Genomic DNA, 56,573 nt, shown 5'->3' with positions numbered 1-56,573 from the left:
GGCGTCCGCGTAGAGGTAGGCGATGCTCGGGTCGGCCAGCGTCGCGTCGAGGGCACCCGCCAGCTCCGCGACCAGGTGCGCGCGGACCACCGCCGGGTCCGGGTCGTACAGGAAGCGGCGGACCGGCCCGACCGGCGCCTCGGCGTCGCCGGAGCCGGTCACCTGATAGCAGGGGACCCTTCCTCTACCGGAGGCGTTAACAGGGGGCCCTTCCTTACCGCGCAGCAGGGTGGCCCGGCGGGGGACCTCGGCGAGCCGGCCGCACCACAGCGCCGCCTCGACCAGGTCGCCGTCCGCGCTCACCCACTCCGCCTCGGCGCCCGCGGGGATCAGCGCGTGGTCGATCCCGGGCGCCACCTTCACCACCGTGTACGGCACCCGCGCGGCCAGGCCGATGACGAAGTCCCAGGGCGGGGAGTAGGCGTTCGGGTCGAAGACCCGCCGCCCAGTGCCCGCCTTCCGCCGCGCCGGGTCGCAGAACACCCCGTCGACCCGGCTGACGTCGAACGCCGTGGCGTCGCCGCACTCCACCGTGAACAGTTCGGCCAGCCCGGCCGCCTCCGCGTTGGCGGCGGCCATCGCGGCGGTCACCGGGTCGGCCTCCACCCCGTACACCCGGATGCCGGCCCGGGCGGCGGCGAGCGCGTCCGCGCCGAGGCCGCACCCGAGGTCGGCCAGGGTACGCACGCCGGCGGCGCGCAGCCGGCGTGCGCGCCGCGCCGCGACGGTGCCGCGGGTGGCCTGCTCCAGCCCGGCCCGGGTCAGGAACATCCCCGCCGCCGCCGGCCCGAACTTGCCGACCGCCCGGCGGCGCAGCTCGGCCTGGGTGAGTGCGGCCGCCGCCAGCGCGGGCGGCATTCCGGCCGAGCGGAGCGCGGCCGCCGCGGCCAGCGGGTCGCCGCCGGCCACCCGCGCGGCCGCGTCGAGCGCGACCGACCCCTCGGGCGTACGCAGGGCGGCGAACTGGTCGAGGTCCACGCGGTCATTCTGGCCGCCCGGCCCGACGCGCCGGCCGGCGGGTTGGCACTCTCCTTGACGGAGTGCTAGCCGAGGAATAACCTGCGATTAGCACTCTCACCCCGAGGGTGCCAGCTTCCGGGCTGTCAGGCCCGGGCGCTGAACGCCAGGCGGACCGGCACCCGCGACGACGGCCCCGCCCGGTGGCATGTGGCAGATTGACGCCGGTCGGCATGCCGACCGGTAACGAAACCAGTACCCCAGGAGGGTATGCCCGTGACTACCGCGACCAAGGTTGCGATCAAGCCGCTCGAGGACCGGATCGTGGTCCAGGCGAACGAGGCTGAGACCACCACGGCGTCGGGCATCGTGATCCCCGACACCGCCAAGGAGAAGCCGCAGGAGGGCACCGTCCTCGCTGTCGGCCCGGGCCGGATCGACGACAAGGGTAACCGCGTGCCGGTCGACGTCAAGGTCGGCGACACCGTCCTCTACTCGAAGTACGGCGGCACCGAGGTCAAGTACGCCGGCGAGGAGTACCTGGTGCTCTCCGCCCGCGACGTCCTCGCGGTCATCGAGAAGTAAGCAACCGATCAGTGTCGTTGCCCCGGTCCGGCTCGCCGGGCCGGGGCAACGTCGCTTCGAAGGGACATTCATGGCGAAGATCCTGAGCTTCTCGGACGACGCCCGGCACCTGCTCGAGCATGGTGTCAACGCCCTCGCGGACGCGGTCAAGGTGACCCTCGGCCCGCGCGGGCGCAACGTCGTCCTGGACAAGAAATTCGGTGCGCCCACGATCACCAACGACGGCGTGACCATCGCCAAGGAGATCGAGCTCACCAACCCGTACGAGAACCTCGGCGCGCAGCTGGTCAAGGAGGTGGCGACCAAGACCAACGACGTCGCCGGCGACGGGACCACCACCGCCACCGTGCTGGCCCAGGCGATGGTCCGCGAGGGCCTGCGCAACGTGGCCGCCGGCGCCAACCCGACCGGCCTCAAGCGGGGCATCGACGCGGCGGCCGCCAAGGTCTCCGAGGCGCTGCTCGGCCGCGCGGTCGAGGTCGCCGACAAGAAGTCGATCGCGCACGTCGCGACCATCTCCGCGCAGGACGCCACCATCGGCGAGCTGATCGCCGAGGCGATGGAGAGGGTCGGCCGCGACGGTGTCATCACCGTCGAGGAGGGCTCCGCGCTCACCACCGAGCTGGACGTCACCGAGGGCCTCCAGTTCGACAAGGGCTTCATCTCGCCGAACTTCGTCACCGACGTGGAGGGGCAGGAGTCGGTCCTGGAGGACCCGTACATCCTGATCACCACCCAGAAGATCTCGGCGATCGAGGAGCTGCTGCCGCTGCTGGAGAAGGTCCTCCAGAACAGCAAGCCGCTGCTGATCATCGCCGAGGACGTCGAGGGCCAGGCGCTGTCCACCCTGGTGGTCAACTCGATCCGCAAGACCCTCAAGGTCTGCGCGGTCAAGGCCCCGGGCTTCGGCGACCGCCGCAAGGCGATGCTCCAGGACATGGCGATCCTCACCGGCGCCGAGCTGGTCGCCCCGGAGCTGGGCTACAAGCTCGACCAGGTGGGCCTGGAGGTGCTCGGCAGCGCCCGCCGCGTGGTGGTCGACAAGGAGAACACCACGATCGTCGACGGCGGCGGCCAGGCGGGCGAGGTCGCGGACCGGGTGGCCCAGATCCGCAAGGAGATCGAGGCCTCCGACTCCGACTGGGACCGGGAGAAGCTCGCCGAGCGGCTGGCCAAGCTGTCCGGCGGCATCGCGGTCATCAAGGTCGGTGCCGCGACCGAGGTCGAGATGAAGGAGCGCAAGCACCGCATCGAGGACGCGATCGCCGCGACCAAGGCCGCGGTCGAGGAGGGCACCGTCCCGGGCGGCGGCGCCGCCCTGGCGCAGATCCTGCCGGCGCTGGACGACGACCTCGGCTTCACCGGTGACGAGAAGGTCGGCGTCTCGATCGTGCGCAAGGCGCTGGTCGAGCCGCTGCGCTGGATCGCCCAGAACGCCGGCCACGACGGCTACGTCGTGGTGCAGAAGGTCGTCGGCAAGGAGTGGGGCCACGGCCTCGACGCCGCCAGCGGCGAGTACGTCGACCTGGCGAAGTCCGGCATCCTCGACCCGGTGAAGGTGACCCGCAACGCGGTCAGCAACGCCGCGTCGATCGCCGGCCTGCTGCTCACCACGGAGAGCCTCGTGGTGGAGAAGCCGGAGAAGGCCGAGCCGGCCGCCGCCGGTGGCCACGGCCACGGCCACGGTCACGGCCACCAGCACGGCCCGGGCTTCTGACCCTCGCCGTACGCCTAGTCGGGGCGCACCGTCCGCGTGACGGTGCGCCCCGACGCCTTTCGGGGGCGGCGCGCCGTCGTGGACCGGGGACGGCGCGACGCCGCGCCCCGGGCGGGGGCGCGGCGTCGGTGTGGTCCTCGGGTGGCCGGGCTCAGGCGATCTTGCGCTGGGCCGGGACGGTCGACTTGTGCGGCCGGCCCAGGCGAGCCTCCAGGCGGGCGATGTCGACCCGGGTCTGCCGGCGGTCGGCCAGGTCCTCCCAGCCGACGGCGAGCAGCCGCAGCCGCTCCGACTCGCTGAAGCCGCCCCACACGCCGTACGGCTCCCGGACGGCGAGGGCGTGCGCGGCGCACTCGGCCCGGACGGGGCAGGTGCGGCAGACGGCCTTGGCGCCGGACTCGCGGCGCAGGCGCGACGAGCCGCGCTCGCCGTCGGGGTGGAAGAACTGTGCGCTGTCCCGGCCCCGGCAGGCACCGAGCCGCTGCCAGTCCCAGAGATCGACGATGGGTCCGGGCAGTCTACGTACGTTCGACATCAGCACCCCTCCTCCCGCGCGGCACCGCGGAGATCCATGTGAACCGGCGTCCGGGCGGCGGTCCGCGCAGGCGCGCCGTTTCCGGCCTGGATGCTCCCTACCCGAGCTTTCCCCGGCTCACACTTCTGTGATCGAAAACCTTGGGCAACTAGCGGCATATGCCCTACTTGTCGGAAAAGTTCGGAGGATTGCCGGGAACCTCCTCGCGACCGGACTCGGTCATGGTCTGCTCGTGGGCGGAGAGGAGACCACTGTGCGTACGGTTCTCGTGTGCGTTCGGACACCGCTTGCGGCGCAGCATCTGACGTCCGCGGCGGCCCGGCTCGGGCTGTCCGCCGTCGTGCGGACCGCTGTCTCCGATCCCGAGGTGATGTTGCGTCTGGCCGAGCGTCCGGCCGACGTGGTGCTGGCGGACACGGCCCTCACCCGGCCGGACAGCGCGGGCTTCGTGCGCCGGGTGCTCGCCCGCGCGCCGCAGGCCTCGGTGCTGCTGCTCGGCACCGAGGAGTCGGAGGCGGCCGCCGCCACCATCAGCGCCGGCGCCCGGGGCCTGATCCAGGGCGCGGACCACGACCTGACCAGCGCGGTCGCCAAGGCCCTGCTGCTGCTCGTCGCCCCCGGCCGGGCGACCCGGAGCCGGGTCACCGACCCGGCGCGGGACACCGCGGCGGTCGGCGGGCTCGCCCGCGCCACCCCGGCCGGCCGGCCGCCGGCCGACCCCGGCCCCGCCTGGTCGGCCCCGTCCGCAGACGGCGCGGGCGGTGCGCCGACCGTGGTGCCGGCGCAACGCGGCGACGACCCGGCCGACCCGGCCGGTGAGCCGGCGGAGGCGGTGCCCGCGGGGCAGCGGGGCGCGTCCGGCGCGCGCGGCGGCCGGTCCCAGATCGGGCTGACCGAGCGCGAGCTCCAGGTGCTGCTCGGCATGGCGGAGGGCAAGAGCAACGCCGAGATCGGCCGCGAGCTGTTCGTCTCGGAGGACACGGTGAAGACCCACGCCCGCCGGCTGTTCCGCAAGCTCGGCGCCCGGGACCGCGCGCACGCCGTGGCCGCCGGTTTCCGCGCCGGCCTGGTGGCCTGAGCCCGGGATGCCGGGCTGGTGGGCTGAGCCCGGTGCGCCTGGCCGATGGGCTGGCGAGCGCGACCGCCGGCTGCCGCTCGGTGCCGAGCGCGCGGCGCCGGGCCGGTGAACTGCCGGGTGTGGCCGGCGGCCGGTGCCCCCGCGGCGGCGGCCGTGCCTCAGCTCTCCGTGCCGGGCTCCTCGTCCGAGCCCTCGGTCAGGGTGTCGTGCACGCCGTCCGCGTAGCCCCGGGCGTAGTCCCAGGTGACGTAGTGGTCCGGATCGGGGTCGTAGGCCGGCTCGTGCACCCGGGGCCGCCCGGAGCTGAGCAGGTGACGCAGGTTGCCCCGGAGCAGGTCCCAGTCGAAGTAGTGCGGCTCCCGGCAGTCCTCGCACTCGATGACCAGCCCGCGCACCCCGATCGGCGCCAGCAGCGCCTGGTAGATCTCCAGGTCGGCGAGGTCCTCCAGCACGTCCTGCCGCTCGACGTCGGTCAGCGGGTCGAGCGGGGCGTCGTCGCCCGGATCGTGCAGACCGGCGGCCGGGTCGGCCGGGTCGCCGTTGAAGGGGTCGATGGGCTCGTCGTGCACCCCCTCACCGTAGACCCAACGCCGGGGCCGCGTCCGCCCCCGGGCCGTCGGTGACCTGCGCCGCCACCGGCGGAGGCGGCCCAGGTCAGTGGGTACGATGGGACGACGCGCAGTCACCCGGCGTGCGCCGGCGCCCGCCCGCGCCACCTCGCTGAAGCCCGTCCGAGCAGCTCAGGGGAGCAATAGTGGAAATTTCGCCCAGCACCGATCTGCCGACCGCCGCCGACAGCGGCGAGCTGGGCGGCCATCTGCCGGAGTTGCCCGCCGGCTCGGCCCGGGTGGTCCCGCTCGGCCTGACCTTCGACGACGTGCTGCTCCAGCCGGGCGAGTCGGACGTGGTGCCCAGCCGGGTCAACACGGTGACGAAGCTGACCCGCAACATCAACCTGAGCGTCCCGCTGCTCTCCAGCGCGATGGACACGGTGACCGAGGCGCGGATGGCGATCGCGATGGCCCGCCAGGGCGGCATCGGCGTGCTGCACCGCAACCTCTCCCTGGAGGACCAGGCCCTCCAGGTCGACCTGGTCAAGCGCTCCGAGTCCGGCATGATCACCAACCCGGTGACCGCCAGCCCCAACGACACCCTGCGGGACGTCGACGCGCTCTGCGGGCGCTACCGCATCTCCGGCGTGCCCGTCGTGGACGGCGAGGGCCAGCTGGTCGGCATCGTCACCAACCGCGACATGCGCTTCGTCTCCGACCCGGCCACCCCGGTCCGCGAGATCATGACCCGCACCCCGCTGGTCACCGCCCCGGTCGGGGTGAGCAAGGACGACGCCCTGGGCCTGCTGCGCCAGCACAAGGTCGAGAAGCTGCCGATCGTCGACGAGTCGGGCCGGCTGCGCGGGCTGATCACGGTCAAGGACTTCACCAAGAGCGAGCAGTACCCGAACGCCACCAAGGACGACGCCGGCCGGCTGCGGGTCGCCGCCGCCGTCGGGGTGGGCGACGACGCGTACAAGCGGGCGCGGGCACTGGTCGACGCGGGCGTCGACGTGCTGATCGTGGACACCGCGCACGGCCACCAGCGGGCGGTGCTGGACATGGTCCGCCAGCTCAAGAAGGACGTCACGATCGACATCGTGGGCGGCAACGTGGCCACGTACGCCGGCGCGAAGGCGCTGGTCGACGCGGGCGCCGACGGCGTGAAGGTCGGGGTCGGCCCGGGTGCCATCTGCACCACCCGGATCGTCGCCGGGGTGGGCGTACCGCAGATCACCGCGATCATGGAGGCCGCCCGCGCCGCGCGGCCGGCCGGCGTCCCCGTCATCGGCGACGGCGGCATCCAGTACTCGGGCGACATCGCCAAGGCGCTGGTCGCGGGTGCCGACACGGTGATGCTCGGCAGCCTGCTGGCCGGCTGCGAGGAGAGCCCCGGCGAGCTGATCTTCATCAACGGCAAGCAGTACAAGGCGTACCGGGGCATGGGCTCGCTCGGCGCGATGCAGTCCCGCGGGCAGGCCAAGTCCTACTCGAAGGACCGCTACTTCCAGCAGGACGTGCTCGCCGAGGACAAGCTGGTCCCCGAGGGCGTCGAGGGCCAGGTGCCCTACCGCGGCCCGCTGTCCGCCGTCGCCCATCAGCTCATCGGCGGGCTGCGCGCCGCGATGGGGTACGTCGGCGCGGAGAGCATCCCCGAGCTGCACCGCCGCGGTCAGCTCATCCGGATCACGGCGGCCGGGCTCAAGGAGAGCCACCCGCACGACATCCAGATGACGGTCGAGGCGCCCAACTACCACTCCCGCTGACCATCCCCCTGTGACAACTGGAGTCCCCATGCGTGACGTGGTCGAGATCGGGCTGGGCAAGACCGCGCAGCGCGGCTACCACCTGGACGACATCGCCATCGTGCCGAGCCGCCGGACGCGGGACGTCGACGACGTCTCCACCGCCTGGCAGCTCGACGCGTACCAGTTTGGCATCCCCTGCGTCGGGCACCCCTCCGACGCGACGATGAGCCCGGCGTCCGCCGTCCGGCTCGGCCAGCTCGGCGGTCTCGGCGTGCTCAACGTCGAGGGCCTGTGGACCCGCTACGAGAACCCGACGAAGGTCCTGGAGGAGCTGTCCGCGCTGGGCGAGGACGCCCGTGCCACCAAGCGGCTCCAGGAGGTGTACGCGGAGCCGATCCGCCCCGACCTGATCGCCGAGCGGGTCCGTGAGCTACGCGCCGGCGGCGGGACGGTGGCCGTCCGGGTCAGCCCGCAGCACACCCTGGCGCTGGCCCCGGTGATCCTCGACGCCGGCGTGGACATCCTGGTCATCCAGGGCACCATCGTCTCGGCCGAGCACGTCTCCACCACCGAGGAGCCGCTGAACCTCAAGGAGTTCATCGCCGACCTGGACCTCCCGGTCATCGTCGGCGGCTGCACGGACTACAAGACGGCGCTGCACCTGATGCGCACCGGCGCGGCCGGCGTGATCGTCGGCATCGGCGGCGACGACTGGTCGACCACGGACTCCGTGCTCGGCATCCGGGTGCCGATGGCGACCGCGATCGCCGACGCCGCCGCGGCCCGCCGGGACTACCTCGACGAGACCGGCGGCCGGTACGTGCACCTGATCGCCGACGGCGACATCCAGACCTCGGGCGACATCGCGAAGGCCCTCGGCTGCGGCGCGGACGCGGTGATGCTCGGCGAGCCGCTGTCGCTCTGCGCGGAGGCGCCGGCCGGCGGCGCCTGGTGGCACTCCGCCGCCAGCCACCCGTCGCTGCCCCGGGGCGCGTTCGAGGTGGCCGGCGAGCCGCTGGGGTCGATGGAGCAGCTGCTCTTCGGCCCGGCGGACGAGCCGGACGGCCAGCTCAACCTCTTCGGCGGGCTGCGCCGGGCGATGGCCAAGTGCGGCTACCGCGACCTCAAGGAGTTCCAGAAGGTCGGCCTGGTCCTCGACCGCTGACCGCACGAAGAAGCACCGCACGCACCGGTCGCGCCGATAGGCTCGGCCGGTGCGTCGTACTCCTGACCGGATCCGCCCGACGCTCGTCGCCGTGGCGGCGGCGCTCGCGCTGCTGGTCGCCTGCACCACCGATGCCGCCGACCGGCGGGGCGGGCGCGACGGCCTGCGCCCGGGCAGCGTCGACCTCGCCGACCCGTACGTGCCGGGCGCCGGCAACGGCGGGTACGACGTCTCGCACTACCGCCTGGCGGTCCGGTACGACCCGGCGACCGACCGGTTGACCGGGCGGGCGAAGGTCGTGGCGACGGCGGTGCACGGGCTGTCCCGGTTCACCCTCGACCTCGCCGGCCTCGACGTCGCCGCGGTCACGATGGGCGGCGCCCGCGCCGAGCACCGGCGCGACGGCGACGAGCTGGTGGTGACCCCGCGCGACGGCCTCCCGCAGGGCCGGCAGTTCGCGGTCGAGGTGGACTACTCGGGCGTGCCGACCGCGAAGGCCGACGGGCAGCTCGGCACCGGTGGGTTCCTGCACACCGCCGACGGCGCGGTCGCGCTCGGGCAGCCCTGGTCGGCGGCCACCTGGTTCCCGGTCAACGACCACCCGTCGGACAAGGCCACGTACGACATCGAGGTGACCGTCCCGGACGGGCTGGCCGCGCTGAGCAACGGGGTGCCGGGGGAAAGGACGAGCGCCGACGGCTGGACCACCTGGCGGTGGGCCGAGCGGGCCCCGATGGCCAGCTATCTCACCACGCTGGTGATCGGCGCCTACCGGGTGCAGACCGGCACGCACGCCGGCAAGCCGATGGTCACCGCCGTGCCGGCGCGTCTGCTGGCCACCGGCCCCGAGGCCGCCTCGCTCGCCCGTACCGGCGAGATCGCCGACTTCCTGGCCAGCCGGTTCGGGCCGTACCCGTTCGACGCCTACGGTGGGGTCGTGGTCACCGACGACCGGGTCGGCTACGCGCTGGAGACCCAGTCCCGGCCGGTCTACGGGCCCGGCTTCTTCCGCAACGGCCGCCCCAACCCGGGGGTGGTCGCGCACGAGGTGGCCCACCAGTGGTTCGGCAACAGCGTGACGCTGACCCGGTGGAGCGACATCTGGCTCAACGAGGGCTTCGCCAGCTACGCGGAGTGGCTGTGGGAGGAGCACGACGGCGGTCGCACCGCGCAGCGCACCTTCGAACTGGAGTACGCCGCCACCGACTGGTCCCGCCCGGTCGTCGACCCCGGACGGTCGGGGCTGTTCGGCACGGCCGTCTACAAGCGCGGGGCGCTCACCGTGCACGCGCTGCGCCGCACGGTCGGCGACGACGCGTTCTTCCGCATCCTGCGCACCTGGACGGCCGAGCGGCGGGGCGGCAACGCCACCACCGAGGACCTGGTCACCCTGGCCGAACGGGTCTCCGGGAAGTCCCTGCGCCAGCTCTTCGACGCCTGGCTCGTCGGCGACTCCGCCCCCGCCCTGCCCTGACGCGACTCTCAGGGCCGCTCGGTAGGCTGCCGCCGGACCGGCCGGGCGCGGGTCCGGCACGGGGTCGCCGGCGGGGCAGCCGGCGGCACAGGGGAAGGGACGAGGCGATGACGCTGTCGCGGAGGCTTCTGCGCGCGGGCACCGGCCTGCTGCTGACCGGGGCGCTCGGGTTGGCCGGGTGCGGGTCGGCCGACGAACCGGCCCCGGCCCCGGCCACGGACGCCGCGTCGCCGAGCGCGGCCCGCCAGTTCAAGCCCGGGGCGGCCGGCGTCGGCGACGAATATTTCCCGACCTACGGCAACGGCGGGTACGACGTCAGCCGCTACACGGTCAAGGTCCGCTACCACCCGGAGCAGGACCGGCTCACCGGCACCACCACGCTCCAGGCGGCGGCGACGAAAGACCTGTCGGCGTTCAACCTGGACCTGGCCGGGCTGACGGTGCGGTCGGTGACGGTGGACGGCGCCCCGGCGAAGCACAGCCGCAAGGACGACGAGCTGGTGGTCACGCCGGCCAGCGGCCTGATCGCGGGCAACGGCTTCGTCGCCGAGATCGCGTACGAGGGCGAGCCGGAGCCGCTGCGCAACGAGACCCTCGGTGTCGGGGGCTTCCTGCACACCGACGACGGCGCCATCGCACTCGGCCAGCCCGAGTCGGCGAGCACCTGGTTCCCGGTCAACGACCACCCCTCGGACAAGGCCACCTACGACTTCGAGATCACCGTCCCGAAGGGACTGACGGCGGTCAGCAACGGCGTGCCGGCGGGGAGAAGCACGGCCGGCGACTGGACCACCTGGAAGTGGGCGGAGCGCAGCCCGATGGCGAGCTACCTCAGCACCGTCGTGATCGGAAGGTTCCGGATCACGGAGGGCGAGCACAAGGGACGGCCGGTGTTCCACGCGGTCACCACCGACCTGCCGGAGGGCGCGGCGGACCGGTCGATCGCCGACACGGTCGAGGTGGCCGACTATCTGGAGAGCGTCTTCGGGCCGTACCCGTTCGGGGCGTACGGGGGCGTGGTGATCTCCGACGCCCGGATCCGGTACGCCCTGGAGACGCAGAGCCGCCCGGTCTACTCGGCGGGCTTCTTCCGGGGCGGCGAGAACACCGGGGTGGTCGCGCACGAGCTGGCCCACCAGTGGTTCGGCAACAGCGTGTCGCTGGCGAGGTGGCAGGACATCTGGCTCAACGAGGGGCTCGCCACGTACGCCGAGTGGCTCTGGGCCGAGCACGACGGCGGGCGCACCGCCCAGCAGGCGTTCGACGACCGGTACGCCGGCTCGTCCGACCAGGTCTGGCGGACGCCGCCCGGCGAGCCGGGGGTGGCGAACCTGTTCAGCGAGTCGGTCTACCAGCGCGGCGGGATGACCGTGCACGCGCTGCGGGTGGCCGTCGGCGACAAGGCGTTCTTCGAGATCCTGCGGACGTGGGCGGCGCAGAAGCGGGACGCCAACGCCACCACGGCCGAGTTCGTCGCGCTGGCCGAGCGGGTCTCGGGCAAGAAGCTCGACGACCTCTTCGACGACTGGCTGCGCGGCACCGAGCGCCCCGCCCGGCCCGAGCCGCTGTGACGGCGGTCAGCCCTTGACGCGCAGCTCCGGGTGGGCGGCGAGGTACGCGTCCGCCCGGCCGGCGCGCAGCTCGGTGAGGAACTTCCGGCCGGTCGGCTCGAGCTGCTCGCCCCGGTAGGCGCTGCCCTGGCCCACCCCCTCGCCGGGCAGGCCGACCAGCACGAACCGGTCCGGCGACAGCCCGCCGAGGGCGTACGCGACGTCCACGATCCGCGGCCCGCCCGCGTAGACCAGCGTGTCGCCGAGCGCGTCCACCACCTGCTGGACGCGCTCCGGCTGCCGGGCCAGGTCCTCGTCGAGGATCTTGGTCACCAGCGCCTTGACCAACTGCTGCTGGTGGCGCTGCCGGGCGTAGTCGCCGCCGGTGATGTAGCGCTGCCGGGCGTAGTCCAGCGCCTGCCAGCCGGTGAGGTGCCGCTCGCCCTTCTCGTAGACCATCTGCGGCCCGACGTAGCCGCCGCCGCCCGGGGCGGGCTCCCGGTGCCGGCCGTCCGGGCGGCGGTGCAGCGAGACCACCCGCTGGTCGACGTAGAGGTCCACCCCGCCGAGAGTGTCCACCAGCTTGTCGAAGCCGTTGAAGGTGAGCACCGCGCCGGCGTCGATGCGCAGCCCGGTGTAGCCGCTGACCGTGCTGCGTAGCAGCTCGAACCCCTGGGCGGTGCTCGGCTGCTCGGGTTTGCCCGGCACCCGGCTGCCGTAGCTCATCGCGTGGGTGAGCTTGGTCTTCCCGCCGCCGTAGTCGGCCTTCGGGAAGGCCGGAATGTCGACCAGCAGGTCGCGGGGGAGGGAGAAGAGGTACGCCCGGTCGAGCCCCTTCGGCACGTGGGCCACCAGCACGGCGTCGCCGTGCGGCTCCCAGCCGGGCACGCTGACCCGGGTGTCCACCCCGACCAGCAGGAGGTTGAGCGGGCCGGTGATGCCGGCGCCGGGCGGCGCCGTGGGGCTCGGGGTGGGTTCCGCGCGCGGCGTGGCGCTCGCGGTCGGCGTGGCGGCGGTCGGGCCGGTCCGCCGCGACCCGTCGTCGCCGACGAGGCGGGTGACCACCAGCACGCCGGCGGCCACCAGCACCGCCGCCGCGAGGGCGGCGAGCCCCAGCACCCACCTCGGGCGCTGCGCCCCTGTCCCCTGAGCCATGCGACACCCCCGTGTGAGACAACGTTCGGACTCCGGGCCCGGGTTCGGGCGGGCGTCCCCGGATCGACGGACCGGAGCATGATCGCGCGGAAACCCGTGCTGGCGCGATGGCTACTCAGCGGTAATGATGCGTGCATGCGGTACGACGTGGTCGTCATCGGGTCCGGCTTCGGCGGCAGCGTCACCGCGCTCCGGCTGGCCGAGAAGGGCTATGCGGTCGGTGTGCTGGAGGCCGGGCGTCGCTTCGCCGACGACGAGTTCCCGCAGACCTCCTGGCGGCTGCGCCGTTTCCTCTGGGCGCCCCGCCTCGGCTGCTACGGCCTCCAGCGGATCACCCTGCTGCGGGCGGCCGACCGGAAGGCCGGCGGTGGGGTGCTGGTGCTCTCCGGGGCCGGGGTGGGCGGCGGCTCGCTGGTCTACGCGAACACCCTCTACGAGCCGCTGGACGCCTTCTACGCCGACCCGCAGTGGCGGGGCATCACCGACTGGCGCGACGAGTTGGCCCGCCACTACGACCAGGCGAAGCGGATGCTCGGCGTCACCGCGTACCCCGTCGTCACTCCTGCGGACCGGGCGATGCGGGCGGTGGCCGAGCGGATGGGGGTCGGGCACACCTTCCGCGCCACCCCGGTCGGCGTGCACATCGGGCGGCCCGGTCAGCGGGTCGCCGACCCCTACTTCGGCGGCGCCGGCCCGGAGCGCACCGGCTGCACGCACTGCGGCGCGTGCATGACGGGCTGCCGGTACGGCGCGAAGAACACCCTGGTCAAGAACTACCTCTGGCTGGCCGAGCGGCTCGGCGCCCGGGTGCACCCGCTGACCACGGTGACCGCCGTGCGCCCGGTCGACGGCGGCGGGTACGCGGTGCACACCGTGCGCACCGGGGCCTGGCCGCGCGCCCGGCGGCAGGTGGTCCACGCCGACCAGGTCGTCTTCGCGGCCGGCGCCCTCGGCACGCAGCGGCTGCTGCACGCGATGCGGGCCGAGGGGGCGCTGCCCGCGCTCTCGCCCCGCCTCGGCGAGCTGACCCGGACCAACTCGGAGGCGATCCTCGGCGCCTCGGTGTCCCGCCGGCGGGCCCGCGCCGACGGGCTCGACTTCACCGAGGGGGTGGCGATCACCAGCTCGTTCCACCCCGACCCGCAGACCCACGTCGAGCCGGTCCGCTACGGGCGGGGCTCGAACGCGATGGGGCTGCTCCAGTCGCTGCTGGTCGACGGCGGCCCGCACCGGGTGCGTCGCTGGCTGGGCACGCTGCTGCGCCAGCCCGGCCCGGCGGCCCGGCTGCTGTCGGTGCGCGACTGGTCGGAGCGGACGGTGATCGCCCTGGTCATGCAGTCGGCGGACAACTCGCTGACCACCCGGTTGCGGCGCGGCCCGCTGGGGCGGCGCCTGGTCTCCGGGCCGGGGCACGGCGTGCCCAACCCGGCGTGGATCCCCGCGGGCAACCGGGCGGCCCGGCTGCTCGCCGAGGAGATCGGCGGTACGCCCGGCGGGGCGCTGACCGAGCCGTTCGACATCCCGATGACCGCGCACATCCTCGGCGGGGCGGTGATCGGCGCCACCCCGGCCGACGGCGTGGTCGACCCGTGGCACCGGGTCTTCGGCCACCCGGGGCTGCACGTGGTCGACGGCGCGGCGGTCTCGGCGAACCTCGGGGTGAACCCGTCGCTGACCATCACCGCCCAGGCGGAACGCGCCATGTCCTTCTGGCCCAACAAGGGCGAGGAAGACCCCCGCCCGCCCCTGGGCTCCCCGTACGCCCGGATGGACCCGGTGCCCCCGCGCCACCCGGCGGTGCCTCCGCACGCCCCCGGCGCCCTCCGCCCCTGATCTCCCGCGATCGTGCACTTTCGGCCCCCGTTGTGCGGCTTTGGGCCGCATGTCCGGGCGGAAAGTGCAAGATCACGCGCGGCGGGGGTGACGTGTGGCGGGCCGTCGTGGGCGCGGGCGTGACGGTGGGTAGGCTTTCTGCACATGAGCACGCCTCGCCCCGTCCTCGTGGTGGACTTCGGAGCCCAGTACGCCCAGCTCATCGCGCGCCGGGTGCGCGAGGCCAACGTCTACTCCGAGATCGTGCCCCACTCGATGCCCGTCGCCGAGATGCTGGCGAAGGACCCGGCCGCGATCATCCTCTCCGGTGGTCCGTCCAGCGTCTACGCGCCGGACGCCCCGCAGATCGACGCCGGCATGTTCGACTCCGGGGTGCCGGTCTTCGGCATCTGCTACGGCTTCCAGGCGATGGCCCAGGCCCTCGGCGGCACGGTGGCCCGCACCGGCAACCGCGAGTACGGCGGCACCCCGCTGCGCGCCCGCCCGGAGGCCGGCGTGCTGCTCCGCGAGTTGCCGGACGACCTGCCGGTGTGGATGAGCCACGGCGACTGCGTCACCGAGGCCCCGGCGGGCTTCGCGGTGACCGCCGAGTCGGCGGGCGCGCCGGTCGCCGCGTTCGAGGACCTGGCCGGCCGCCGGGTCGGCGTGCAGTTCCACCCGGAGGTCGGGCACACCGCGCACGGCCAGGAGATGCTGCGCCGCTTCCTCTACGACATCGCCGGCATCGCGCCGACCTGGACGCCCGAGAACATCATCGACGAGCAGGTCGCCCGGATCCGCGAGCAGGTGGGCGACAAGGAGGTCATCTGCGGCCTGAGCGGCGGGGTCGACTCGGCCGTCGCCGCCGCGCTGGTGCACCGGGCCGTCGGCGACCAGCTCACCTGCGTCTTCGTCGACCACGGCCTGCTGCGCGCGGGCGAGGCCGAGCAGGTGGAGAAGGACTACGTCGCCGCCACCGGCATCAAGCTGAAGGTGGTCGACGCCGCCGACCGGTTCCTGGGCGCGCTGGCCGGGGTGACCGACCCGGAGCAGAAGCGCAAGATCATCGGCCGGGAGTTCATCCGGGTGTTCGAGGCCGCCGCGCGGGAGATCGCCGCCCACGGCGACGTGGAGTTCCTCGTCCAGGGCACCCTCTACCCGGACGTGGTCGAGTCCGGCGGCGGCACCGGCACCGCCAACATCAAGAGCCACCACAACGTCGGCGGCCTGCCGGAGGACCTGAAGTTCAGCCTGGTCGAGCCGCTGCGCACGCTGTTCAAGGACGAGGTCCGGGCGCTCGGTCTCCAGCTCGGGCTGCCGGAGGCGATGGTCTGGCGGCACCCGTTCCCGGGTCCCGGCCTGGCGATCCGGATCATCGGCGCGGTCGACCGGGAGCGTCTCGACCTGCTCCGCCAGGCCGACCTGATCGCCCGCGAGGAGCTGACCGCCGCCGGGCTGGACCGGGGCGTCTGGCAGTTCCCGGTGGTGCTCCTGGCCGACGTGCGCAGCGTCGGGGTGCAGGGCGACGGCCGCAGCTACGGGCATCCCGTGGTGCTGCGGCCGGTCTCCAGCGAGGACGCGATGACCGCCGACTGGTCCCGGCTGCCGTACGAGGTGATCGCCCGGATCTCCACCCGGATCACCAACGAGGTCGCCGAGGTCAACCGGGTGGTGCTCGACGTCACCAGCAAGCCGCCGGGCACCATCGAGTGGGAGTGATCCGGCCTCACGCCACCGGCGGGTAGGTCGGCGGCGTGGGCTGCGCCACGGTCGGCTGCGTGGCGGTCGGCTGCGTCGCCGTGGGCGGCGCGGCCTGCGCCGGGTGCGGCCAGGCGGGGGCGTCGGCCGGCTCCTCGGGCATCAGGAACCACATGATCGGGTACGCGAGCAACGCGACCCCGGCGGTGAGCAGGCCGGTGACCGCGAAGACCACCCGGACGAGGGTGGGGTCGACGGCGAAGTAGCGGCCGAGGCCGCTGGCCACCCCGGCGACCATCCGGTCCGTGACGGGGCGGCGGAGCTGCTTGTACGGGGGCTGGGAAGAGGCGGTGGAAGTCATGCCTCCACCATCCGCGCGGCCGACCCGGCCGACCTCGGTGACCGCCCGGAGCCTTACCCTGACCTGCCCCTGAGGCGCGAGCATTGAGTCAGGAATCTGACTCTTTTCGATGCAGGTAACCGGGGCGGGGGAGAATTTGGCCCCGTGACCACCATGCTGGAGCCGCTCCGCAGGATCGCGGCATACGCAGTTTGTGCTGATTCAGTCGGCCGAGTGTTGCTGGTCCGCGCATCGGAGCGCTCCGGCACTCCCGGCACCTGGTCGCTGCCCGGCGGGGCGGTCGATCACGGTGAGGACCCGAACCACACCGTCGTCCGCGAGACCGCCGCCGAGACCGGCCTCTCCGTCACCGTCGACGGCCTGCACGACGTGCTGGCCGACATGCGGGCGCTGCCCGACCGGGGCATCACCATCCACACCGACCGCCTGATCTACCACGTCTCCGTCCGGGGCGGGACCCTCACCGACCGGGTCGACCGGCCGACCGACCTGGCCCGCTGGTGCACCCCGGAGGAGGCCCGCGAGCTGCCGCTGCGGTCGTTCACGGCGCGCGCCCTCGGGGTGCCCGCCTCGTCCGCCGACATCGTTCCGGAGGAGCCGCCGGAGTTCCCCTCGTTCTACGCCGTGCCCGGTCCGGACGGGCTGCACCGGGCCCAGCGCTTCGCCGCGTACGCCGTGGTGACCGACCCGGACGGGCGGGTGCTGCTCACCCGGGTCTCCGACGGCTACCCGGGCGCGGGCTGCTGGCACCTGCCCGGCGGCGGCACGGACTACGGCGAGCAGCCCGGCGCGGCCCTGATCCGGGAACTGGTCGAGGAGACCGGGCAGACCGGCCGCCTCGTCGAGCTGCTCGGCGTGGCCAGCCACCGGGACGCCGCGTCCCTGGGCCCGGAGGGTTACCCGATCGACTGGCACGGCGTCCGCGCGTTCTACCGGGTCGTGGTCGACAAGCCGGCCCCGCCCACCGTCGCCGACGTCGGCGGCTCCACCTGCGAGGCCCGCTGGTTCGCCCGCGAGGAGCTGGGCGCCCTCCCCACCGACCGCCTGACCGAGGTCACCGCCGAGGCCGTCCAGGCCGCCCGCCTGGCCTGACCCGCGCGCCCCCTTCTCCCACCCGTCCGCCGATCACGAGGTTGACCGGGCGGCACGTCGGCTCCGCTGCCGCTAACCTCATGATCGACGGAGCGGGTCGGCGCGGGCGGGAGTGCGGGCGGGTGGAGGAACGGCGGCGGGTCGGGGCGTACGGGGTGTGTCGGGGCGCCGACGGTCGGGTGCTGCTGGCCCGGGGTTCGGCCTCGTGCCCGTTCCCCGGTGTCTGGCAGCTGCCGGGCGGCGGGCTGGAGCACGCGGAGGATCCCGCGCACGCCGTGGTCCGTGAGTTCGCCGAGGAGACCGGCCTCACCGTGGAGGTGACCGGGCTCCGGGCCGTGCTCGCCGACGTGGCCACGTTCCATGACTCCGGCGTCGCGGTGCACACCGACCGCCTCGTCTTCGACGTCACGCTGCGTGGCGGCGAACCGCGGCCGGAGCCGGCCGGCGGCAGCGACGAGCTGGCCTGGTTCGCCCCCGACGAGGCGGCGGCGGTGCCGCTGATGCCGTTCACCGCCGAGGTGCTCGGCCTCCCCGTCACGCCCCTGCCGGCCGGCCTGCCCCGGGCGCTGCCCCGCGAGGGCGCGCCGTCGGCCGACCGGCGGCAGCGCTTCGGGGCGTACGGGCTGGTGACCGACCCGGCCGGGCGGGTGCTGCTCGCCATGATCGCCGACGGCTACCCGGGGGCCGGCCGGTGGCACCTGCCCGGCGGCGGCACCGACCACGGGGAGCAGCCGGTCGCCGCCCTGCTGCGCGAGCTGGTCGAGGAGTCCGGTCAGCTCGGCCGGGTGGTCGAGCTGGTCGGTGTCGACAACCTCCACAACCCGGCCGCGCTGGGCCCGGAGGGGCGCCCGCTGGACTGGCACGGCATCCGGGTGGTCTACCGGGTGGCGGTCGACGCGCCGACCGAGCCGCGGGTGACGGAGCTGGCCGGGGGCTCGACCGCCCGGGCCGCCTGGTTCACCCCGGAGCAGCTCGCCGGGCTGCGGCTCACCGAGATCGCCGCCCTGGCGCTGGGCCGGCTGTCCCGCTGACGACGGTCGCCGGCCCGCGCCCGGTGCGCCCGGCCGGCTGTGACATCGATGACGGTCCGTAATCGGACATCGGGGCAGGCGGTGGTCGCTCGCCGAGCCGGTGGCGAGGGCGTCCGGTACATTCGATGTGGGGTTGGTGGAGGAAATGGGCGATGGAGCCCGGGTTGGGAATAAGAGGCGGTTCGCGCGGTTTAAGGGAGATATAAGTACCGCCGGCAGCTATCGCCAATCCCCGTTCCCCTATGCGATGGTGTACTCCGCAAAATGGCTGCCGGGCCAGAAAGGTCCGGCACGAGACAGCCGGACACCCGCCCCCGTGGCGGTCAGCCGATCCGGTGATGGAGGAAACGTGCCGAGAGCCCCATGGCGCCGGCGTCGTACCACTGACAGTCCGCGCCCCGCAGGGCGTCGCTGGGCGGGCCCCTTGCGCCGCAGCAGCACGTTCGCCCGGCAGGTGCTGCTGGTCCGGGTGGGCCGCCGCGACGGCGACCTGCGTGGTGCCACCGACCTGTCGCTGCCCGAGCACCGGTACGCCGACCGGCCGCGCCGCCGCTACGGTCTGAACCGGTTCGAGCGCGGCGACGTCGCGTCGATCGCCCCGGTCAGCCCCGCCCTTCCGCCGGCGGCCCCGGTCGACGAGCCGGCGATGGCGATCCCGCTGCTCCCCGGCGAGCGGACGGTCGCCCGCCGGATGAAGTTCGCGGTGGTCAACGCCTGCACGCTCAGCAGCCTGATGCTCGGCATGCTGGCGATCTTCCTCGCCATGCAGGGTGAGGTGCGGGTGGCCGCGCTGTGCCTGATCGCCTGCGTGGTGTTCGACGGCCTCGACGGCGCGCTCGCCCGCAAGTTCGGCGTGGCCAGCCCGTTCGGCGCGCAGATGGACTCGCTGGCCGACATGTGCTCGTTCGGCCTGGCCGCCCCCGTGGTGGTCTACGCCTCGCTGGCCGGGTCGGTGTCCACCGCGGCGGCGGCGGTGGCCTGCGCCCTCGTCGCGGCGTGCGCGGCCATCCGGCTCGCCCGGTTCAACGTCTCGCCGAAGGACGGCCGGTTCTTCTGCGGCGTGCCCACCACGATGGCGGCCGCCGTCCTCGCCCTCACCGTCGCCATCGGGCTGCCGGTGCCGGGCACGGTCCAGGTCGCCGGCGTGGCGCTGCTCGCCTTCGCCATGGTCTCCAGCTTCCCGTACGCGAAGCTGGCCCGCCTGGTCAAGCTGCCGCCGTGGGTGTGGCTGGCCCCGGTGATCGGCGCGCTGGTCGACATCCGGCTCACCTTCGCCCTGATCGTGGTCGGTTACCTGGTCAGCGGCCCGGTGCTCTGGCTCCGCCAGCGTCGCACCGCCTGACCCCACGTACGCCGAAAGGGGCGCCGCGATCCCGCGGCGCCCCTTTCGTGTCTGCCCGTGCCCGCCGGGTCAGCGCCAGCGGGCGATGACGGTGGAGCCGCCGACCACCTTGTCGCCGGGCCCGACGAGCGGCTCGGCGGCGTCGGCCGGCAGGTAGACGTCGGTGCGCGAGCCGAACCGGATCAGCCCGAACCGCTCGCCCCTGGCCAGCAGCGCGCCGATCGGTGCCCGCTGCACGATCCGCCGGGCGATCAGGCCGGTGCGCTGCGCCACGACCACCGTGCCGTGCGCGGTGTCCAGCACCGTGTACGCGGCGACGTTGTGCTCCGCCGCCGGCTTCATCGCGTTGGCGAAGCCGCCGTCGGCGACGAAGTAGTCGACCACCTTGCCGGCGACCGGGGCGCGGTTGACGTGCACGTCCAGCACCGAGAGGAAGACCGCGACCCGCAGCCACTCGCCCTCGCCGAAGCGCTCGTCGTGCAGCCGCTGGACCGACAGCACCTGGCCGTCGGCCGCGGCGACCACCGCCGACGGGTCCTCCGGCACGTCGCGCTCCGGGTCCCGGAAGAAGGCGGCCACCGGCGCGGCGGCCAGGGCGGGGAGCAGCCAGAGCTTCGACTTCGGCCGGGCGAGCCGGGCCAGCGCGGCCAGGCCGAGCGTGATGCCGGCGGCAGCCACCCCGTTGGAGTCGATGTGCATGCCGCGGGTCAGCGGCACGCTCGACGGGCGGTGCGCCGGGGCGAGCGACGCCGCCGAGGCGGCGTCGGCCGGGGTGAAGCGGAGCCGGTACACCCGCAGCGGCGGGTTGTTGCGCAGCACCAGGTCGGCGCCGACGCCGTACAGCGCGCCCTGCCGGTCCAGCTCCGCCGCCGCGCCCGCCGTGCGTCCCGGTGTGGCGGTCGTCGCCACGCTCAGCACCGCACCGTCGGTGAGGTACTTCGTCAGGCCCTCGACGGCGCCGCGGGTCTCGTCGGCCGTGCCCGTGAACGGCTCCCCGGCGATGACCACCGCGGCGGGCTCGGCCTCGGTGAGCGTGTCGACCACGCGGACCCGGTCGGCGACCCAGCGGCCCTGGGCGGTGACGTGCTCCCGCAACGCCCCGGGGCTGGTCGACCCGGCGGGCACCAGCGTGAGGGTGTCGCCGGGCAGCAGCGCGTCGATCGCCGCGGCCAGCACCGCGGACTCCGGCGTCGCGCCGACCAGCAGGGCGGCCTTCGGGTCGTTCATCCGGGCCAGCTCGGCGACGAGGGTACGGGCGGCTCGCTCGCCGATGCGGACCGGACCGGAGCGGCCGGCGGGGCGCACGGCGGGGGACTGCGTCATGTCGGACGGGCTCCTGACGGGGTAGAGACGGGAATCGCGGCGGGACCGCCACGGCGGCGCGGTCCGGCCGGCTCGGCGGCCAGGTCGGCGCGGGCCGGCCGGCGGAGGCGAGATCTCCACCGGCCAGCATAGGCGGCTGCGGAGGCGGGCCGCACCGCTGTGGTCAGCCGCGCGGGCGCTCCTCGCCGGACGGCACGCCGCCGACCGGGCCCGGCCGGTCGTCCTCGTCGGCGGGCCGGTCCTCGACCGCGTCCGCGCGGGCGTCGGTGACCGCCTCGGTGGGCGACTCGTCGGCGTCGTCCCCGGTCCGTGGGCCGGCCGTCGGCGCGCCCGACATCGGCGCGGACACCTCCCACTCGGACGGCCCGCCCCATTCGGACCGCTGGCCCCAGTCGGACCGCCCGGTGCCCCATGCCGCCGGCTCGTCGGCCGGGGCCGGCCGGTCGAGGTCCCACCGGGTCGGGTCGACGTCGGCGGTGTGCCGGTCCGGCTCGTCACCGGCGGGTTCGGCGGCCGGCTGGGCGGAGGTGGGCCCGACGCCGTCCGGGGTGGGGGCCGCGTCCTTGCCGGTCGTGGCGGAGCGCCCGGAGCGCAGCGCGCCCACCAGGCCCAGGAGACCGATCACGATCAGCGCGCCGGCCAGGAACCAGCCGACGGGTGGCAGGGCGAGCCCGAGCAGCTTGGCGAGCAGCCACCACGCGGCGAGCCCGACGAAGATCAGCCCGAAGGCGAACGACACGATGTCGGTGCGGTGGGCCTTCACCGGGTCACCTCCAGGTTGCCGGCGTTCACGTGGACGTAGAGGCGCAGCGTGCCGCCGCCGGCGCCGTCGGCGCCCAGGTCGGTCGTTTCCCGGAGCGGGCCGTCCAGCCCGCCGGAGCGCTTGCCGAAGACGACCGCGTCTCCGGCGTTGACGTCGGTCACCGTGGTGACGTCGACGTTCGGCGGCACCACCACGGTGCACTCGCCGAAGTTGACGGAGACCGTGATCTCGGTGTTCTTCTTGTCGAAGTCGACCGCCCGCAGGTCGAGGGTCGCGTCGCCGAAGCTGTTCTCGTAGCGGACGGCGAGGTCACGGTGGTCGGTGGGGGCCCAGGTCACGTTGCCGTCGACGCCCCGGACCCGGTCGTAGGACTCGGCCACGGTGGCCACCCCGAGGGCGGCGGCGGCCACCACGCCGAGCGCGATCAGCCACCGGGCCCGCCCGAACCAGGTGCCGACCAGCAGGCCGAGCCCGATGGTGGCCAGGGTGGCGGCGAAGTACGCCGACGCCCCGACGTCGAAGACGTCCAGCAGGTCGACGACGGCGACCACGCCGAGGGCGAGGAAGATCAGCGAGAAGGTCACCGCGCCGAGCGGGGAGCGCTCACGCGGGCGCTTCGGCGGCTTCGCCGGTCGCGGCGGCGGCGGTGGCAGCGGCGGGACGCCCGCCTGGCCGGCGTACGGGCCGTGCGGGGCGAACGGGGGCCGGTAGCCCGGCGGCAGGGGCGCGGGGCGAGCCGGTGCGCCCCCCGAGGTCGCGGCGGGCCAGCCCGACGTGGGCGCGGCCGGCGTACCCGCGGGGAAGGGGGCGGGCGCGGGCGGGGCGGCCGGCGCGGGCGGGGCGGCCGGCGGCCAGGCGGGCAGCTCGGCGGTCGGCTCGGCCGGCTGGCCGGCGACCGGGAAACCAGTGGCGTGCGCGGCCGGGGCCGGGGTCCCGCCGGGGGCCACGGCCACGCTCGGCGGGGCCTGGTACGCGGCCGGCGCGGGATAGCTGACCGGCGGCACCGGGCCGGGCGGGGCGGCCGGCGCGGGCGGGACCGTACCGGCCGGCGTGGCCCCGGTGCCCCGGTTGTCCCGGTTGAGCATCAGCGCCCCGCCGATCAGGATCGTGGCGCCGAGCAGCACCGCCCGGAACGCGTCGGTGACGATGTAGCCGAAGCTGACCGCGACCAGGATGCTGAGCACGATCACGGTGATCGGGGACATGCTGGAGCGGCCCCGACCGAGCATCGACTCGACGGGGGAGGCGCTGTCCCCCTCGCCGGGGATGATCAGCCAGGCGGTGACGTAGACCAGGATGCCGATGCCGCCGAAGAAGCCGAGCACGGCGAGGAGCACCCGCCAGAGCACCGGGTCGGTGTTGGTGGCCCGGCCGATCGCCGCGCAGACGCCGGCCAGGTAGCGGCCGTCGCGGGGGCGGACCAGCCCGTACCGGGAGGTGAAGCCGACGCCGCCGGACGGCGGCTGCGGCCCGGCGCCCGGATCCACGCCCGGCCCGGCGCCGGGCGGCGGCGTCCACCCGACGGCGCCCGGCGCGGCCACCGGCGGCGGCGCCCCGGAGGCGGTGGACGCGGTCCCGTCGGCGGGCGTCGCGGCGGGCGGCGGTCCACCGGGCTGTGCCGCCCCGGGACGGGGGGACTGGGCAGCTTCCTCGGTCATGCCCTCGATCCTGCTGCCCCGACCGCCCGGACGGCCTCAGGACCCGACCCTGACCCCACCCTGAGATCCCGGCGGCCGGAATGTCGGGGGCGTCCCCGTGGTCGGGTGGCGGCGCAGCGTGTGACGATCGAACCGGCGCCGGCAGCGGACGGTCGCCCGCCCCGTGCCCGTCGTGACCAGGGAGCCTCCGATCGACGCCGTGACCCAGCCACCTCGCCTCTACCGCGCCCCCGAGCACCGGATGGCCGCCGGGGTGGCCGCCGGCATCGCCGACCACCTGGGCATCTCGGTGCGCCGGGTGCGGGTCGCCTTCATGGTGCTGCTCGGGTTGAGCGGTCTCGGCCTGCTGCTCTACGCGGCCTTCTGGGCGGTCGTGCCGCTGCGGCCCGGCGACACCGCCGCACCGCCCCGCCGGGACGTCGCCCAGCTGCTGCCGTTCGTGGCGATCGGCCTCGGCGTGCTGCTGGCGCAGATGGTGGTCTTCGACTCGGTCGGCGCGGCGGGCACCGCCGGGTGGCTCGTCGCGATCATCGCGGTCGGCGCCGGGGTGATCTGGCACCAGTCGGCCCCGGAGCGGCGGCGACAGTGGGGCGACTCCATGCCGGTGCCGTGGCTGGGCGCGGTGGTGGAGGAGAGCGACCGGCGGGCCTTCGTGCTCCGGTTCATCGGCGGCGGGGTGCTGGTCGCGGTCGGCATCATCGGCGTCGCCGCGGTCTACTCCCCGGCGCAGAACTTCGACGCGGTGCTCAACGGCGTGATCTTCGCCCTGGTCGGGCTCGCCGGGGTCGGGGTGGTGGCCGCGCCGGTGCTGTGGCGGACGTTCAACCAGCTCCGCTCGGAGCGCGAGGGGCGCATCCGCGAGCAGGAGCGGGCCGAGCTGGCCGCGATGGTGCACGACCAGGTGCTGCACACCCTCGCCCTGATCCAGCGCAACGCGGCCGACGTGAAGACGGTCCAGCGACTCGCCCGGGGGCAGGAACGCTCCCTGCGCAACTGGCTCTACAAGCCCACCGGATCGCCGACCGAGCGCTTCGCCGCCGCGCTGGAGCAGGCCGCCGCCGAGGTCGAGGACACCTTCGCGATCACCGTCGAGGCGGTGGTGGTCGGCGACCGGGAGACCGACGAGCGGGTCGGCGCGCTGGTCGCGGCCGGGCGCGAGGCGCTGGTGAACGCCGCCCGGCACGCCGGGGTGCAGACGGTCTCGCTGTACGCCGAGGTCGAGCCGGACCAGGTCAGTGTCTTCGTCCGGGACCGGGGGAAGGGCTTCGACCCGGATACGGTGGAGGATCACCGGCACGGCGTCCGGGGCTCGATCATCGGGCGGATGAAGCGGCACGGCGGCCGGGCGGAGATCCGGTCCGGGCCGGGGGAGGGGACCGAGGTCCGGTTGATCCTGCCGATCTCCCGGGACTCGTCCACGGCGGAAAGGGACAAGTGATGACCGAGCAGTCGATGGAACCGGTCGAGGGAGCGGGTGCCGGCGCGGAGCGGCTGCGGGTCTTCCTCGTCGACGACCACGCCATGTTCCGCGCGGGGGTCCGGGCCGAGCTGGGCGCGCACGTCGAGGTGGTGGGGGAGGCGAGCACGGTCGGCGAGGCGGTCACCCGGATCGCCGCCACGCTGCCCGACGTGGTGCTGCTCGACGTGCACATGCCGGACGGCGGCGGTCGCGCGGTGCTGGAGGCGATGCGGCGTACCCATCCGCAGGTCAAGTTCCTGGCGTTGAGCGTCTCGGACGCGGCGGAGGACGTGATCGGGCTGATCCGGGCCGGCGCGCGGGGCTACGTCACCAAGACGATCTCCCCGGAGGAGTTGGCCGCCGCGATCCGCCGGGTGGCCGACGGCGACGCCGTGTTCAGCCCCCGGCTGGCGGGGTTCGTGCTGGACGCGTTCGCGGCCCGTCCGGACGCGCCGGTGGCCGATCCGGAGCTGGACCAGCTCACCAACCGCGAGCGCGAGGTGCTGCGGCTGCTCGCCCGGGGGTACGCCTACAAGGAGATCGCCAAGGAGCTCTACATCTCGATCAAGACGGTCGAGACGCACGTGTCGAACGTGCTGCGCAAGCTCCAGATGTCCAACAGGTACGAGTTGTCCCGCTGGGCGGCCGACCGTCGGCTCGTGTGATCCACCTCTTTTCCCCACCATTTCGGGCGGAAGCGACGAATCTGGCCGGCAGGGGCTGACAAACGATCAATTCCCGTCCCATAATGCCCCGTCGCGTTCTCGCGTGCGGGTGGTGCGAACCCGCGGGAACGGCGGCTTCGCTCACCCGCCGTTCGGCGGGTCACCCCTGGGGAGAGGTACGCGAATCTGATGTTCGGACAACGAGGACGGCGCTGGGCGCGGATCGCCCTGGCGACCGTCGCCGGTGGTGCGCTGGCGCTCGGCTTCGCCGCGCCGGCCGCCGCCGCCGAGACGACCGGCGTGGCCAAGTCGGTGGGCGTCAGTGTCAAGCTGCTGCTCGACGGAAAGCCGAAGAGCGCCGGCGCGCTGGCGCTGAAGATCGACGGGAAGCTCGTCCCGGCCTTCTGCATCGACTACCACACCAATGTGGCGATCGACGGCAGGTACAAGGAGGGCACCTGGGACGAGTCCCAGGTGAAGAACCTCGGCAAGGTGCAGTGGGTGCTCACCCACGGCTACCCGAACGCCGACTCGGCGACGCTGCTGGCCGCCGCCGGCGCCACCGTCCCGGAGAAGGCCGACGCCAAGAAGCTGCTCTACTTCGGCACCCAGACCGCCATCTGGCACTTCAGTGACGGGATCACGCTCGGTGACTGGGTCAAGGACAAGGGCCTGCTCGGCAAGCAGCAGTACGACGTGGTCAAGAAGGTCCACGACCACCTCGTCGCCAACGCCACCGACCAGCCCGAGCCGAAGGCCGAGCTGAGCGTCGACCCGGCCAGCGCCAAGGCCACGGTCGGCGACAAGGCCGGCCCGTTCACGGTCAAGGGCCCGGCCGGCGACATCGCCGTCGCGGTCAGCGGCGGCTCGGCGGTCGACGCCGAGGGCAAGCCGGTCACCACGATCACCAACGGTGGGCAGTTCTGGCTGACCGCGGACGGCGCGGGCGAGGTCGAGGCGACCGTCTCCGCCAAGGGCTCGGTCTCCTTCGGCCGGGTCTTCCTCTTCACCGGCGAGAAGGCCGCGCAGAAGCTGATCCTCGGTGGCAGCACCGGTGAGACCGTGACCGCCAAGGCCCAGGCCACCTTCGCCGCGGCCCCGACCGAGTCGCCGTCGCCGAGCGCGCCGGCCGAGTCGCCCTCGCCGAGCGCGCCGGCGGAGTCGCCGTCGCCGAGCGCCCCGGTCGAGAGCCCGGCCCCGTCGACCTCCCCCGCCAGCAACGGCGGGGACCTGCCGCTGACCGGCTCCCCGATCGCCGCCGCGATCGCGGCCGGTGTGGCGCTGCTGGCCGCGGGTGCGGTCACCGTGCTGGTGGTCCGCCGCCGCAAGCTGCGCTTCACGGCCTGACCGACGTCCGTTCCGCGGCTCCGGCCCCGGCACCCGCTCCGCGCGGTGCCGGGGCCGGACCCGTCCGGCGGTCAGGTCACCCGGTACGCAGCACGGTGAACGCCTCGGCCAGCCGGCCGGCCGGCAGCCCGGCCTCGTCGGCCGCCGTGGTGAGCTGGTCCCGAACCCAGGTCTCCACGTCCATCCGCGCGGTCTGCGAGCGGTGCGCGCGCATCGCGGCGACCTTGCGCGCGTACTGCCCGGTGACGTCGACGGTGTGGTCCGGCGCCGGGCCGCCGGCGTACCAGATCTCCCGGACCACCCACGGCTGGAGCCCCTCGGCCAGCAGCTCGGGGTGGGCGCACGGGTTGCGCGCGTCCGGGTAGACCGCGCAGGTCGTGGCCTCGCCCACGGCGAGGTGGTCGGGGTGGCCCGGCCCGGCGAGGTGTTCCCATCGGCGCAGCGGCGAGCTGGTCAGCACCCGGTCGGGCCGGTGCCGGCGGATCGCCGCGGTGACGTCCCGGCGCAGGTCGAGCGTCGGGGCGAGGGCGCCGTCGACGTACCCGTCGAGGAACTCCACCTGCCGTACGCCGACCGCGGCGGCCGCCGCCCGCTGCTCCTCCTCCCGCAGCCGGGTCACCGACCCGCGCCCGGTGCCGTCGCACCCGCCCGCCTCGCCCCGGGTGACGATCAGGTACGCGACGTCGATGCCCTCCTCCACCCAGTTGGCCGTTGTGCCCGCACAGCCGAAGTCGATATCGTCCGGATGGGCAAAAACTGCCAGCGCCCGGACGACGTCCGAAAGTGCGGGTGCGGACGCGGGGAAGCTCACAAGCGTCGAGCGTACGCCCGGGGTGTCGATCCCGCAGAACCGTGTCTTTCCTGCTCAGAGCAGTACGACCGGCACCGATCATGATCTTTTTTCAAGTATCGGCAACGTGGCAAGCAACTAACGGCTTGATAACGGCACCTTCACGGAACGGGCCGGTAAGTGTCACAGTGGCAGCACCTCACCCCTCGAGTGAGGCACTCCGTACGGCCTGACGACCACGGCCGCCGTCTGTGAACGGTGTTCCGTGGTGGTCTCGCGTGCGCGGTGCCGAGCCCGGCGGGCGGGGCGGCCCGGCGGATCGGTACAACATCTTGTCCCGTTTCACTGCGGTGAAACCGGCGTCCCGCGCTGCGGGCCGGCGGACGTGTCACCCCCTTGCGTGCGTGAAACCCACGACGGAACCAGGTTAGAAAGAGGAGGCCCCTCGGAATGAGAGTCTCGAAGCGGGCAAGCAGCGCGGTCGCGCTGGGCGCGGCGTTCGCGCTCGTCGCGTCCGGTTGCTCGAGCAGCGACAGCGACGGCGGCGACGCCGGCGCCAGCGCCGACGGCGCGATCACCATCGAGGGCACCCAGCCGGAGAACGGCCTGGTCCCGTCGAACACCACCGAGACCGGTGGCGGCAAGATCATCGACTGGATGTGGACCGGTCTGGTCGAGTACCCGAACGACGGCAGCGCTCCGCGCAACGCTCTCGCCGAGTCGATCGAGACGACCGACTCCAAGGTCTACACCATCAAGATCAAGAAGGACACGAAGTTCCACGACGGCACCGTCGTCAAGGCCAAGAACTTCGTGGACGCCTGGAACTGGGGCGCCTACTCGCCGAACGGCGCGCAGAACGGCAGCTTCTTCGCCGACATCCAGGGCTTCGGGGACGTCAACACCGAGGACCCGGACGGCGCCGAGGGCCCGCAGAAGGCCCCCGAGCCCAAGGCCAAGGAGATGTCCGGCCTGAAGGTCGTCGACGACTGGACCTTCGAGGTCACCCTCGCCGCGCCGACCGCCGTGTTCCCGACCAAGCTCGGCTACAGCACCTTCATGCCGCTGCCGGACGCGTTCTTCACCCAGGGCGCCGAGGCGTTCGGCAAGAAGCCGATCGGTAACGGCCCGGTCAAGTTCGTGTCGTGGGAAGACGACGTCCAGATCAAGCTGACGCGCTTCGACGACTACACGCTGCGCGACAAGATGAAGATCAAGGACGTCACCCTCAAGATCTACCAGGATGACACGGCGGCCTACAACGACCTGCTCGCCGGCAACATCGACTTCATGCAGCAGGTTCCGGTCTCCTCGCTCGCGGGCGACAAGTGGAAGCAGGACCTGACCGACCGGGCGATCTCCTCGACCACCCCGTCGACCGGCATCATCGCCTTCCCGATCTACGACAAGCGCTTCCAGAACGCCAAGCTGCGCAAGGCGATCTCGATGTCGATCAACCGCCAGGAGATCAGCGACAAGATCTTCTTCGGCAACCGGAAGCCGGCCGACAGCTGGGCCAACCCGCTGACCCCGGGCGCCAAGCCGGGTAACTGCACCGCCTGCCAGTTCAACGTCGACGAGGCCAAGAAGCTCCTGGCCGAGGCCGGCGGCTTCACCGGCGAGCTGGTCATGTACTACAACGCCGACGCCAGCCACAAGGAGTGGATGGAGGCCGTCGCGCAGCAGGTCAAGACCAACCTGGGCATCAACGCCCGCGCCGAGGGCATGCCGACCTTCGCGGTGTTCCGTCAGAACATCAACGCCCACAAGATGAAGGGCATGTACCGCGCCGGCTGGCAGCAGGACTACCCGGACGTCGAGAACTGGGTCAACCCGCTCTACGTGAAGGGTGGCTCCTCGAACGACGGTCTGTACAGCAACCCGCAGGTCGACGCCCTGGCCAAGGAGGCCAGCTCCGCGCCGAGCCTGGAGGCCGCGCACGAGAAGTTCGCTCAGGCGGTCGCCCTCATCGACCAGGACGTTCCCACGGTCCCGATCTACTTCGGCGGCCAGCAGTCCGGTCACTCGGAGAAGATCAAGAAGCTCGAGCTGACCAACGTCGGCGAGCTGGACCTCACCTCGGTCGAGCTCTGATCCGAACGGTCTGACCCCGGGTCGGGCTCACCTACCGGTGGGCCCGACCCGGGCCGTTCCGTGAGGGAGTGTTACAACAGTCCCTCGCCACGTCCGTCATCCCCGTGTCGGCCGTCCGACGCGCCCCCTGTCTGGAGGACCACCCCATGGGCCGTTATCTGTTGAGACGGCTGCTCCAACTCATCCCGGTCTTCATCGGAACGACGTTCCTGATCTACTGGCTGGTCTGGTCGGTGCCCGGCGACCCATTCGCCGGCAAGTGCGGCGAACGCGCCTGCCCGGACGCCTACGTCAACATGATGACCGAGAAGTTCAAGCTGGATCAGTCCATTTGGGTGCAGTACGGCAACTACATGCAGAACCTGTTCCGGGGCGACTTCGGGCAGACGTTCGGCGGCCGGGAGATCGGCGACATCATCGCCACGTCGTACCCGAACACCTTGAAGCTGGCCCTGGTGGCCCTCGTCATCGAGGCGGTCATCGGCCTCACCGCGGGTGTGCTGACCGGCCTGCGCCGTAACGGCTTCCTGGACAACCTGGTCCTGGTCTCCAGCCTCTTCCTGATCGCGCTGCCGATCTTCGTCATCGGCTTCGTGCTCCAGTGGGTGCTCGGCGTGCAGTGGGGCGTCATCAAGCCCACCGTCTCCAGCGAGATGCGCATCTCGGAGCTGATCGTGCCCGGCTTCGTGCTGGGTAGCGCCTCGATGGCGTACATCGCCCGGGTCGCCCGGACGAGCATCGCGGAGAACCGGCGCGCCGACTACGTCCGCACCGCGATCGCCAAGGGCCTGCCGATGCGGCGGGTGGTCGGGGTGCACCTGCTGCGCAACTCCCTCATCCCGGTGGTCACCCTGCTCGGCACCGACCTCGGTGCCCTGATGGGCGGCGCGATCGTGACCGAGGGCATCTTCCAGATCAACGGGATCGGTCGCCAGGTCTTCCGCGCGATCGTCACCAAGGAGAGCGCTACGGTTGTCTCCATCGTGGTGGTCCTGGTGCTGGTCTACCTGGTCATGAACCTCGTGGTGGACCTGCTCTACGCCGCCCTGGACCCGAGGATCCGCTATGAGTGAGCGCAGCGAACGAAACCTGGTCATTGCAGCGTGCCCGGGCACCCACGCCCGGGTCGAGCGGAGCGAGGTGCCGGCATGAGCGACCCCAGTGCCGCGTCGATCGTCAGTACGCCCCCGGCCACCGCGCCGACCGAGCTGGGCGCGCCCACCAACGCGGGCCAGCCGGAGAACGCCCGCAAGGAGAAGCCGCGTGGCCTGCTCGGCGACGCCTGGCTCATCCTGCGTCGCAAGCCGCTGTTCTGGATCTCCGCGACGTTCATCGTCATCTTCCTGGTGATGACCGCCTTCCCGTCGCTGTTCAGCTCCGGCGACCCGGCGAACGGCGACCTGAAGAACAGCCTCGTCGGCCCGTCGTCGGAAGCCTGGTTCGGCTACGACTTCCAGGGGCGCGACGTCTACGCCCGGGTGATCTACGGCGCCCGCGCCTCCATCGTGGTCTCCGTGCTCTCGGTGCTCGGCGTGCTGCTGATCGGTGGCGCGATGGGCATCATGGCCGGCTACCGGGGCGGCTGGGTGGACGCCCTGCTCTCCCGCGTCGCCGACGTCTTCTTCGGCCTGCCTTTCGTGCTGGGCGCCATCGTCATCCTGACCACCTTCAACGGGTCGGGCACGAGCAACAGCAAGGCCGAGATCATGGCCCTGGTGAGCATGTCCCTGGTCGTGCTGGGCTGGCCGGTCGTGATGCGGCTGATGCGCTCCTCGGTGCTGGCCACCAAGGAGGCCGACTACATCGTCGCCGCCCGGGCGCTGGGTGCCGGCACCGGCCGGATCATCCTCAAGCACCTGCTGCCGAACAGCCTCGCGCCGCTGCTGGTCTACGGGACGATCCTGGTCGGCTCGTTCATCGGCGCCGAGGCGACGCTCTCCTTCCTGGGTGTCGGCCTGAAGAGCCCGGTGGTCTCCTGGGGCATCATGATCAACGAGGCCCAGTCCCTCATCCGGGTCGCGCCGTACCTGCTCTTCTTCCCGGCCGCCTTCCTCGTCACCGCCGTGCTGAGCTTCGTGGTGCTCGGTGAGACGGTCCGCGAGGCCCTCGATCCGAAACTCCGCTAGGGGCGATTCAGTTGTCCGACATTCTCGTGTCCGAGCAGTCCGCGGCGGGTACCTCCGGTCGCCCCTCCGGCCGTCTGCTCGAGGTCGACGACCTCCGCGTGGAGTTCCGCACCCGGGACGGCGTCGCGAAGGTCATCAACGGGGTCACGTACCACGTCGACGCGGGGGAGACCCTCGCCGTGCTCGGCGAGTCCGGCTCCGGCAAGAGCGTCACCGCGCAGACCATCATGGGCATCCTGGACACGCCGCCCGGTTTCGTCACCGGCGGCCAGGTCCGCTTCCACGGCAAGGACATGCTGAAGATGTCCTTCGAGGAGCGTCGCCGCATCCGCGGTGAGGGGATCGCCATGATCTTCCAGGACGCGCTCTCCGCGCTCAACCCGGTTTTCACCGTCGGCTTCCAGATCGCCGAGCAGTTCCGGGTGCGGCGCGGCATGAGCCGTGCCGACGCCAAGAAGCGCGCGATCGAGATGCTCGACCAGGTCAAGATCCCGAACGCCAAGGGCCGGTTCAGCAACTACCCGCACCAGTTCTCGGGTGGCATGCGGCAGCGCGCCATGATCGCGATGTCGCTGGCCCTGGACCCGGAGGTGCTGATCGCGGACGAGCCGACCACCGCGCTGGACGTGACGGTGCAGGCCCAGATCATGGACCTGCTCGCCGAGCTCCAGCGGGAGCGGCAGATGGGCATGATCCTGATCACCCACGACCTCGGTGTGGTCGCCGACGTCGCGGACCGGATCGCGGTCATGTACGCGGGTCGCATCGTCGAGGAAGCCAATGTGTACGACCTGTACGCCAAGCCGGCGCACCCGTACACGATCGGTCTGATCAACTCGATTCCCCGGCTGGACGAGAAGGGGCAGCAGCTCCGGACCATCAAGGGCCTCCCGCCGAACCTGATGAACATCCCGCCGGGCTGCCCGTTCAACCCGCGCTGCCCCATGGCGCAGCCGGTCTGCCGGGAGAAGATCCCGCCGCTGCTGCAGGTGGGTGCCGGCCGGGCCAGCGCCTGCCACTTCGCCGAGGAGCTGGTGAACCGTGACTGAGAAGATCCTCGAGGTCCGTGACCTGGTCAAGCACTACCCGGTGACCCGGGGTGTGGTCTTCAAGAAGACCATCGGCCAGGTCAAGGCGGTGGACGGGGTCTCCTTCGACCTCAAGGCCGGCGAGACCCTGGGTGTGGTCGGCGAGTCCGGCTGCGGCAAGTCGACCCTGGCCCGGGTCCTGATGAACCTGGAGCGGCCGACCTCCGGCAGCGTGCTCTACAAGGGCCAGGACATCTCCAAGCTCTCCGGCGGGGCGCTGCGGCGGCTGCGCCGGCAGATCCAGCTGGTGATGCAGGACCCGTACACCTCGCTGAACCCGCGGATGACGGTCGGCGACCTCATCGGCGAGCCGTTCGAGATCCACCCGGAGGTGGCGCCGAAGGGCAGCCGCCGGGGCAAGGTGAAGGAACTGCTCGACCTGGTGGGCCTGAACCCGGAGCACATCAACCGGTACCCGCACCAGTTCTCCGGCGGTCAGCGGCAGCGCATCGGCATCGCCCGGGCGCTCGCCCTGCGGCCCGAGATCATCGTCTGCGACGAGCCGGTGTCGGCCCTGGACGTGTCGATCCAGGCGCAGGTGATGAACCTGCTGGAGCAGCTCCAGGGCGAGTTCGGCCTGTCGTACGTGTTCATCGCGCACGACCTGTCGGTGGTCCGGCACCTGTCGGACCGGGTCGCGGTGATGTACCTCGGAAAGATCGTGGAGATCGGCACCGAGGACGAGATCTACGAGCGGCCGACCCACCCGTACACCCAGGCGCTGCTGTCGGCGGTGCCGGTGCCGGACCCGACCGTCCGCGAGAACAAGGCGATCATCCGCCTCACCGGTGACGTGCCGTCGCCGGTCAGCCCGCCCTCGGGCTGCCGGTTCCGGACCCGCTGCTGGAAGGCGCAGGACGTCTGCGCCGAGCAGGTCCCGCTGCTGGAGATCCGGTCGGGCTCGGACCACCCGAGCGCCTGCCACTTCGCCGAGAAGCGGGAGATCGTGCAGACGCACGAGGTGTGACACCCACGGGACCGCCTGCCGACGTCACCGCGACGACGGCAGGCGGTCCCGTCGTTTCCGGGGCGGGCGCGGCGGCCGGCGGCCAGGACGCGACCACCGCGCCGCACGGCCCGCCCGCCGCGCCGCCCCCGTACGCCTCACAGGGGGCCGCGGCCGGCGCGGAGCAGCAGCAGCGCGAGCTGCGTGCCGTCGGCGCCGAGGGCGACTCGGAAACGCTCCAGGATCTCCCGTTCCCGGGAGAGCACGAGCCGGGTGCCGCCGGAGGCCATCCGGGTCGCCCCGACCTCCTGAGAGAGGCGGGCCCGCTCCTGCCACAGCTCGATGAGCGCCCGGTCGATCTCGTCGATCCGTTCCCGGATCTCCACGATCCGGGCGGCCGCGCCCGGCTCCGCGGTGCCGGTGCGCGCCTCCGGCTTCGCGTCGTCGGCGCCGCCCGCCGCGTCGACCTGGCCGGATGCCCCCGGGTCGGGCCGGCCCGCCCCGGGCCGCGTCAGGCTGCCGTTGGACTCCACCACGTCTGTCATCATCGGGTACCCCTCGTCGTCAGGTGCCGGGTGCCCGGATCCCGGGACGGAAAAGCCCCGGGCTCCAGGAGCCCGGGGCTTTTCGTAGGTCTGTTGATCAGGCGCGACCCACGGCTGCCGGACTCCCGGTGCCGTAGTAAAAGTAGAAGCGCTGCCCGAACACGTCGTCGAGTATGCCGACCCAGGGCCGGCGCGCGCAAGGATTCGGCCGGACACGTGGCCGGCGGCACGGTCCCGGCGCCGTCGGCGACGCCGGGACCGTGCCCGGTCAGCCGAGGCGGGTGATGCGGTCGGCCGGCCCGGGGGCGACCGGCTCGCCGGCACCCAGGTACGCGATCAGCGCGTCGACGTCGAAGCCGGGGGCCGTGGTGCGGCCGGTGCCGGCGCGCAGCTCGGTGAAGCCGTCCCCGCCGTTGGCCAGGAAGTCGTTCGTGGTGACCCGGTAGCTGGCCGCCGGGTCGACCGGCACGCCGTCGAGCGCCAGGGCGCTCACCCGCGAGCCCGCCGGGGCGGTGGTGTCGTAGGAGTAGGTCAGCCCGGCGGAGACCTGGAGGATGCGCTGGGTGGTCTGCCCGTTGAAGCCGACGAACTGCTGCTCCAGCACGTTGCGTAGCTGGGCGCCGGTGAGCGTCTGGGTGACCACCAGGTTGTTGAACGGCTGGACGGTGAACGCCTCGCCGTACGTGATCTCACCCGGCGCCTCGCCGCCGGCGGAGGCGGCGTACGGCAGCGACGCCCGGATGCCGCCCGGGTTCATCAGCGCGATCTGCGCCCCGGCCGACCGGGTGTACGCGAGCTGCGCGTCGGCGATCACGTCACCGAGCGGGCTCTCGCCGTTGGGGCGGGCGTCGCGGACGACGTCGGCCGACACCCGTCCCACCACCCGGTTGGCGATGGGCGCCACGGCCGTCCGGTACTTGTCGGCCAGCGCCTTGGCGGCCGGGTCCACCAGGTCGGGGTTGCGCACGTACGTGCCCGGCGCGCTCTGCTGCCAGGTGCCGTCCGGGTTGCGGACGCCGTTCTCGACGACCACGTTGCGGGCGGAGATGCCGGTGAACCGGCCGGTGCGCCGGTCCAGCGAGTAGTCCACGTCGGTGATCAGCTGGCCGTTGTTGCCGGCGCTGGTGACGACGCTCTGCGCGCCGGAGGAGTTCGGCAGGGAGCAGGAGTAGAAGCGGTGCGTGTGGCCGGAGACGACCAGCCCGAACTCCGGCCGCAGGCCGCGGACGATGTCCACGATCGGGCCCGAGAAGTTCGCACAGTCCGAGACGCCCGGGGTGGCCGGCGGCGGCGACTGCGCGCCGCCCTCGTGCACCAGCAGCACCATCGCCTTGACGCCGAAGAGCTTGAGCAGCCCGCCCCACTTGTTGGCGGTCGCCACCTCGTCGGTGAACCGCACCGAGGCGATGCCGGCCGGGTTGACGATGTCCGGGGTGCCCTCCAGGGTCACGCCGACGAAGCCGACCGGCACGCCGCCGACGAACTTCACGTCGACCGGGGGCAGGATCGGCAGCCCGGTCTTCCTGCTGACGGTGTTGGCGGCGAGGTACGTGAACTTCGCGCCGGCGAAGCCGTCCCCGTCCTGGCAGCCGTCGACCGGGTGGCAGCCGCCCTTGTTGATCCGGATCAGCTCGTCGACGCCCTCGTCGAACTCGTGGTTGCCGACCGAGCTGACCTCCAGCCCGATCTCGTCCATCAGCTCGATGGTCGGCTCGTCGTGGAAGGCGGCGCTGACCAGCGGGGTGGCGCCGATCAGGTCGCCGGCCCCGACGGTGGTGGTGACCCGCCCCTCGGCGGCGGCCTCGGCGCGCAGCCGCTTCAGCCAGGTGGCGAGGTACTCCACCCCGCCGGCCGGGGTGCCGTTGACCACCGCGCCGTTGCCGCCGGGCGGGTCGATGGCGCCGTGGAAGTCGTTGTAGCTGAGGAAGTTGCCCTTGACCTCCCCGCCCGTGGGGGTGGCGTAGGAGACCGAGACGGGGGCGAGGGCGGCCCACGGGTCGTCGGCGGGGGCCGGGGCGGGCCGGGAAGCGGTGGGCAGCGTGGCGACGACGGCCAACGCGAGGGCGGGCGCGGCGAGGTGACGCAGCGCCGCCCGACCGCGCGAACGCGGCTGAGTCATGGTCGTTCTCCCAGTCGTGTGCGGGGGAAGGAGCCGGATTTCACCGTCATCGTTCTGTACCCGGGCCGGCGGCACCAGATGGGACAGGGTGACATCTTCGTCTCAACCTGGCCCGCCCCGCCGGATCCGCCTGGCCGCCCCGCCGGATCCGCCTGGCCGCCCTGCCGGATCCGCCTGGCCCGCCGCGCCGGATCGGCCCGCCGCGCCGGATCGGCCCGCCCGGTCGCTCGGGCGGTCGCTCGGGCGGGTCCGGGCCCTCGGCGCGGCCGGTCCGCCGATGACGGCTCGGTCGCGCCGGGGTCCACGCGGCGGGGAAGTGTCCGGCCGGCGGCATAGACTCGCCGTGCGATGCATCCTCTCTTCGACATCCCCGTGTCCCCGCCCGCGCCGGCGCCTGCCCCGACCCCGCCGCACCGGCCGGGGTCCGCCGCCGCCCGCCTCGACCCGCAGGCCCTGGTCGAGGGCCTCAACGGGCCGCAGCGCGACGCCGTCACCCACGCCGGCTCGCCGCTGCTGATCGTGGCCGGCGCCGGTTCGGGCAAGACCCGGGTGCTCACCCACCGGATCGCCTACCTGCTGGCCGCCCGGGACGTGCACCCCGGCGAGATCATCGCGATCACCTTCACCAACAAGGCCGCCGGCGAGATGAAGGAGCGCGTCGCGCACCTCGTCGGCCCGCGTGCCCGGCTGATGTGGGTGTCGACGTTCCACTCCGCGTGCGTGCGCATCCTGCGCGCCGAGCACGAGCACGCCGGGCTGAAGTCGACCTTCTCGATCTACGACGCGGACGACTCCCGCCGGCTGATGCAGATGGTCGCCCGGGAGCTCGACCTCGACCCGAAGCGCTACCCGGCGCGCGGGCTCGCCGCCCAGGTCTCCAACCTGAAGAACGAGCTGGTCGACCCGGAGGAGTTCGCCGGCCGCGCCAAGGGCCCCAACGAGCGGGCGCTGGCGGAGGCCTACACGCTCTACCAGCGGCGGCTGCGCGAGGCGCACGCGCTCGACTTCGACGACCTGATCATGACGACGGTGCACCTGCTCCAGTCCCACCCGCACGTCGCGGAGAGCTACCGCCGACGGTTCCGGCACGTGCTGGTCGACGAATACCAGGACACCAACCACGCCCAGTACGTGCTGATCAAGGAGCTGGTCTCGGGCACGGAGGGGGTCGAGCCGGCGGAGCTGTGCGTGGTCGGCGACGCCGACCAGTCCATCTACGCGTTCCGCGGCGCGACGATCCGCAACATCCTGGAGTTCGAGCGCGACTTCAGCGACGCCCGCACGATCCTGCTGGAGCAGAACTACCGCTCGACCCAGACCATTCTCAACGCCGCCAACGCCGTGATCGACCGCAACACCTCGCGCAAGCCGAAGCGGCTGTGGAGCGAGGCGGGCGCCGGCGAGCGGATCGTCGGCTACGTGGCGGACACCGAGCACGCCGAGGCCGACTGGGTGGCCCGGGAGATCGACCGGCTGGTCGACGCCGACGAGACCCGCCCCGGTGACGTGGCCGTCTTCTACCGCACCAACGCCCAGTCCCGGGTCTTCGAGGAGGTGTTCATCCGGGTCGGCCTGCCCTACAAGGTGGTCGGCGGGGTGCGCTTCTACGAGCGCAAGGAGGTCCGCGACGCGCTGGCCTACCTGCGCGCGGTGGTCAACGACGACGACACGGTCAGCCTCCGCCGGATCCTCAACACCCCCCGACGGGGCATCGGCGACCGCGCCGAGGCGTGCGTGGAGGCCCTGTCCAGCCGGGACCGGATCTCCTTCGGCGCGGCGCTGCGGCGGGCGAAGGACGCGCCGGGCATCTCCACCCGGGCGGCCAACGGCATCGCGGACTTCGTCGACCTGCTCGACGGCGCCCGCGAGCTGGCCGAGACCGGCACCCCGGAGGAGGTGCTGGAGGCGCTGCTGACCCGCTCGGGTTACCTCACCGAGCTGGAGGAGAGCCTCGACCCGCAGGACGCCGGTCGGGTCGACAACCTCCAGGAGTTGGTCAGCGTCGCCCGGGAGTACACGGAGCGGATCGAGGCGACCGGCGAGGAGGGGGAGCGGGCCACCGTGGCCGGCTTCCTGGAGCAGGTCGCGCTGGTCGCCGACGCCGACCAGGTGCCGACCGACGACCCGGACCACCAGGGTGTGGTCACCCTGATGACGCTGCACACCGCCAAGGGGCTGGAGTTCCCGGTCGTCTTCCTGACCGGCCTGGAGGACGGCGTCTTCCCGCATCTGCGCTCGCTCGGCGACACCCGGGAGCTGGAGGAGGAGCGCCGGCTGGCGTACGTGGGCATCACCCGGGCCCGCCAGCGCCTCTACCTCTCCCGGGCGGTGACCCGCTCGGCGTGGGGGCAGCCGTCCTACAACCCGCCGTCCCGGTTCCTGGAGGAGCTGCCGCCGGAGCTGGTCCGCTGGGAGCGCACCGAGGGGTCGTACACCTCGTGGGCCGGCGGGGGCGGTGGCGTCGGGGGCCGCGCGGACCGGGTGCCCGGCGGGCGCGGCGGCTTCAACGGCGGCACCCCCAAGGCCGCCCAGTTGGCGAAGCGGCTCGGCGTCGACGCCAGCCGGCTGACCACGGCGAGCGAGCTGCCGCAGGGGCCGAAGGTGTCCGCCGGCGACCGGGTCAACCACCAGCGCTACGGCCTGGGGCGGGTGCTCGCGGTGGAGGGGCACGGCCCGGGCGCCCGGGCGCAGATCGACTTCGGCGACCAGACGATGTGGCTGGTGCTGCGGCACGCGCCGATCGACAAGCTCTGAGACGGCCACGGCCCGGCCCGGCGGCGCGCCGGACCGGGCCGTCCCGGTCGGGTACGGGTCAGCAGGCCACGTCGATGCCCCGGGCGCGCAGGAACGGCGCCGGGTCGATCTGGTTCCACATCTGGCCCTGGTGGACCTCGAAGTGCAGGTGCGGCCCGGTCGAGTCGCCGGTGGAGCCCTCCAGGCCGATGGTCTCGCCGGCGCCCACCTTGTCGCCCACGCCCACCTTGGCGGTGCTGAGGTGGGCGTAGTGGGTCAGGTAGCCGTTGCCGTGGTCGACGACGACGGAGATGCCGTACCCGTCGCCGACGTCGCCGGCCTTGGTGACCGTGCCGCCGAAGGCGGCGCGGACCGGGGTGCCGGCGGGCAGCGCGAAGTCGATGCCGGCGTGCAGGGTGCCCCAGCGCGGGCCGTAGCAGGAGGTGATCGCGGCGCCCTTCATCGGGACGACCCAGCTCGGCTTCGGCTTGCTGGTCTTCTTCGGCGTCGGCTTGGCGGTGGTCGCCTTCGGGCTGGGCTTCGCCGACGGGCTGGCCGTCGTGGGGCTCGGCGTCGGGCTGGCCGGGGCGGCCGACTCGCGCGCGGACCGGTCGGCGCGGTCGGCAGCCTCGGCGCGGGCCTGCGCGTCGAGGGAGACGGCGGCCGGGACGGAGGGCTCGTCGTTGCCGGTGGCCGCGAAGGCGGCGCCGCCGAGACCGAGGCCGACCAGGGCCGCCGCGGCGACGATCACTCGGGTGCGGCCGCCGGCCCGCAGCCGGTGCCGGGCGGGGGCGTCGGGGGTGTTCTCGTTCTGAATGTCTTCCTGCACGGCGGACCTTCGCTGATCGAGGGGGCACTTGACCTCGAAATACTGGTGTCGGCGGGGTCGGCAGCGGGTAGGGGGATCGGGTCGGGACGGAGCGACGGTGGCCGGTGCCGTCCGTTAACTCCCAATTTGGGGCTTTGATAGCGATAAGTGATCATGGTCGGCCGTGGCGCCGGTCACACCCGCGCCTGTGACCCGGTAGACTTTCGCCTGTCGCCGGCCGACGAAAAACCGCCCGGATCGACAGATCCGGGCGGTCAACGGTCGGTACGCGGCGTCAGGAGGCGGCTACTTCGCCGTCAGAATGCCTCGGTTTGTAGCTTGATGTCCACGTTGCGCTCCTGGAGCCACGGCACCGGGTCGAGCGGCTCGCCCTTGACATGCACCTCCAGGTGCAGATGGGAGCCGTAGGAGTGGCCGGTGTTGCCGACCAGGCCGAGCTGGTCGCCCGCCTTGACCTGCTGCCCCTCCTGCACGCTCAGCGCGGAGGAGTGGCCGTAGATCGCCTCGCTGCCGTCGGCGTGCTGGACGATCACGGTGTAGCCGTAGCCGCCGAACCAACCGGCCTTCGTGACCGTGCCGGCGTGGATGGCGACGTAGGGCGTGCCCTCGGCGGCGACCAGGTCGATGCCGGTGTGCAGCTTGCCCCAGCGCATGCCGTAGGGGGTGTTGAACTCGTAGTCCTGGAGGGGGAGCCGACAGACCTCGGTCTCGGCGGTCTCCTTGGCCCCGGCGCGGTCGCTGTCGCGAGAGGCGCGGTCGGCGGAGTCGGCGCGGGCCGCGGCGTCCTGGTTGACGGTCGAGGCGGCCTTGAGCTCGTCGAGGACCGACGGGCTGACGCTCTTGGCGTCCGGCATGGCTCCCGCGCCGAGAGCGACGATGCCGGCCCCGACGAACGCGGTGGTGACGACGGCGGCGTAGCGGCTACGCGGGGGGGTGGGTACGCGGCGGCGACCGCGATATCGATCGGGCTCAGACGACAGGCGCTGGCGCACGCACACCCTCCGTTGTCGGGGATCCGATGCGGCTTCCTCGACGCTCGTGAAGCTCCGATGAACGTCGGCTGGCCGCGTCGTCACCCGTCCGTGGACCTGATGACAACCGTGGACACGTTAGCCAACCACCAGGCCCGTCACAAGCCGAAGCGCCGAATTGCTACTGCGTTCTGTCCCTTTGCGTCCGTGATTGTCATGCCTCGTTCCCGTCGAACGGCGCCCCCGTAACTGCCCGTTCGTCGCGCAGCGTGACCGAACGGCGGAGTCGTCCGGCTTGACGGCGGTGATCATCTACGGCAGGCGTACCGTCTGCGGCGGCAGCCTCCCCCGGGTGCCGCCGGCCGGTGTGCCGTGCGCTTCGCCGCCCGGATTTCCCGGGCCGGGCGGGGCGGGTTACCGTTCGTTCAGGTGAAGCCGCGGAGCCGGTGAAAGGGATGCGCAGATGAGCTCTCGTGTTCGGGTCGTCGTCGCCAAGCCGGGCCTGGACGGCCACGACCGTGGCGCCAAGGTCGTCGCGCGTGCCCTCCGGGACGCCGGTATGGAGGTCATCTACACCGGCCTGCACCAGACCCCGGAGCAGATCGTGGAAACCGCGATCCAGGAGGACGCCGACGCGGTCGGTCTCTCCGTGCTGTCCGGGGCGCACATGACGCTCTTCCGGCGGGTGGTGGAGCTGCTCGGCGAGCGGGACGCCCGCGACATCGTCGTCTTCGGCGGCGGCATCATTCCCGACGCCGACATCCCCGAGTTGCAGAAGCTGGGCGTCGCCAAGATCTTCACGCCGGGCGCCACCACCGCCTCGATCGTGGAGTGGGTCCGGGAGAACGTCGCGCAGCCGGTCGCCTGACTGTCGGTCGGCATCCCGCCAGAGGGCGAGGATGCGCTGTTCGCGGACTCAGGCGGTCGACGGGTCACGGACGACTCGGGCCGGTCGACGGCTGACGTCGGACAGGGGGAGGGGCCGGACGCACCCCTCACACGTCCGGCCCCTCTATGCACGATGCCCCGCCGCCACCCCTCGACCGACAGGGCATCGGCCGTCTCCCGTCGCCGCGCTGCATCAGCGCTCCGACACCTGACTCAACGACGCCCCCGCGGAGGGGTTACGCAGCCCGGACAACATCGTCCGGACGGCTGACGTCGGGGGCCGAAGTCGCGGAAAGGCCGCGCGACGCCGCCGGCTGTGCATTACCGCACACCGCGCACCCGCTCGGTTGCGGCCGGTGTCCACCTCGCTAGGCTGCGCCCAATGGCCTGTTTCAACTGATGACAGGCGTCAAACTGTTTTCCATAACGCTGGTGGCGGCGCGACGGCGCGCCGCGGAGACGGGACGGGACGCGCAAACGTGGACCTGTACGAGTACCAGGGGCGGGACCTGTTCGAGCGGCACGGCTTGCCCGTGCTCGCCGGCGGCGTCGCCACGACCCCGGAGGAGGCCCGCGCGATCGCCGAACGCCTCGGCGGTCGGGTGGTCGTCAAGGCGCAGGTGAAGGTCGGCGGCCGGGGCAAGGCCGGCGGCGTGAAGCTGGCCGAGGGCGCGGATGAGACGGTGGCCCGGGCCACCGACATCCTCGGCATGGACATCAAGGGTCACACGGTCCACAAGGTCATGATCACCGTGACCGCGGACGTGGCCGAGGAGTACTACTTCTCCTACCTGCTCGACCGGGCGAACCGCACCTTCCTCTGCATCGCCAGCGTCGCGGGCGGCATGGACATCGAGCAGGTCGCCGCCGACACCCCGGAGAAGGTCGTCAAGGCCCCGATCGACGCCAACACCGGCGTCGACGAGGCGAAGGCGCGCGAGATCGTCGCCGCCGCCGGCTTCCCGGCCGAGGTCGCCGACCAGGTCGTCGAGGTCGCCGTGGGCCTCTGGAAGGCCTTCGTCGCCGAGGACGCCACGCTGGTCGAGGTGAACCCGCTGGCCAAGACCGGCGAGGGCAAGCTGCTGCTGCTCGACGCCAAGATCACCCTGGACGAGAACGCCGGCTTCCGGCACCCGGACCACGAGGCGCTCGTCGACCAGGCCGCGGTGGACCCGCTGGAGCAGGCCGCCAAGGAGAAGGACCTCAACTACGTCAAGCTCGACGGTGAGGTCGGCATCATCGGCAACGGCGCGGGCCTGGTCATGTCGACCCTCGACGTGGTCGCGTACGCCGGCGAGCGGCACGGCGGCGTCAAGCCGGCCAACTTCCTCGACATCGGCGGCGGCGCGAGCGCCGCGGTGATGGCGAACGGGCTGGAGATCGTCCTGTCCGACCCGTCGGTGAAGAGCGTCTTCGTCAACGTCTTCGGCGGCATCACCGCCTGCGACGAGGTCGCCAACGGCATCGTGCAGGCGCTGGCCCTGCTCGAGCAGCGCGGCGAGAAGGTCACCAAGCCGCTGGTCGTCCGCCTCGACGGCAACAACGCCGAGGCCGGCCGGGCGATCCTCGACGGCGCGAACAACCCGCTGGTCCAGCGGGTGGACACGATGGATGGCGCGGCCGAGCGGGCCGCCGAGCTGGCGGCTGCGGGGGTCTGACAATGGCTATCTGGCTGACCAAGGACTCGAAGGTCATCGTCCAGGGGATGACCGGTTCCGAGGGTTCCAAGCACACCCGGCGGATGCTCGCCGCGGGCACCAACGTCGTCGGTGGCGTCAACCCGCGCAAGGCGGGCCAGACCGTCGACTTCGACGGCACCGAGCTGCCGGTCTTCGCCAGCGTCGCGGACGCGATGGCGCAGACCGGTGCCGACGTGACCGTGATCTTCGTTCCGCCGCAGTTCACCAAGGGCGCGGTCGTCGAGGCGATCGACGCCGGGATCGACCTGGCCGTGGTGATCACCGAGGGCGTGCCGGTGCACGACACCGCCGCGTTCTGGGCGTACAACGTGGCCAAGGGCGAGCGGACCCGGATCATCGGGCCGAACTGCCCGGGCATCGCCTCGCCGGGCGCCTCCAACGCCGGGATCATCCCGGCCGACATCACCGGCACCGGCCGCATCGGCCTGGTCAGCAAGAGCGGCACCCTGACCTACCAGATGATGTACGAGCTGCGCGACATCGGCTTCTCGACCTGCGTCGGCATCGGCGGTGACCCGATCATCGGCACCACCCACATCGACGCGCTGGCCGCGTTCGAGGCCGACCCGGACACCGACGCGATCGTCATGATCGGTGAGATCGGCGGCGACGCCGAGGAGCGGGCCGCCGAGTTCATCAAGGCGAACGTGACCAAGCCGGTGGTCGGCTACATCGCCGGCTTCACCGCGCCTCCCGGCAAGACCATGGGGCACGCCGGCGCGATCATCTCCGGCTCCGCCGGCACGGCCGAGGCCAAGAAGAGCGCGCTGGAGGCCGTCGGCGTCAAGGTCGGCAAGACGCCGACCGAGACCGCCAAGCTGATGCGGGAGATCATGTCCGCCGGCTGATCCAGGCTGGTGTACGACCAGGGGGCCGACCGTTCGCGGTCGGCCCTCAGTCGTTGTAGAGCGGGTAGTTGCCGCCGGCCCAGAGGATGCCGCTGCCGATGATGTTGAGCACGCCGAACGCGATCGCCAGCCAGCCGAGCACCGGCGACTGGCCGAAGCGCTTGGCGTCCCGGATCGACAGGTAGCCGAAGACGATCCCCAGGATGCCGCAGCAGAGCAGGCCGAGGATGATGCCGAGCACGCCCCAGAGCGTGGTGCGGTCCTGGCCGGCCGCGGGCGGTGGCGGCGGGGGCGGCGGGTACGGAGCGTTCACGGCTTCCCTCCGGGCGTCGGTGCCGCGACTTCGGTCGCGTCCCTGGGCCGAGGCTAGACCGGATCGGGGGCGGGAGACGGTGGATCACGGAACTCGCCGCCGCTCGGGGGCGGTATCGGACTGCCACCACGCGCGCGGCATGCCAGAGTAGACCCGATGTCCTCCGTCACCCCTGATCAGCCGAGCCGCCCCGGCGTCGAGGCCGGCACCGACGCCCGGCCGGCCGCGCCCGCCGGGCGAGGCCGGCGGGTGCCCGCGCCGCGGAGCGGCGAGCCCCCTCGCAGCCGCGCCCCGCTGGCCGTCGCCGCGGCGGTCGCCGCCGGCTGGGCGGCGCTCACCTCGTGGCTGCCGGTGGTGGTCGTGCTCTGGCTGTTCCAGCTCAGCGAGGACGCCGCCTCCGTGCCGGGCGCGCTCCGCGCCGGGCTGGCCGGCTGGCTGCTCGGGCACGGCGTCCCACTCGACACCGGCGCCGGCCCGCTCGGGCTGGCCCCGCTGGCGCTGACCGCGTTGGTGGTCTGGCGACTGACCCGGGCGGGCGTGCACACCAGCCGGGCGATCGGCGCGCGCGGTGGGGGGTCGCCCCGGCAGGCGCTCGTCGCGGCCGGCGCGGTCGGCATCGCGTACGCGCTGATCGGCGTGCTCGCGGCGGTGCTGGCCGGTGCGGGCGGCCCCGGGGCGTCACCGGTCCGCGCCGGGGTCACCCTCGCGGTGCTGGGCACGCTCGCCGCCCTGGTCGGTTCGGTCCGGACGACCCGCGTCGCCGGCCTGCTGGCCGCGCGGTCCCCGGAGCCGCTGCGTGACGGGATCCGCACCGGGCTGGTCGCCGGGCTGCTGCTGCTCGCCGCGGGCGGCGGGGCGGCGGGGCTCGCCGTGGCCACCGGAGGCGGTGACGCCGCCGACCTCATCGGGGCCTATCGCACCGGGGTCGCCGGGCAGGCCGGGATCACCCTGGTCAGCCTCGCCTACGCGCCCAACGCCACCATCTGGTCGGTCAGCTACCTGCTTGGGCCGGGTTTCGCCGTCGGCACGGACACGGCGGTCCGCACCAGCGAGGTGTCCGTCGGCGCGCTGCCGGCCGTCCCGCTGCTGGCGGGGCTGCCGCGCGGCCCGGTCGACGGCATCGGGGCGGTCCTGCTCGCGGTGCCGGTCCTCGCCGGGATGGCGGCGGGCTGGCTGCTGGCCCGCCGGCTGCTCCGGCTCGCCGCCGACGACCGGACGCCGCTGCGCTGGGGCCCGCTGCTCGGGCCGGCGGCGCTCGCCGGGCCGGTGGCCGGCGTGCTGCTGGGCGCCGCCGCGGCGGCCTCCGCCGGGTCGTTGGGTGGCGGCCGGCTGGCCGAGGTGGGGCCCGTCGCCTGGCAGGTGGCCGGCGTGGCGACCGCGGTCATCGCGGTGGGCGCGCTGCTGGGCGCCGCCGTGACCCGGGCGCTCTCCCGCCCCGCCGACCCGCCCCGCGCCCGCTGAGGCCCGCCGGTACGCGGAAGGGGCGCCCCGGCCGAACCGGGACGCCCCTTCCGTGCCGTGCCGGTCAGGGCTGGTAGGTGACCCCGAAGATCAACAGGGCGATCTGGAGCAGGCCCAGCGCGGCGCCGATGGCGCCGCAGATCAGGCCGGCGAGGGCCTGACCCTGGTTGTCGGCCAGCCCCTGGGCGGCCTTCTGCTTGCCCATCCAGCCGGTCACCCCGGCGGCGATGCCCAGCGGGATGCCGAGATAGCAGCAGACCAGCGGGATCGACGCGATGCCGAGGATCATCGACACCAGGCCGAGGGTGTTCTGCTGCTGCCCCGGCCCCTTGCCGGCGAACCCGGCGTTCGGATACATGGGCGGCGGCGGGTACGCCTGCTGGGCGTACGGATCCTGGTACGGCTGCTGCCCGTACGGCTGGCCCGAGGTCGGCGGCTGGCCGTAGGGCTGGCCCGAGGTGGGCGGCTGGCCGTAGGGCTGGCCGGAGGTGGGCGGCTGGCCGGAGGTCGGCGGCTGGCCGTACGGCTGGCCGGAGGTCGGCGGCTGCCCGTACGGCTGGCCCGAGGTGGGCGGCTGGCCGTAGGGGTTCTGCGGTGCGGCGTACGGGTCGTTCGGCTGCCCGGAGGTGGGCTGCTGACCGTACGGCGCCGCCGCCGGCGGGGCGTACGGGTCGTGGTGCGGCGCGGTCGGGTCCTGGTGCGGCTGCTGACCGTAGGGATCCTGACCGGGGTAACCGGGCTGCATGCGAACTCCTCGCAGTTCTGTCAGTAGGTGCTGGCCGAGCTGCCGCCGCCAGCCAATCCGGCGAGGCCACCGAGCAGGCAGCACACCAGAACGATCACGTACCAGCTGATGCCGACGATCAGCGCCCACTTGGACCACTTCTTCGACTCGGCGGCCGCGGCCTGGGCCCCGGCGTAGTCGCCCTGCTGCAGCAGGGTGTTCACCTTCGAGGCGTTGATGATGGCCGGGATGGCCAGCGGCCAGAAGAGGAAGATGGCGACGATCGACATCGCCATGTTGTTGTTGACCGGCGGTTGCTGCTGCGGCTGGTATCCGGGCTGCATCTCGGCGTACTCCTCATTCCACTCGACACCCCTGGGGTGCCGGATCACTGACGGGTGCGGGCCGGACGCGTGCGCCGGTCCCGAGCGACCGGCAGCGTACCCGGTTCTGCCCAATCACGTCGTCGGTGAATGTCGCGCTGCCCAGCGGATGGAACCGTCGGCCTGCCCGATAGGCTGGTCAGGTGACCGAGCCCGCGTCCGCCGCCCGCATCGTCGTCCTCGTCTCCGGCTCCGGGAGCAACCTCCAGGCCCTGCTTGACGCCTGCGCCGATCCGGCGTACGGGGCCCGGGTGGTCGCCGTCGGGGCCGACCGCGACGGCATCGCCGGGCTGGACCGGGCCGCCGCGGCGGGTGTGCCGACCTTCGTCGAGCGGGTCGCCGACCATTCCACCCGCGAGGACTGGGACGCCGCGCTGACCGCCCGCGTCGCCGAGTACCGGCCCGACCTGGTCATCTCCGCCGGCTTCCTCAAGCTGGTCGGCCCGCGCTTCCTGGCCGCCTTCGGCGACCGCTACCTGAACACGCACAACACGCTGCTGCCGGCGTTCCCCGGCATCCACGGTCCGCGCGACGCCCTCGCCTACGGCGTGAAGGTCACCGGGGCGACGTTGTTCTTCGTCGACGCCGGAATGGACACCGGCCCGATCGTCGCGCAGGTCGCCGTGCCGGTGCGCGACGACGACGACGTGGAGACGCTCACCGAGCGCATCAAGGACGCCGAGCGGCACCAGCTCGTCGAGCAGGTGGGCCGCCTGGTCCGCGAAGGTTGGACGATCACCGGAAGAAAGGTCACGGTCCCGTGAGTTCCACTCAGGACGAACGCCGCCCGATCAGGCGGGCGCTGGTCAGCGTCTACGACAAGACCGGCCTGGTCGAGCTGGCCCGGGCGCTGCACGCGGCCGGGGTGGAGATCGTCTCGACCGGCAGCACGGCCTCGACCATCGCCGAAGCCGGAGTGCCGGTGACCCCGGTGGAGGCGGTGACCGGCTTCCCGGAGATCCTCGACGGCCGGGTCAAGACGCTGCACCCGAAGGTGCACGGCGGGCTCCTCGCCGACCTGCGCAAGGACTCGCACGCCGCCCAGCTCGACGAGCACGGCATCGCGGGGATCGACCTGCTGGTCTCCAACCTCTACCCGTTCCAGGCCACGGTCGCCTCCGGCGCGGGCGTCGAGGAGTGCGTCGAGCAGATCGACATCGGCGGGCCGGCGATGGTCCGGGCGGCTGCCAAGAACCACGCCTCGGTCGCCGTGGTGACCGACCCGGCCGCGTACCCGGCCCTGCTCGCCGCGCTCGACGAGGGCGGCTTCACCCTGGCCCAGCGCCGCGTGCTGGCCGCCCAGGCGTTCGCGGTCATCGCCGATTACGACGTGGCGGTGGCCGAGTGGTGCGCCGCCGTGCTGGCGCCCGAGCAGGACGGCTGGCCGGGCTTCGCCGGGCTGGCGCTGCGCCGCTCGGCGGTGCTGCGCTACGGCGAGAACCCGCACCAGGCGGCGGCCCTCTACGTCGACCCGTCCAGCCCCGCCGGGCTCGCCCAGGCGGAGCAGCTGCACGGCAAGGAGATGTCGTACAACAACTACGTCGACGCGGACGCCGCGTGGCGGGCGGCCAACGACTTCGCCGACCAGCCGGCGGTGGCGATCATCAAGCACGCCAACCCGTGCGGCATCGCCGTCGGCGCCGACGTGGCCGACGCGCACCGCAAGGCGCACGCCTGCGACCCGGTGTCCGCGTACGGCGGGGTGATCGCGGTCAACCGGCCGGCCTCGGTCGAGCTGGCCCGGCAGGTCTCGGAGATCTTCACCGAGGTGCTGGTGGCGCCCGGTTTCGACGAGGGCGCCGTGGAGGTTCTCCAGGGCAAGAAGAACATCCGGCTGCTGCGCGCGCCGGCCTTCGACCCGCTGCCGGCCGAGTGGCGGCAGGTCACCGGGGGCGTGCTGGTGCAGATGGCGGACCGGATCGACGCCGACGGCGACGACCCGGCCAACTGGCGACTGGCCGCGGGCGAGGCGGCCGACGAGGCGACCCTGCGTGACCTGGCCTTCGCCTGGCGGGCGGTGCGCGCGGTGAAGAGCAACGCGATCCTGCTGGCGAAGGACGGGGCGACCGTCGGCGTCGGGATGGGCCAGGTCAACCGGGTCGACTCGGCGCAGCTCGCGGTCAGCCGGGCCGGGGCGGAACGCGCCCGCGGCGCGGTCTGCGCCTCCGACGCGTTCTTCCCGTTCGCCGACGGTCCGAAGATCCTCATCGACGCGGGCGTCCGAGCGATCGTCCAGCCGGGCGGCTCGATCCGTGACGAGGAGGTGATCGCCGCTGCCAAGCAGGCCGGCGTCACCATGTACTTCACCGCCACCCGCCACTTCTTCCACTGACCACCCCCCAGCCCTTACCTCCCTTGCCCCTCGCTTCCCGCCGGTGCGGGTGCGGGGGCGAGGTGGGTCAGGGGGTGGGGCGGAGTTCGGCGAAGTGGCACGCCGAGGGGTGCGGGTCCGCGGCGCGGAGCACCGTGTGCGGCTCCTCGCGGGCGCAGACCTCCTGGGCCTTCCAGCAGCGGGTGCGGAAATGGCAGCCGCTCGGCGGGTCGGCCGGGCTCGGCACGTCCCCGGTGAGCCGGATCATGGTGCGCCGGTCGCGGGCGTCCGGGTCCGGCACCGGCACCGCCGACAGCAGCGCCTGCGTGTACGGGTGGGTGGCCCGCTCGTAGATCTCGTCCTCGGTGCCGATCTCCACGATCTTCCCGAGGTACATCACCGCGACCCGGTCGGAGATGTGCCGGACCACCGACAGGTCGTGGGCGATGAAGACGTACGACAGGCCGAACTCGTCCTGGAGCTGCTCCAGCAGGTTGATCACCTGCGCCTGGATGGACACGTCGAGCGCGGAGACGGGCTCGTCGCAGACGATGATCTCGGGCCGCAGGGCGAGCGCCCGGGCGATGCCGATGCGCTGCCGCTGACCGCCGGAGAACTGGTGCGGGTACCGGTTGATGTGCTCCGGGTTGAGGCCGACCACGTCGAGCAGTTCCTGCACCCGCTGTCGCCGGCTGCCCTTCGGCGCCGCGTCGGGGTGGATCTCGAACGGTTCGCCGATGATGTCGCCGACCGTCATCCGTGGGTTCAGCGAGGTGTACGGGTCCTGCATGACCATCTGCATGTTGCGCCGCAGCCGGCGCAGTTCGGCGCCGGAGGCCTTGAACAGGTCCCGGCCCTTCAGGGTGGCCCGGCCCGCGGTCGGCGTCTCCAGCCGCATCAGCAGCCGGGCCAGGGTGGACTTGCCGCAGCCGGACTCGCCGACCACCCCGAGCGTCTCGCCGCGGCGCAGCTCGAAGCTGACCCCGTCGACGGCCTTGACCGCGCCGACCTGCTTCTGGAACAGCACGCCCTGGCGGATCGGGAAGTGCTTGACGAGGTTGTCGACGGCGAGGATCGTCTCGCCCCGGACCTTGGTCGGGCTAGCGGGCGCTGTCATCACGGACCTCCTGCGCGAAGTGGCACGCGCTGGTCCGGCCGTCGCCGAGGACCAGGTCGTGCGGCACCACGTCCACGCAGACCTGCTGCACGTACGGGCACCGGGGGTGGAAGGGACAGCCGGACGGGATCCGCATCAGGTTGGGCGGCAGCCCCTTGATGGTGGAGAGCTGCTGACCCCGCACGTCCATCCGCGGAATCGACTCCAGCAGCCCCTTCGTGTACGGGTGGGCCGGCGCCCGGTACAGCGAGCGGACGTCGGCGTGCTCGACGATCCGGCCGGCGTACATGACGGCGATCCGGTCCGCGACGCCGGCGACCACGCCGAGGTCGTGGGTGATCAGGATCATCGCCATGTCGAGATCGCGACGCAGGTCGGCCAGCAGGTCCATGATCTGGGCCTGCACGGTGACGTCCAGCGCCGTGGTCGGCTCGTCGGCGATCAGCACCTTCGGGTTCATGGCCAGCGCCATCGCGATCATGACGCGTTGGCGCATGCCGCCGGAGAACTGGTGCGGGTAGTCCCCGAGCCGGTTGGCGGCGGCCGGGATCTTCACCAGGTCCATCAGCTCGACGGCCCGCCGGCGGGCGTCCGCCTTGGACATGCCCTCGCGTTGGCGCAGCGTCTCGCCGATCTGCCAGCCCACCGGGAAGACGGGGTTCAGCGCGGAGAGGGCGTCCTGGAAGATCATCGCGATCTCCTTGCCCCGCACCTGCCGGCGCTGCTCCTCCGACAGCTTCAGCAGGTCCCGACCCTGGTAGAGGATCTGACCGGAGCGGATCAGCGCCGGGGGAGTGTCGAGGATGCCCATGATCGCCTGCGCCGTGACCGACTTGCCGGAGCCGGACTCGCCGAGCACGGCGAGCGTCTCGCCGGGGTCGAGGTGGTACGAGACCCCGTTGATCACCTTGGCCACGCCCTCGCCGGTGCGGAACTCGACGTGCAGGTCCCGTACGTCCAACAGGTGCCCGCCCTCGGGCGTCGGGGAGGCCGGCGTCGGCCGGACAGCGGACTGGCTCACGGTGCCTGCCTTTCGCTCGCGACTGCGGGGCTCGCTCCGCTCACTCCTCGCGCTCGCACGGGTTCCTGCCTTTCTTTGCTCGCGACTGCGGGGCTCGCTGCGCTCGTTCGCATCCGTCACCGCAGTTTCGGGTCGAACGCGTCGCGGATCGCGTCGCCGAGCATGATGAACGCCAGCACGGTCAGCGCGAGGAACGTCGAGGGGACGACCAGCGGGGTGGCCGACTCCCGCATGTGCACCCGGCCGGCGTCGATGTCGATGCCCCAGGAGATCGTCGGCGCCTTCAGGCCGATGCCGAGGAAGGAGAGCGTCGCCTCGGCGGCGATGAACGAGCCGAGCGCGATGGTCAGCACCACGATCGCCGGGGCGAGCGCGTTCGGCAGGATGTGCCGCAGCATGATCCGGCCGTCGCCGGCGCCGAGCATCCGGGCCGCCGCCACGTAGTCCTGCTCCTTCGCGGTGATCACCGAGGAGCGGACGACGCGGGCCGCGGTGGTCCAGCCGAGGATCGCCAGCACGAAGATCACCGCGCCGATCCGGACCGCGGAGCTGTCGCTGTTCACCCGCTTCAGCAGCACGATCGCGGCGAGCAGCAGCGGGATGCCGAGCACGATGTCGATCACCCGGGAGAGCACCGCGTCGACCCAGCGGCCGAAGTAGCCGGCGACCATTCCGACGACGAGCGCGATCAGGCCGGTGAGCAGCGCGGAGAGGGCACCGACCAGCAGCGACGCGCGGGCGCCGTAGACCGCCCGGGAGTACGTGTCGCAGCCCTGGAAGTCGTACCCGAAGATCGCCCCGCCGGACGGGCCGGCGTGCTGGCGGGCCAGCACGCAGTCGCGGGGGTCGTTCGTGGTGAACAGGCCGGGCACGGCGGCCATGGCGGCGACCAGCACCACCAGGGCGAGGCTGATCCAGAAGATCGGGTTGCGGCGCAGGTCGCGCCAGGCGTCGCCGGCCAGGCTGCGCGGCTTCTGCGGTACGCCCGCCTGACCGGGCGCGCCCGGCTCGCCCGACGGCCCCCGCCGCGCGGCCTGGTTCTCCGAAGCAGCGACAGTCTCGAAGTCACTCATGCCAGCACCTCGCTGCGCTCGGCGCCGGCACGGAACGCCGCGTTGATGATTCGTTCGCTGCGCTCACTCATAGCGGATCCTCGGGTCGAGTACGGCGTACAGGACGTCCACCACCAGGTTGGAGACGAGATAGACCACGACGAGCACGCTGACGATGCCCACCACCAGTGGGCCGTCCTCGGTGCGGATGCCGCGGAAGAGGTTGAAGCCGACACCGGGGATGTTGAACACGCCCTCGGTGATGATCGCGCCGCTCATCAGGTTGCCCAGTTCGACGCCGAGGAAGGTGACCACCGGGATGAGGGAGTTGCGCAGCACGTGGACGCTGACGATGCGCCGCCTGGCCAGCCCCTTCGAGCGGGCGGTCCGGACGTAGTCGGCGCGCAGGTTCTCCGCCACCGAGGTCCGGGTCAGCCGCAGCGCGGTGGCCAGCGAGAGGGAGCCGAGCACGATGCCGGGCAGCAGCAGCGCGTACAGGTCGGGGTCGGCGCCGGCGGTGGGCGGGAAGAGTTGCCACTTGACGCCGAGCAGGTACTGGGCGAGGGGGGCGAGCACGATCGTGGGGATGCCGAGCACCAGCAGGGTCAGCAGCAGCGTCGAGTTGTCGAAGATGCTGGCCCGCCGGATGCCGGCGAGGACACCCGCGGTGACCCCGAAGGCGATGGTGACGGCCATGGCGATCAGCGCCAGCTTGACCGTGACCGGCCAGGCGGCGGCGAGGATGTCGCCGATCGAGCGCCCGGTGAGCGACTGCCCGAGGTCGCCCTGCAGGAGGTTCTTGATGTAGTCGAAGTAGCGGTAGAAGAAGCCGCCGACCCCGGTCTCGTCGAGGTGGAACTTCTCCGTCAGGTATGCCCGCTGCGCGGCCGTGACCGGGCGCTCCCCGGCCAGCGCCTGGATGGGGTCGCCCTGGCCGGCGAACATCAGCGCGTAGACGATCAGCGTGGTCCCGAAGAACGCGAGGACCATCTGGAGCAGACGCCTCAGGATGAAGCGGAACATACTTGGCAGTCTCTCTGAAAAGGGGTGAAGAGGATGGCGGGTCGGGTCACCGTCCGTCGGTGACCCGACCCGTCGTGCCGCGCTGTTACTTGACGGCCTCGATCTTCAGCAGGTCGACCCGGTCGAAGAGGTCCATCTCCACGTTCTTGACCTTGGTCGAGTGGCCGAAGTTGTTCTGGCCGTACCGCAGCGGGATGACCGGCAGGTCCTTGGCGAGCAGGTCCTCCGCCGCCTGGTACTTCTTGACCGCCTCGTCCTCGTTCGCGGCGCTGGCGCCCTCGGCCAGCAGCTTGTCGAACGCCGGGTTGCTGTAGCCGTAGTAGTTCGACGAGCCGTTGCTGCTGTACAGCGGGCCCAGGTAGTTCTCCATGGACGGGTAGTCCATGACCCAGCCCATCCGGAACAGGCCGACCGGCTGCTTGGCCTTGAGCTTGGTCAGCAGGTCCGCGAACTTCGGCTCGGCGTTGCCCACGCAGTCCACGCCCAGGTTGGCCTTGAGCTGGTTGCAGGTCGCGTCGATCCAGTCCTTGTGGCCGCCGTCGCCGTTGTAGGACAGCTCGATCTTCGCCGGGCCGCCCGCGGCCTGGTACAGCGCCTTGGCCTTGGCCGGGTCGAACTCGCCGGCCTCGCCGATGGTGTTGTCGCGGTAGCCCGCGACGACCGGCGAGACGAACGAGCGGGCGGGCTGCTGCGAGTCCTTGAAGATCGACTTGGTGATCTCGTCCCGGTCGATCGCCATCGAGATCGCCTTGCGCACGTCCGGGTTGCTGAATTCCTTCTGGAACGTCGGGAACGCCAGCACCTGGAGCGACGAGGCCGGGCTCTGCTTGAACCGGTCACCGAGGTCGGTGCCGGCCGTCGACAGGTTCTCGGTCGGGATGGTCTTGATGACGTCCAGGTTGTCCGACAGCACGTCCGCGTACGCGGCGGTCGGCTGCTGGTAGATCCGGAACTCGACGCCGGCCACCTTCGGCTTCTCGCCGGGGAAGGCATCGTACTTCTCGACCTCGACCTTGGCGTCGTGCTGCCAGGTCCCCTTCATCTTGAACGGGCCCTGGCCCACCGGCGCCTGCTCGTACCCCTCGGCCAGCACGCCGGGCGCGGAGAACGCGGCCTTCGGCATCGGGTAGAAGGCGGTGTAGCCGAGCATGGTCTTGAACTCGCTGTACGGCTCGGAGAGCGTGACGGTGAAGGTCAGGTCGTCGACCTTCTTCAGGCCGGTCAGCGTCTTGGCCTTCGGCGTCTCGCCCTGCAGGTCCTCGTAGCCGGCGATCTTCTCGAAGAAGTAGCTCGAGTTCTGCCCGTTCGGCGCGTAGGCGCCGTAGTTCCAGGCGTCGAGGTAGTTGTCGGCGGTGACCTTCTCGCCGTTGTGGAAGGTGTAGCCGTCCTTGAGCTTGACCGTCCAGGTCGTGTTGTCCTCGGACGTCACCGACTCGGCCGCCACCTCGTACGGCTTGTTGGCCTCGTCGTAGTCGACCAGCGGGCTGAACAGGGCACTGAGCACCTGCGAGCCGCTCGTCTCGTTGGTGTTGGTCGGCACCAGGTGCTGCGGCTCGGCGATCTCGATCCGCACGGCCGCGTCGGGGTTGCTCTCGCCGGATCCGCCGTCGCCGCCCGAGCCGCAGGCCACCAGGCCCAGGGTCACCGCGAGCGGGAGGGCGGTCCAGGTAGCGAGCCTGCGCACGCGCATGTAGCCTCCTCATCTCCTCACGCTGCGCAGTCAGACCCGGCGCTGGGTTTACGCTACGCAACGTTGGGCAACGGTAGGTCGCGGGTTGGCGTTCGACAACGAGCGCGTTGCGAAGCGATAACGGAGCGGCCCCCGGGGCCTTGCGGCGGCCAATCTCTCCTGCTATAGCCGTCGGGTCGACAAATGTCGCCTCACCTGCGGGCTGTCGTGAGGCGGGTGGCTGTCGCCGCCGCCTCTCGACCCTCCCGCGCCGCCCCGTCCCTGCTGTCCGGCGCCGTCCCCGTCGCGGTCGCGGCGTCCGGATGCGGCTGTGACCGAACCCACGCGCAGTAACTCACAGTGATGAAATGCACGTCACTCTTCGTGATCGGCCGGCTGGCTGGCGCAGGTCGTCGGATCACCGGGCTTCGACCGTGAGACGATCTGGGCGTGACGGCGACGCTTCTGGACGGCAAGGCGACCGCGGCCCAGATCAAGGACGAGCTGCGGACACGGGTCAAGGCACTGGCGGAACGCGGCATCACTCCCGGGCTGGGCACCGTCCTGGTCGGCGCCGACCCCGGGTCCCAGGCGTACGTCAACGGCAAGCACCGCGACTGCGCCGAGGTGGGCATCGCCTCGATCCGCCGGGAGCTGCCGGCCGACGCCACCCAGGAACAGGTCGACGCGGTGCTCGCCGAGCTCAACGCCGACCCGGCCTGCCACGGCTACATCGTCCAGCTGCCGCTGCCGGGT

Annotated in this window: 48 protein-coding genes and 1 pseudogene (2 of these 49 cut by a window edge); 28 read left to right on the top strand and 21 right to left on the bottom strand. The window is 72.7% G+C overall.

Features of this window, described 5'->3' with window-relative positions; all coding sequences use genetic code 11:
- Positions 1 to 978, bottom strand: the 5' portion of a protein-coding gene (locus ACGF5G_RS11665; protein WP_393261534.1) for a methyltransferase domain-containing protein. Its footprint begins 246 nt before the window's first position; the window shows 978 of its 1,224 coding nt (coding positions 1–978); the start codon lies at positions 976 to 978; its stop codon lies beyond the left edge, outside the window.
- Between the two features lie 249 nt (positions 979 to 1,227).
- Between ACGF5G_RS11665 and groES the strand changes: the two genes are divergently transcribed.
- Together groES and groL are read left to right on the top strand one after the other, a co-directional pair.
- Positions 1,228 to 1,542: a co-chaperone GroES gene (groES, locus tag ACGF5G_RS11660; protein WP_088998427.1), complete on the top strand. Its 315-nt coding sequence runs from the start codon at positions 1,228 to 1,230 to the stop codon at positions 1,540 to 1,542.
- A gap of 70 nt (positions 1,543 to 1,612) precedes the next feature.
- Positions 1,613 to 3,259 (top strand): chaperonin GroEL, encoded by a 1,647-nt coding sequence (gene groL, locus ACGF5G_RS11655; protein ID WP_393261531.1) that lies wholly within the window; start codon positions 1,613 to 1,615, stop codon positions 3,257 to 3,259.
- A gap of 151 nt (positions 3,260 to 3,410) precedes the next feature.
- On the opposite strand, the gene ACGF5G_RS11650 is transcribed toward groL, so the two are convergent.
- On the bottom strand, positions 3,411 to 3,794 hold the full coding sequence (locus tag ACGF5G_RS11650) for a WhiB family transcriptional regulator (RefSeq protein WP_393261529.1): 384 nt from the start codon (positions 3,792 to 3,794) through the stop codon (positions 3,411 to 3,413).
- 253 nt (positions 3,795 to 4,047) lie between these two features.
- On the opposite strand from ACGF5G_RS11650, the gene ACGF5G_RS11645 reads away from it, so the two are divergent.
- A complete protein-coding gene (locus ACGF5G_RS11645) occupies positions 4,048 to 4,872 on the top strand; it encodes a response regulator transcription factor (RefSeq protein ID WP_393261527.1) in 825 nt (274 codons plus the stop codon).
- 158 nt (positions 4,873 to 5,030) lie between these two features.
- Here the strand turns inward: ACGF5G_RS11645 and ACGF5G_RS11640 are convergent, their stop codons facing one another.
- Positions 5,031 to 5,441, bottom strand: coding sequence for a DUF5319 domain-containing protein (locus tag ACGF5G_RS11640; protein WP_357455387.1), 411 nt, complete (start codon positions 5,439 to 5,441; stop codon positions 5,031 to 5,033).
- Positions 5,442 to 5,626: 185 nt separating this feature from the next.
- Between ACGF5G_RS11640 and guaB the strand changes: the two genes are divergently transcribed.
- The 4 genes from guaB (at position 5,627) to ACGF5G_RS11620 (ending at position 11,381) form a co-directional block, all read left to right on the top strand.
- Complete coding sequence (gene guaB, locus ACGF5G_RS11635; RefSeq protein ID WP_350704041.1) at positions 5,627 to 7,189, top strand: IMP dehydrogenase; 1,563 nt, start codon at positions 5,627 to 5,629, stop codon at positions 7,187 to 7,189.
- 28 nt (positions 7,190 to 7,217) lie between these two features.
- The gene (locus ACGF5G_RS11630) at positions 7,218 to 8,336 is read left to right on the top strand and encodes a GuaB3 family IMP dehydrogenase-related protein (RefSeq protein WP_350704039.1); all 1,119 of its coding nucleotides are present in this window, start codon (positions 7,218 to 7,220) and stop codon (positions 8,334 to 8,336) included.
- 49 nt (positions 8,337 to 8,385) lie between these two features.
- Entirely contained in the window at positions 8,386 to 9,810 is a 1,425-nt protein-coding gene (locus ACGF5G_RS11625; RefSeq protein WP_393261524.1) for a M1 family metallopeptidase, read from the top strand.
- Between the two features lie 107 nt (positions 9,811 to 9,917).
- Positions 9,918 to 11,381 (top strand): M1 family metallopeptidase, encoded by a 1,464-nt coding sequence (locus ACGF5G_RS11620; protein WP_393261521.1) that lies wholly within the window; start codon positions 9,918 to 9,920, stop codon positions 11,379 to 11,381.
- A gap of 6 nt (positions 11,382 to 11,387) precedes the next feature.
- Here ACGF5G_RS11620 and ACGF5G_RS11615 read toward each other — a convergent pair whose 3' ends face one another.
- Positions 11,388 to 12,515 (bottom strand): LCP family protein, encoded by a 1,128-nt coding sequence (locus tag ACGF5G_RS11615; RefSeq protein ID WP_393261519.1) that lies wholly within the window; start codon positions 12,513 to 12,515, stop codon positions 11,388 to 11,390.
- Positions 12,516 to 12,650: 135 nt separating this feature from the next.
- Here ACGF5G_RS11615 and ACGF5G_RS11610 point away from each other — a divergent pair, with 135 nt between their 5' ends.
- Complete coding sequence (locus ACGF5G_RS11610; protein ID WP_393261516.1) at positions 12,651 to 14,348, top strand: FAD-dependent oxidoreductase; 1,698 nt, start codon at positions 12,651 to 12,653, stop codon at positions 14,346 to 14,348.
- A gap of 144 nt (positions 14,349 to 14,492) precedes the next feature.
- Positions 14,493 to 16,046, top strand: coding sequence for a glutamine-hydrolyzing GMP synthase (gene guaA / locus ACGF5G_RS11605; protein WP_393261513.1), 1,554 nt, complete (start codon positions 14,493 to 14,495; stop codon positions 16,044 to 16,046).
- A gap of 7 nt (positions 16,047 to 16,053) precedes the next feature.
- Here the strand turns inward: guaA and ACGF5G_RS11600 are convergent, their stop codons facing one another.
- Positions 16,054 to 16,386 (bottom strand): PspC domain-containing protein, encoded by a 333-nt coding sequence (locus ACGF5G_RS11600; protein WP_393261510.1) that lies wholly within the window; start codon positions 16,384 to 16,386, stop codon positions 16,054 to 16,056.
- 144 nt (positions 16,387 to 16,530) lie between these two features.
- Here ACGF5G_RS11600 and ACGF5G_RS11595 point away from each other — a divergent pair, with 144 nt between their 5' ends.
- The 3 genes from ACGF5G_RS11595 (at position 16,531) to ACGF5G_RS11585 (ending at position 19,851) form a co-directional block, all read left to right on the top strand.
- Positions 16,531 to 17,478, top strand: a complete 948-nt coding sequence (locus ACGF5G_RS11595; RefSeq protein ID WP_393261507.1) for an NUDIX domain-containing protein — start codon at positions 16,531 to 16,533, stop codon at positions 17,476 to 17,478.
- Between the two features lie 122 nt (positions 17,479 to 17,600).
- Positions 17,601 to 18,509 carry an NUDIX hydrolase gene (locus ACGF5G_RS11590; RefSeq protein ID WP_393261699.1) on the top strand — a complete coding sequence of 303 codons (909 nt, stop codon included), beginning with the start codon at positions 17,601 to 17,603 and terminating at the stop codon, positions 18,507 to 18,509.
- Between the two features lie 424 nt (positions 18,510 to 18,933).
- Positions 18,934 to 19,851 (top strand): CDP-alcohol phosphatidyltransferase family protein, encoded by a 918-nt coding sequence (locus tag ACGF5G_RS11585; protein WP_393261504.1) that lies wholly within the window; start codon positions 18,934 to 18,936, stop codon positions 19,849 to 19,851.
- Positions 19,852 to 19,920: 69 nt separating this feature from the next.
- Here the strand turns inward: ACGF5G_RS11585 and ACGF5G_RS11580 are convergent, their stop codons facing one another.
- From ACGF5G_RS11580 to ACGF5G_RS11570, 3 genes and pseudogenes are all read right to left on the bottom strand, one after another.
- Positions 19,921 to 21,174, bottom strand: a complete 1,254-nt coding sequence (locus ACGF5G_RS11580) for a phosphatidylserine decarboxylase (RefSeq protein ID WP_393261501.1) — start codon at positions 21,172 to 21,174, stop codon at positions 19,921 to 19,923.
- Positions 21,175 to 21,694: 520 nt separating this feature from the next.
- Positions 21,695 to 21,937: pseudogene (locus ACGF5G_RS11575) on the bottom strand (hypothetical protein); the annotation flags it as partial.
- Positions 21,934 to 23,595: a PspC domain-containing protein gene (locus ACGF5G_RS11570; protein WP_393261498.1), complete on the bottom strand. Its 1,662-nt coding sequence runs from the start codon at positions 23,593 to 23,595 to the stop codon at positions 21,934 to 21,936. The pseudogene ACGF5G_RS11575 and the gene ACGF5G_RS11570, both read right to left, overlap by 4 nt.
- A 172-nt stretch (positions 23,596 to 23,767) precedes the next feature.
- Between ACGF5G_RS11570 and ACGF5G_RS11565 the strand changes: the two genes are divergently transcribed.
- The 3 genes from ACGF5G_RS11565 to ACGF5G_RS11555 all read left to right on the top strand — a co-directional run bounded on the left by ACGF5G_RS11565 (position 23,768) and on the right by ACGF5G_RS11555 (position 27,066).
- Positions 23,768 to 25,033 (top strand): PspC domain-containing protein, encoded by a 1,266-nt coding sequence (locus tag ACGF5G_RS11565; protein ID WP_393261495.1) that lies wholly within the window; start codon positions 23,768 to 23,770, stop codon positions 25,031 to 25,033.
- Positions 25,033 to 25,719, top strand: a complete 687-nt coding sequence (locus ACGF5G_RS11560) for a response regulator transcription factor (protein ID WP_350704013.1) — start codon at positions 25,033 to 25,035, stop codon at positions 25,717 to 25,719. Before ACGF5G_RS11565 ends, ACGF5G_RS11560 begins: the two co-directional genes overlap by 1 nt.
- 189 nt (positions 25,720 to 25,908) lie before the next feature.
- Positions 25,909 to 27,066 (top strand): Cys-Gln thioester bond-forming surface protein, encoded by a 1,158-nt coding sequence (locus ACGF5G_RS11555; RefSeq protein WP_393261491.1) that lies wholly within the window; start codon positions 25,909 to 25,911, stop codon positions 27,064 to 27,066.
- 76 nt (positions 27,067 to 27,142) lie between these two features.
- Here ACGF5G_RS11555 and ACGF5G_RS11550 read toward each other — a convergent pair whose 3' ends face one another.
- Complete coding sequence (locus ACGF5G_RS11550; protein WP_393261488.1) at positions 27,143 to 27,877, bottom strand: PIG-L deacetylase family protein; 735 nt, start codon at positions 27,875 to 27,877, stop codon at positions 27,143 to 27,145.
- A gap of 429 nt (positions 27,878 to 28,306) precedes the next feature.
- Between ACGF5G_RS11550 and ACGF5G_RS11545 the strand changes: the two genes are divergently transcribed.
- From ACGF5G_RS11545 to ACGF5G_RS11525, 5 genes are all read left to right on the top strand, one after another.
- A complete protein-coding gene (locus ACGF5G_RS11545; RefSeq protein ID WP_393261485.1) occupies positions 28,307 to 29,950 on the top strand; it encodes an ABC transporter substrate-binding protein in 1,644 nt (547 codons plus the stop codon).
- A gap of 146 nt (positions 29,951 to 30,096) precedes the next feature.
- Positions 30,097 to 31,023, top strand: coding sequence for an ABC transporter permease (locus ACGF5G_RS11540; protein ID WP_357455435.1), 927 nt, complete (start codon positions 30,097 to 30,099; stop codon positions 31,021 to 31,023).
- 75 nt (positions 31,024 to 31,098) lie between these two features.
- A complete protein-coding gene (locus ACGF5G_RS11535; RefSeq protein ID WP_350704004.1) occupies positions 31,099 to 32,076 on the top strand; it encodes an ABC transporter permease in 978 nt (325 codons plus the stop codon).
- Positions 32,077 to 32,102: 26 nt separating this feature from the next.
- Positions 32,103 to 33,125 (top strand): ABC transporter ATP-binding protein, encoded by a 1,023-nt coding sequence (locus ACGF5G_RS11530; RefSeq protein WP_393261696.1) that lies wholly within the window; start codon positions 32,103 to 32,105, stop codon positions 33,123 to 33,125.
- Positions 33,118 to 34,131 carry an ABC transporter ATP-binding protein gene (locus ACGF5G_RS11525; RefSeq protein WP_393261481.1) on the top strand — a complete coding sequence of 338 codons (1,014 nt, stop codon included), beginning with the start codon at positions 33,118 to 33,120 and terminating at the stop codon, positions 34,129 to 34,131. The genes ACGF5G_RS11530 and ACGF5G_RS11525 overlap by 8 nt, the downstream gene beginning before the upstream one ends.
- A 137-nt stretch (positions 34,132 to 34,268) precedes the next feature.
- Here the strand turns inward: ACGF5G_RS11525 and ACGF5G_RS11520 are convergent, their stop codons facing one another.
- Entirely contained in the window at positions 34,269 to 34,658 is a 390-nt protein-coding gene (locus ACGF5G_RS11520; RefSeq protein WP_393261478.1) for a chorismate mutase, read from the bottom strand.
- Positions 34,659 to 34,923: 265 nt separating this feature from the next.
- Positions 34,924 to 36,774, bottom strand: coding sequence for a bifunctional metallophosphatase/5'-nucleotidase (locus ACGF5G_RS11515; protein WP_393261475.1), 1,851 nt, complete (start codon positions 36,772 to 36,774; stop codon positions 34,924 to 34,926).
- A gap of 348 nt (positions 36,775 to 37,122) precedes the next feature.
- Between ACGF5G_RS11515 and pcrA the strand changes: the two genes are divergently transcribed.
- A complete protein-coding gene (gene pcrA, locus ACGF5G_RS11510) occupies positions 37,123 to 39,528 on the top strand; it encodes a DNA helicase PcrA (protein ID WP_393261472.1) in 2,406 nt (801 codons plus the stop codon).
- A gap of 58 nt (positions 39,529 to 39,586) precedes the next feature.
- On the opposite strand, the gene ACGF5G_RS11505 is transcribed toward pcrA, so the two are convergent.
- Complete coding sequence (locus tag ACGF5G_RS11505; RefSeq protein ID WP_393261469.1) at positions 39,587 to 40,336, bottom strand: M23 family metallopeptidase; 750 nt, start codon at positions 40,334 to 40,336, stop codon at positions 39,587 to 39,589.
- Between the two features lie 296 nt (positions 40,337 to 40,632).
- Positions 40,633 to 41,328 (bottom strand): M23 family metallopeptidase, encoded by a 696-nt coding sequence (locus ACGF5G_RS11500; protein ID WP_393261466.1) that lies wholly within the window; start codon positions 41,326 to 41,328, stop codon positions 40,633 to 40,635.
- Between the two features lie 442 nt (positions 41,329 to 41,770).
- On the opposite strand from ACGF5G_RS11500, the gene ACGF5G_RS11495 reads away from it, so the two are divergent.
- The 3 genes from ACGF5G_RS11495 to sucD all read left to right on the top strand — a co-directional run bounded on the left by ACGF5G_RS11495 (position 41,771) and on the right by sucD (position 44,743).
- Positions 41,771 to 42,175, top strand: a complete 405-nt coding sequence (locus ACGF5G_RS11495; protein WP_350684229.1) for a cobalamin B12-binding domain-containing protein — start codon at positions 41,771 to 41,773, stop codon at positions 42,173 to 42,175.
- Positions 42,176 to 42,674: 499 nt separating this feature from the next.
- On the top strand, positions 42,675 to 43,853 hold the full coding sequence (gene sucC / locus ACGF5G_RS11490; RefSeq protein WP_350684228.1) for an ADP-forming succinate--CoA ligase subunit beta: 1,179 nt from the start codon (positions 42,675 to 42,677) through the stop codon (positions 43,851 to 43,853).
- Between the two features lie 2 nt (positions 43,854 to 43,855).
- The gene (gene sucD / locus ACGF5G_RS11485; protein ID WP_350684227.1) at positions 43,856 to 44,743 is read left to right on the top strand and encodes a succinate--CoA ligase subunit alpha; all 888 of its coding nucleotides are present in this window, start codon (positions 43,856 to 43,858) and stop codon (positions 44,741 to 44,743) included.
- A 46-nt stretch (positions 44,744 to 44,789) separates the two neighbouring features.
- On the opposite strand, the gene ACGF5G_RS11480 is transcribed toward sucD, so the two are convergent.
- On the bottom strand, positions 44,790 to 45,056 hold the full coding sequence (locus ACGF5G_RS11480) for a hypothetical protein (RefSeq protein WP_357694308.1): 267 nt from the start codon (positions 45,054 to 45,056) through the stop codon (positions 44,790 to 44,792).
- A 156-nt stretch (positions 45,057 to 45,212) separates the two neighbouring features.
- On the opposite strand from ACGF5G_RS11480, the gene ACGF5G_RS11475 reads away from it, so the two are divergent.
- Entirely contained in the window at positions 45,213 to 46,517 is a 1,305-nt protein-coding gene (locus ACGF5G_RS11475) for a DUF6350 family protein (protein WP_393261462.1), read from the top strand.
- 64 nt (positions 46,518 to 46,581) lie between these two features.
- Here ACGF5G_RS11475 and ACGF5G_RS11470 read toward each other — a convergent pair whose 3' ends face one another.
- Together ACGF5G_RS11470 and ACGF5G_RS11465 are read right to left on the bottom strand one after the other, a co-directional pair.
- On the bottom strand, positions 46,582 to 47,262 hold the full coding sequence (locus ACGF5G_RS11470) for a hypothetical protein (RefSeq protein ID WP_393261460.1): 681 nt from the start codon (positions 47,260 to 47,262) through the stop codon (positions 46,582 to 46,584).
- 20 nt (positions 47,263 to 47,282) lie between these two features.
- On the bottom strand, positions 47,283 to 47,585 hold the full coding sequence (locus ACGF5G_RS11465) for a CD225/dispanin family protein (protein ID WP_393261458.1): 303 nt from the start codon (positions 47,583 to 47,585) through the stop codon (positions 47,283 to 47,285).
- A 182-nt stretch (positions 47,586 to 47,767) separates the two neighbouring features.
- On the opposite strand from ACGF5G_RS11465, the gene purN reads away from it, so the two are divergent.
- Both purN and purH read left to right on the top strand, forming a co-directional pair.
- The gene (gene purN / locus ACGF5G_RS11460; protein WP_393261457.1) at positions 47,768 to 48,388 is read left to right on the top strand and encodes a phosphoribosylglycinamide formyltransferase; all 621 of its coding nucleotides are present in this window, start codon (positions 47,768 to 47,770) and stop codon (positions 48,386 to 48,388) included.
- Complete coding sequence (purH, locus tag ACGF5G_RS11455) at positions 48,385 to 49,956, top strand: bifunctional phosphoribosylaminoimidazolecarboxamide formyltransferase/IMP cyclohydrolase (RefSeq protein ID WP_393261454.1); 1,572 nt, start codon at positions 48,385 to 48,387, stop codon at positions 49,954 to 49,956. The genes purN and purH overlap by 4 nt, the downstream gene beginning before the upstream one ends.
- A 67-nt stretch (positions 49,957 to 50,023) precedes the next feature.
- Here purH and ACGF5G_RS11450 read toward each other — a convergent pair whose 3' ends face one another.
- From ACGF5G_RS11450 to ACGF5G_RS11430, 5 genes are all read right to left on the bottom strand, one after another.
- Positions 50,024 to 51,052: an ABC transporter ATP-binding protein gene (locus ACGF5G_RS11450; RefSeq protein WP_393261451.1), complete on the bottom strand. Its 1,029-nt coding sequence runs from the start codon at positions 51,050 to 51,052 to the stop codon at positions 50,024 to 50,026.
- Complete coding sequence (locus ACGF5G_RS11445) at positions 51,036 to 52,073, bottom strand: ABC transporter ATP-binding protein (protein ID WP_393261449.1); 1,038 nt, start codon at positions 52,071 to 52,073, stop codon at positions 51,036 to 51,038. The genes ACGF5G_RS11450 and ACGF5G_RS11445 overlap by 17 nt, the downstream gene beginning before the upstream one ends.
- Before the next feature lie 116 nt (positions 52,074 to 52,189).
- A complete protein-coding gene (locus ACGF5G_RS11440) occupies positions 52,190 to 53,146 on the bottom strand; it encodes an ABC transporter permease (protein WP_393261445.1) in 957 nt (318 codons plus the stop codon).
- Between the two features lie 63 nt (positions 53,147 to 53,209).
- Positions 53,210 to 54,148, bottom strand: coding sequence for an ABC transporter permease (locus ACGF5G_RS11435; protein WP_393261442.1), 939 nt, complete (start codon positions 54,146 to 54,148; stop codon positions 53,210 to 53,212).
- Between the two features lie 85 nt (positions 54,149 to 54,233).
- Positions 54,234 to 55,838: an ABC transporter substrate-binding protein gene (locus ACGF5G_RS11430; protein WP_357694326.1), complete on the bottom strand. Its 1,605-nt coding sequence runs from the start codon at positions 55,836 to 55,838 to the stop codon at positions 54,234 to 54,236.
- 429 nt (positions 55,839 to 56,267) lie between these two features.
- On the opposite strand from ACGF5G_RS11430, the gene ACGF5G_RS11425 reads away from it, so the two are divergent.
- Positions 56,268 to 56,573, top strand: partial view of a bifunctional methylenetetrahydrofolate dehydrogenase/methenyltetrahydrofolate cyclohydrolase gene (locus tag ACGF5G_RS11425; protein ID WP_393261439.1) — the start only. 555 nt of this gene lie beyond the right edge of the window; the window shows 306 of its 861 coding nt (coding positions 1–306); it begins with the start codon at positions 56,268 to 56,270; the stop codon falls past the right edge of the window.

This window comes from Micromonospora sp. NPDC047730, assembly GCF_043204765.1.
GTDB lineage: Bacteria > Actinomycetota > Actinomycetes > Mycobacteriales > Micromonosporaceae > Micromonospora.
Note: the sequence above shows the minus strand (reverse complement) of the source record. Positions and strands in the feature narration are given on the sequence as shown.

Bases quoted from the DNA above. Each gene is read 5' to 3' on its own strand.
- groES (WP_088998427.1), top strand. From the start codon at position 1,228: ATGCCCGTGACTACCGCGACCAAGGTTGCGATCAAGCCGCTCGAGGAC.
- groL (WP_393261531.1), top strand. From the start codon at position 1,613: ATGGCGAAGATCCTGAGCTTCTCGGACGACGCCCGGCACCTGCTCGAG.
- ACGF5G_RS11650 (WP_393261529.1), bottom strand. From the start codon at position 3,794: ATGTCGAACGTACGTAGACTGCCCGGACCCATCGTCGATCTCTGGGAC.
- ACGF5G_RS11630 (WP_350704039.1), top strand. From the start codon at position 7,218: ATGCGTGACGTGGTCGAGATCGGGCTGGGCAAGACCGCGCAGCGCGGC.
- ACGF5G_RS11620 (WP_393261521.1), top strand. From the start codon at position 9,918: ATGACGCTGTCGCGGAGGCTTCTGCGCGCGGGCACCGGCCTGCTGCTG.
- ACGF5G_RS11615 (WP_393261519.1), bottom strand. From the start codon at position 12,515: ATGGCTCAGGGGACAGGGGCGCAGCGCCCGAGGTGGGTGCTGGGGCTC.
- ACGF5G_RS11610 (WP_393261516.1), top strand. From the start codon at position 12,651: ATGCGGTACGACGTGGTCGTCATCGGGTCCGGCTTCGGCGGCAGCGTC.
- guaA (WP_393261513.1), top strand. From the start codon at position 14,493: ATGAGCACGCCTCGCCCCGTCCTCGTGGTGGACTTCGGAGCCCAGTAC.
- ACGF5G_RS11600 (WP_393261510.1), bottom strand. From the start codon at position 16,386: ATGACTTCCACCGCCTCTTCCCAGCCCCCGTACAAGCAGCTCCGCCGC.
- ACGF5G_RS11580 (WP_393261501.1), bottom strand. From the start codon at position 21,174: ATGACGCAGTCCCCCGCCGTGCGCCCCGCCGGCCGCTCCGGTCCGGTC.
- ACGF5G_RS11570 (WP_393261498.1), bottom strand. From the start codon at position 23,595: ATGACCGAGGAAGCTGCCCAGTCCCCCCGTCCCGGGGCGGCACAGCCC.
- ACGF5G_RS11560 (WP_350704013.1), top strand. From the start codon at position 25,033: ATGACCGAGCAGTCGATGGAACCGGTCGAGGGAGCGGGTGCCGGCGCG.
- ACGF5G_RS11555 (WP_393261491.1), top strand. From the start codon at position 25,909: ATGTTCGGACAACGAGGACGGCGCTGGGCGCGGATCGCCCTGGCGACC.
- ACGF5G_RS11545 (WP_393261485.1), top strand. From the start codon at position 28,307: ATGAGAGTCTCGAAGCGGGCAAGCAGCGCGGTCGCGCTGGGCGCGGCG.
- ACGF5G_RS11540 (WP_357455435.1), top strand. From the start codon at position 30,097: ATGGGCCGTTATCTGTTGAGACGGCTGCTCCAACTCATCCCGGTCTTC.
- ACGF5G_RS11535 (WP_350704004.1), top strand. From the start codon at position 31,099: ATGAGCGACCCCAGTGCCGCGTCGATCGTCAGTACGCCCCCGGCCACC.
- ACGF5G_RS11520 (WP_393261478.1), bottom strand. From the start codon at position 34,658: ATGATGACAGACGTGGTGGAGTCCAACGGCAGCCTGACGCGGCCCGGG.
- ACGF5G_RS11515 (WP_393261475.1), bottom strand. From the start codon at position 36,774: ATGACTCAGCCGCGTTCGCGCGGTCGGGCGGCGCTGCGTCACCTCGCC.
- pcrA (WP_393261472.1), top strand. From the start codon at position 37,123: ATGCATCCTCTCTTCGACATCCCCGTGTCCCCGCCCGCGCCGGCGCCT.
- ACGF5G_RS11495 (WP_350684229.1), top strand. From the start codon at position 41,771: ATGAGCTCTCGTGTTCGGGTCGTCGTCGCCAAGCCGGGCCTGGACGGC.
- sucD (WP_350684227.1), top strand. From the start codon at position 43,856: ATGGCTATCTGGCTGACCAAGGACTCGAAGGTCATCGTCCAGGGGATG.
- ACGF5G_RS11475 (WP_393261462.1), top strand. From the start codon at position 45,213: ATGTCCTCCGTCACCCCTGATCAGCCGAGCCGCCCCGGCGTCGAGGCC.
- ACGF5G_RS11470 (WP_393261460.1), bottom strand. From the start codon at position 47,262: ATGCAGCCCGGTTACCCCGGTCAGGATCCCTACGGTCAGCAGCCGCAC.
- ACGF5G_RS11465 (WP_393261458.1), bottom strand. From the start codon at position 47,585: ATGCAGCCCGGATACCAGCCGCAGCAGCAACCGCCGGTCAACAACAAC.
- ACGF5G_RS11450 (WP_393261451.1), bottom strand. From the start codon at position 51,052: ATGACAGCGCCCGCTAGCCCGACCAAGGTCCGGGGCGAGACGATCCTC.
- ACGF5G_RS11440 (WP_393261445.1), bottom strand. From the start codon at position 53,146: ATGAGTGACTTCGAGACTGTCGCTGCTTCGGAGAACCAGGCCGCGCGG.
- ACGF5G_RS11435 (WP_393261442.1), bottom strand. From the start codon at position 54,148: ATGTTCCGCTTCATCCTGAGGCGTCTGCTCCAGATGGTCCTCGCGTTC.
- ACGF5G_RS11430 (WP_357694326.1), bottom strand. From the start codon at position 55,838: ATGCGCGTGCGCAGGCTCGCTACCTGGACCGCCCTCCCGCTCGCGGTG.